This is a genomic window from Janthinobacterium violaceinigrum (assembly GCF_009208555.1).
Taxonomy (GTDB): Bacteria; Pseudomonadota; Gammaproteobacteria; order Burkholderiales; family Burkholderiaceae_D; genus Janthinobacterium; species Janthinobacterium violaceinigrum.
In genome coordinates this window covers 1-56,121 of the sequence record NZ_WFLI01000033.1, presented here as the reverse complement: position 1 = coordinate 56,121, position 56,121 = coordinate 1, and the positions used below count along the sequence as shown (strand labels likewise).

The following is a 56,121-nucleotide window of genomic DNA, read 5'->3' as shown; positions in this document are numbered from 1 at the left end:
TCGCTTACCTGTTCCTGTATCCGGGCCTGGGCAACTATGCCGGCAGCCTGGGCTGGAAATCGACGGGCCAGTACGAGGAAGAGCTGAAGAAGGCGGAAGCCGATTACGGTCCCCTGTTCAACAAGTACCTGAGCCAGGACTTGAAGACGGTGGCGGCCGACCCGCAGGCGCAAGCCATCGGCCAGCGCCTGTTCCTGACCTACTGCGCGCAATGCCACGGTTCGGATGCGCGCGGCAACAAGGGCTTCCCCAACCTGACGGACAAGGACTGGCTGTATGGCGGCGATCCCGACATCATCAAGACCACCATCATGCACGGCCGTAACGGCCAGATGCCGCCGATGGGCGCCGCCCTGGGCTCCGAAAAGGATGTCGAGAACGTGGCCCATTATGTGCTGAGCCTGTCCGGTTCCACGTCGGACCCCGTCAAGTCCGTGCTGGGCAAGGCCAAGTTCGGCGCCTGCATGGCCTGTCATGGCGCCGATGCGAAGGGTAACCAGATGCTGGGCGCGCCCAACCTGACGGACAAGATCTGGCTGTACGGCGGCAGCGCCGACACCATCATGGAAACCGTACGCAAGGGTCGCAACAACACCATGCCGGCCTTCAGCGATTTCCTCGGCGAGTCCAAGGTACACGTGCTGTCGGCGTATGTCTGGAGCCTGTCGAATCCCCAGACGCCCGTGAAATGATGTAATGGAACCTCAAGTCATCAAGATGTATGCGGCCCGCGAGCAAATCTACCCTCGCGAGGCCAAAGGACGCTACGCTACCTGGCGATGGGTATGCGTATGGCTTACCCAGCTTGCGTTCTACGGCTTGCCGTGGTTGACCTGGAATGGCAGGCAAGCCCTGCTGTTCGATTTGACCACGCGCAAGTTCTACATTTTCGGCGTCGTGCTGTGGCCCCAGGATTTCATCTACCTGGCGGCCCTGCTGATCATCTGTGCGTATTTGTTGTTCCTCGTCACGGCCATTGCCGGGCGGGTGTGGTGCGGGTTCTCTTGCCCGCAAACGGTATACACGGAAATCTTCCTGTGGGTCGAACGCAAGATCGAGGGCACGCGCAGCGCGCGCATGGCCCTCGACAAGCAGGGCCCGTCCGTGCGCAAGACGGCCAAGAAGACGGCCAAGCACCTGGTATGGGGCGCCATCGCCCTGTGGACGGGCTTTACCTTTGTCGGCTACTTCACGCCGATCAAGGAACTGGCGCAGGCGGTGACCACCCTGAACTTCGGTCCGTGGGAATGGTTCTGGGTCTTGTTCTACAGCCTGGCAACCTACGGCAACGCGGGCTGGCTGCGCGAGCAGGTGTGCAAATACATGTGCCCCTACGCGCGCTTCCAGAGCGCCATGTTCGACCAGGACACGCTGATCATCACCTACGATGCCAAGCGGGGCGAACCCCGTGGCGCCATGAGCAAGAAGGCCGGCAACAACGACAAGCTGGGCGACTGCATCGACTGCACCCTGTGCGTGCAGGTGTGTCCGACCGGCATCGATATCCGCAACGGCCTGCAGTATGAATGCATCGGCTGCGCTGCCTGCGTCGATGCCTGCAACAGCGTGATGGACAAGGTCGACCGGCCACGGGGACTGGTACGCTACAGTACCGACCATGCGATGGAAAACAACTTCAATTCGAAGCAGATACGCCAGCGCGCCATGCGCCCGCGCGTCCTGATCTACACTTCCATCCTGGCCCTGATCATCATCGCCGTATGTACCTCGCTGGCCCTGCGCACGCCCCTGAAAATGGACGTGATCCGCGACCGCGGTTCGATGGGACGCGAAGTGGAAGACGGCATGATCGAGAACGTCTACCGGCTGCAGATCATGAACACCTCGGAGCAAAGCCAGCATTTTAAAATCAGCGTATCCGGCTTGCCGGGCCTGACCTTGCTGACGCGCGATGAAGTGACCCTGCAGCCGACGGAAACCCTGGGCTGGCCCATCCGCCTGCGCGCGCCGCATGGCGTGGGCGAGAAGGGCTCGAACAAGATTGCGATCGAGCTGCAATCGCTGGACGACCCGTCGCTGCACGTGCGTGAAAGCGCGGTCTTCATCGTGCCGCGCTAATGCAGAAAGGCCAATCCCCGCATGGGGATTGGCCGCTTAAACAGGAGAAATATCATGTCCGACAGCCTCAAGCTGCAAGCCCCCGTGGCGCCGTGGTACAAGCATCGCTGGCCATGGCTGCTGATGATCGGCCCCGGCCTGTCCGTCGTCGTCGGCAGCACCATGGGCTACATCGCGTTTACGCAGCCCGACGCGCTGGTGGTGGGCGATTATTACAAGCAGGGCAAGGCGATCAATCAGGACTTGCGGCGCGATACGGTCGCCAGCGACCTGGCCATGTCAAGCAAGCTGTCATACGACGTGGCGGCAGCGCGCCTCAGCGGTTCCGTGCACAGCTTCGGCAAGGCGTATCGGGCGCCGCTGCAGCTGCACCTAGCGCATGCGACCCAGCCGGAAAAAGACATCAAGCTGCTGGTGCAGCCTGATGCGGCCGGCAACTTTTCGGTGGCGCTGCCCATGCTCGAGCGCAGCCGCTGGCAGGTGCTGGTGGAAAACGACAAACGCGAATGGCGCCTGTCCGGCATCTGGACCTGGCCCCTGCAGCGCAGCATCGCGCTGCATGCGGATGAAGAGCTGTAAATCTTACTTGCAGGTGTCCGTGCCGGCCGTAATGGCCTTCAGCTTGGCCGGCTGCAGGATCTCGATCTCGCGGTTCGAGACGCGCAGCCAGCCTTCCTTCTTGAACTTCGACAATAAGCGGCTGACGCTCTCGATGGTCAGGCCCAGGTAGTTGCCGATTTCCTCGCGCGACATGCGCAGCTGGAAATTGCTGCCCGAATAGCCGCGTGCCTCGTAGCGCGACGCCAGGTTGACGATGAAGGCGGCAAAGCGCTGGGTTGCCTGCATATTGCCCAGCAACAGCATGACACTTTGCTCGCGCGTGATTTCCTGGCTCATCATGCGGTGGAAATGGCGCAGCAGGGTCGGCATATTGCCCAGCAATTGTTCCAGGCTGGAAAACGGAATTTCACACACTTCGCTGTCTTCCAGCGCCACGGCATTACAGTGGTGGCGGTCGGCGCTGATGGCGTCCATGCCCAGCAGTTCGCCAGCCATCTGGAAACCCGTCACCTGCTCTTCGCCGCCCGGATTGATCTGGTAGGTCTTGAAGTGCCCCAGGCGGATCGCATACAGGTTCTGGAACGAGTCGCCGATGCGGAACAGCGAGGCGCCGCGCGCGATCTTGCGGCGGCGGCCGATGATCTGGTCGAGCCGGTCCATATCACCCACATCCAGGCCCATCGGCAGGCACAATTGATGCATGCTGCAGGTCGAGCATCGCGCACGCAACGCCTCCACGTTCACTGTGGGCAAGGTTGGAGTGAGTAACGCTTCAGTCATGTCGGTACCTTTTAGAAAATGCAACAACAAGTTTACTGCATACAGGGTTGCCGTGTGCCAATTTCACGGTAATTTCGGCGAATAAACGACGTCCAGCCTTTAATTATATGGCAACATCGTCAAAAGCCCGTATGGGGGTGGGCAATTTGCGCGGCGGCGCTTGCCAAGCTGGGGCATTGATAGGAAAATTCCTGACAGCATTATCTGCCGCTGTGCCGCCCGGTACTGAAAAGGAAATCATGAAGCCTCTCGGCATCAAAGCAAAAGTCGCGCTGGCCACCAGCCTGACCTCGATCGCCATGATCGCGCTCGTCACCATGATCCAGGTGCAGCACATGCGCGCCGACTTCACCAAAGTACTGCTGAGCCAGCAGTCTTCCCTGATCAGCCGCACCGCTGCCGAGCTCGACGACAAGCTGGCCATGCTGCTGCAGATCGTCACCCTGACGGCCCGGCAGCAGCCGCCGGAATTGATCGCCCAGCCCGCCAAGCTGCGCGAATACTATGCGCGCCGCTCGATGCTGGTGCTGTTCGACGACGTGCTGGTGCTCGACGCGCAAGGCGCCGTCGTGGCCGACATGCCGGAGGTAGCGGGACGCGCCGGCATCAACGTTGCGGAACGCGAATATTTCCAGACCGTCCTGCGCACGCGCCAGCCCATGATCACCGAACCGATGCTGGGCAAATCGAGCGGCATGCCCATCGTGCAGATGGTGGCGCCCGTGCTGGCTGCCGATGGCCAGGTAGCTGGCGTGGTGATCGGCGTGCTGCGCCTGTACAAGGACAACCTGCTGGGGCGCCTGCGCTCGGAAAAGATCGGCAAGAGCGGCTATTACTTCATCCTCACGCGCGGCGACGTGCCGCGCTACGTGCTGCACCCCGATACCAGCCGCTTGCTGCAGCCGCGCAAGCCGAATGCCAACCTGACGACCACGCAGCTGCTGAAGGAAGACGGCGAAGGCAGCATGGTCAGCACCAACAGCCGCGGCGTCACGGCCGTCAACAGTTTCAAGCGCCTGAAGTCCGTGAACTGGCTGCTGGCCGCCTCGCTGCCCGTCGAAGACGCCTTCGAACCATTCGATGGCGTGCTGTACCGGCTGGTGCTGTGGAGCATTCTCGCTTCGCTGCTGGCCGCTGCCGTTCTGGGCTGGGTGACCGTGCGCCTGCTGTCGCCGCTGGTGCGCCTGCGCGATACCCTGCTGGCCCTGCGTAGCAGCGGCAGCCGCTTCACGCCCGTGCCGGTGCAGCAGCGCGACGAGATCGGCGAACTGACGGAAGCGTTCAACGGCCTGATGAGCGAACGCGACCGCCTGCAGCAGGAACTCGAAGCGCGCGCGGCAGAGCTGGAACAGGAGCGCGACCGGGCCGAGGCGGCCAACCGCGCGAAAAGCGACTTCGTGGCCAACATGAGCCATGAAATCCGCACGCCCCTCAATGCCGTGCTGGGCATGGTGTATTTGCTGGGCAACACCAGGCTCGACACGGAACAGCGCAAATACCTGACCATGGTGCGCGTGGCGGGCCAGTCGCTGCTGGGCATCCTCAACGACGTGCTCGATTACTCGAAGATCGAGGCGCGCCGCATGGAATTGTCGCCCGTCGAATTCGACCTCGACGAAGTCATGAATACCCTGGCCACGACGATGACCATGAACGCGGGCGAGAAGGAGCTGGAACTGGCCATCGCCGTCGAACCCGACGTGCCGCGCCGCCTCGTGGGCGACGCCCAGCGCCTGCAGCAAATCCTCGTCAACCTGGCCGGCAATGCCATCAAGTTCACGGAGAGCGGCGAAGTGGTGGTGGCCGTCAGCCTGGCCGACAGCCAGCAAGGCAGCGCCTGGCTGCGCTTTGAGGTGCGCGACACGGGCATCGGCATGACGGAGCAGCAGCAACAGCAGCTGTTTGCCGCGTTTTCGCAGGGCGACCAGAGCATCACGCGGCGCTTCGGCGGCACGGGCCTGGGCCTGGCCATCAGCAAGCAGCTGATCCACATGATGGGCGGCGAAATCGCCGTCGCCAGCAGCGAAGGCAAGGGCAGCCGCTTCTGGTTCAGCGTGCCGTTCGAGATGCTGGCGCAGCCGGCCGAAACGCGGCGCACGCCGGCCCTGGGCCAGCTGCGCCTGCTGGTGGCCGACGATAACCGCACCACGCGCGAACTGATCGTCAAACTAATCGAGGCATGGGGCTGGCTGGCCGACGAAGTGGACTCCGGCTTTGCCGCCATCGAACTGTACCGCGAGCGCCTGGCGCAGCAGCAACCGTACGACGTGGTGCTGGCCGACTGGCACATGCCCGTGATGGACGGCCTGGCCACGGCCAAGGCCATCCGCCAGGCCGCCGCTGGCAAGCGCCAGCCCATCGTGGTGATGGTCAACGCGTTTGCCCGCAACCACCTGGAGGAAATCTCCAGCGCGGCCGAGGCCGACGTCGTGCTGATGAAGCCGATCACGGGCTCGAGCCTGTTCGATGCCCTGCACCAGGCGCTGATCGCCAAGGACGACGGCGGCGAGCAGCGCATCCTGCACCAGCCGCTGGGCACGGAACTGGCCGGCGTGCATTTCCTGCTGGTGGAAGACAACCACCTGAACCAGGCCGTGGCGCGCGGCATCCTCGAACACATGGGCGCCACCCTGGACGTGGTGGGCGACGGCTTGCAGGCCGTGGAACGGCTGCGCACGGAAGCGCTGCGCTACGACATCGTGCTGATGGACATGCAGATGCCCGTCATGGACGGTTTCAGCGCCACCCACATCATCCGCACGGAACTGCGCCTGAACCTGCCGGTGATCGCCATGACGGCCGGCGTGCTGGCGTCCGAACGCGAGCGCTGCATGACGGCCGGCATCAGCGATTTCATCGCCAAGCCCGTGGTGGTGGAAGAGATGATGGAAGTCATCCTGCGCCACCTGCCCAAGCGCCCGCAAGTACAGACGGCGGAGCCGGCGCCCGGCGCCGACGAGGAAGTATTTTCCATGGCGCCCCTGATGCGCGTGATGGGGCGCGATGCGAAGGGCCGCGGCGTGCTGCGGCGCATGGTGGAAGATGCGCTGAACAAGGGCATGACGCCCGTGCACGACGCCGAAACGGCATTGCAGGCGGGCCGCCACAGCGACGTGGCGCGCATCCTGCACGGCGTGCGCGGTTCCGTGGGCACGCTGGGCACCAAGCGCCTGATCCGCGCCGCGTTTGCCACCGAGGAAGCCATCGATGCGGGCCGCTTCGATGCCGTGCCGGCGCTGCTGGCGCACACGGCGCAGGAACTGGAACTGGCGCTGGCGGCGGCGGCCGATTGGTTGTCCAGGCTGAAGGATTAAGCTCGTTTGAACCCAAGAGATAAAGGCCGGGGTCGTACCCTCAGGGTACGACCCCAGTCCTTGCTTCGGGTTTAGGCGGGCACGCCCAGAATCACGCTGGACGCCTTGAAGATGGCCGTCACATTGCTGCCAAGCTCGATGGCCAGGTCGGTGCTGCTCTGGTTCGTGATGATGGCGGCTATCGTGCCGCCGCGGGGCAGGTCCAGCACCACTTCCGTGTTGACGGCGCCCGTCTGCACGCGCGTGACGGTGCCGGTTAGCTGGTTGCGGGCGGAAAAGCGCGCCCCTTCGCTATCGGCCACGAGGATGATGGACGACGCCTTGATCAGCGCGAACGCTTCCGCGCCCGGCACCAGGCCCAGGTTTTCGCTGCTGTCGCGCGTGACGATGGCGACGATGTGCTGGCCGCCTGGCAATTCCAGGGTCACTTCGTCGTTGACGGCGCCCTGTTTCAGTTCAGCAACTTTGCCCAGGAATTGATTGCGTGCCGTGGTTTTCATGGCCATTCTCCGTATGAGTAAAAGATCGTCGGCGATGCCTTCCGCCTGGCTGCCCAGCTGGCGCAGATAGCGGGCATGCTCACGCTCGATGATACGGAAATTGTCGACCAGCTGGCGCCCCCGTGGCGTCAGCCGTGTGCCGCCGCCGCCCTTGCCGCCCGTCAGGCGCTCGACCAGCGGCTCGCCGGCCAGGTTGTTCATGGCGTCGATGGCGTCCCAGGCCGCCTTGTAGCTCATCTTCACAAGTTTGGCCGCCTGCGTGATGGAGCCGCATTCGGCGATGGCGCCCAGCAATTCCACCCGGCCGACGCCACCCAGGTGCTCGCCACCCACCGTCATCCATACCGAGCCTTGCAGGCCGATTTCCGCTGCCGTTGATTTATCCAATGCGTTCACCCAATGCCCTATGTTCTTCCATGCTGTCAATTTGTCCGTCACGCAAGTAAAGCACATGTTCACCGAGGATGCGCGCATCTTCCGGATCATGGGTGATCAGGATCATGGGCACGTCCAGGCGCTGTTGCCACTGGCTCAGTTCCAAACGCATTTTGACACGCAGGGCCGGATCGAGGGCGGCAAACGGCTCGTCGAGCAGCAGCGCGCTGGGCTCGGCCACCAGTGCCCTCGCCAGCGCCACCCTTTGGCGCTGGCCACCGGACAACTCGTCGGGAAACTGGTGCGCCAGTTCCTGCAAGTGAAACGCATCGAGCCAATGGTCGACCTTGGCCAGCTTTTCCCGCGCGCGGGGATTGAACCAGCCGCGGCTCAGGCCAAAGCCCACGTTCTGGCGCACCGTCAGGTGCGGGAACAGCGCGTAATCCTGGAACAGATAGGCCACGTTGCGCTGCTGCGGCGGCAGGTTGATGCCGGCGGCGGAATCGAACAGGGTGCGGCCGTTCAGGCGGATATGGCCCGCATCCGGCGTGAAGAGTCCGGCAATGGCTTTCAGGGTCATGCTCTTGCCGGCGCCGGACGGGCCATACAGGGCGATGCGCTGGCTGCCGGACGTGCATTGCACCTGCATGTCGAAACGGCGTTTGCCGGAGCGCAACGTGGCGCGGAGGTCGAGGTCGAGTTGCATGGCGTTATTTGTGAGCGATGCGCCCGGGCGCCAGGCGGCCAGCCGACAGCAGCACCACGATACACACGGCGGAAGTAATCAGGACCAGCGTATTGGCCACGTCGTCCTGGCCCGCCTGCACGGCTTCATACACGGCGACGGACAGCGTCTGCGTCTTGCCGGGAATGCTGCCGGCCACCATCAGGGTGGCGCCAAACTCGCCCAGCGCGCGTACAAAGCCCAGCAGCACGCCGGCCAGGATGCCGCGCCAGGCCAGCGGCAAGGTCACGCGGAAAAAGATGGCCATTTCAGAAATGCCCAGCACGCGGGCCGCCTGCTCCAGCTGGCCGTCGACCGCCTCGAAGGCGGCGCGCGCGGGCTTGAAGACGAGGGGAAAGGCGACCACCGTGGAAGCGATCACGGCGCCCTGCCACGTAAAGATCAGGTTGATGCCGAAGTTGTCCTGCAGCCAGATGCCCATCGTGCCGCGCCGGCCCAGCAGCACCAGCAGGTAATAGCCGAGCACGGTGGGCGGCATCACCATCGGCAGGGTCAGGAGGGCGTCGAGCAGCTCGCGCCCGGGAAAACGCGTGCGCGCCAGCAGATAGCCCGTGCCGATGCCGAGCAACAAATTGAGCGCCGTGGCCCACGCCGCTACCTTGAGCGACAGGGCCAGCGCGGTCCAGGCGATATCCATGCGGGCGCGTACCTGAATTATGGCTTCTTGAAACCGTACTTGGCCAGAATCGCTTGCGCCGGCGCCGTCTGCAGGTAGCTGACGAAGCGCTTCGCTTCGGCCCCATTGCTGCTGCCCTTGATGGTGGCGATCGGGTACAGCACGGGCGCCTCGAGCGGCACGTCCAGCACCACGTTCACTTTATCCTTCATGATGGCCGCGTCGGTGGCGTAGACAAAGCCCGCATCGACTTCGCCGCGCGCCACGTAGTCGAGCGACTGGCGCACGTTCTGCGTGCCGATGGCCTTCGGTTGCACGGCATCCCACAAGTTCGCCTTTTTCAGCGCGCCTTCCGAATAGCGGCCGACGGGCACGCTGGCCGGATTGGCGATGGCCACGCGGGTCACGCCCTTGTGCGTGAGGTCGCTCAAGCTCTTGATGCCCAGCTTGCTATCGTGCGGCACGATCAGCACCAGGCTGTTGCTGACGAAATCCATGCGGTCGGCCGGCAGCACCAGGCCCTGCTTTTGCGCCGCATCCATGGTTTCCTGGTCGGCCGAGGCAAACACGTCCACGGGCGCGCCCTTGACGATCTGTTGCAGCAGCACGCCCGAGGCGGCGAAGTTCAAGGACACCTTGCTGCCCGGATACTGCGCCTCATAGCTTTGCGCCGCATCCTTGAACGCATTCGTCAGGCTGGCCGCGGCCGATACGACCACTTCGCCGGCAAGGGCGGACGAGGCGGCGGTAGCGAGCAGGGCGGTGCCGAGGAGCTTGGCGAGGGAGGTGAGGCGCATGATCGTATCCTTAATGAGAAGAGAACAAGGCCCGTAATATACACCGATATATAACGTTCTGCCATGCATCAGATCAAGGCTGCACAAGGCGGATTCCCTGATATACTGTATATAAACACAGTATATCGAGGCAAGCCATGGAATTAACGGACAAGCTGGAAATCCTGGCCGACGCGGCCAAGTACGACGCGTCCTGCGCCAGCAGCGGCGCGCCCAAACGCGACTCCATCGGCAAGGATGGCTTTGGCGCCACCTCGGGCATGGGCATTTGCCACAGCTATACGCCGGACGGGCGCTGCGTCTCGCTGCTCAAGATCTTGCTGACGAATTACTGCCTGTACGATTGCCAGTATTGCGTCAACCGCCGCACGTCGAACGTGCCGCGCGCGCGGTTTACGGTGGCCGAAGTGGTCAAGCTGACGGCCGATTTTTACCTGCGCAACTACATCGACGGCTTGTTTCTCAGTTCCGGCATCATCCAGTCGGCCGACTACACGATGGAGCAGCTGGTGCAGGTGGCGCGCGAGCTGCGCGAGGTGCACCAGTTCCGCGGCTACATCCACCTGAAAACCATCCCCGACGCCGATCCCGCCCTGGTCGCGCAGGCGGGCCGCTATGCCGACCGCCTCAGCGTCAACATCGAACTGCCGACGCAGGACAGCGTGCAAAAATTGGCGCCGGAAAAGAGCGTGCATACGATCAAACTGGCCATGGGTGCCATCCGCCGCAAGCTCGATGAGAAAGCGGAAGAACCGCGCTCGCCCCGTTTCGCGCCGGCCGGGCAAAGCACGCAGATGATAGTCGGCGCCGATGCCAGCGACGATCAGCAAATCCTCTCCACGGCCGAGACCTTGTATGGCAGCTATAAACTCAAGCGCGTGTACTATTCCGCCTTCAGCCCGATTCCCGACAGCCCGAAAAGCGTGCCGCTGGCGCCGCCGCCCATGCTGCGCGAACACCGGCTGTACCAGGCCGATTTTTTGCTGCGCAGCTACGGTTTCCAGGCCAGCGAACTGCTGCCCGCCACGGGCGGCAACCTGGCGCTCGACATCGATCCCAAGCTGGCCTGGGCGCTGGCGCACCGCGAACATTTTCCGCTGGACTTGAACCGCGCGGCGCAGCACATGATCGCGCGCGTGCCCGGCATTGGTTTGCGCAACGCGCAGCGCATCGTCGACCTGCGCCGCGTGCGGCAGGTGCGCTACGCCGACCTGTCGCGCCTGCGCTGCAGCATGAAAAAGATCGCCCCCTTCATCATCACGGCCGACTACTTTCCCGCGCGCGACACCACGGCATCGGAACACCTGCGCCGCGCCATGGCGGAGGCACCGCAGCAAATGCCTCTGTGGCCGGAGCTGCAGGCAGCATGAACGCCGTCGTCCGGCTGGCGCAATCGTTTGACGAGTGGCGCGCGGCCGCGCGCGAATTGATCGCCCGGCAAGTGCCGCCGGCATGCGTGCAATGGCAGTCCCGGCCCGGCGAGGGCGACCTGTTTTCCGCCACGCCGGACGCGGCCGGTACGGCTGCCCCCATGCTGCGCCTGCCCCGCCAGCTGGTGGAATTGCTGCAGGCCGCCGCCTGTTTCAATGTGCATGACCGCTGGGCCTTCTTGTATCAGGTGCTCTGGCGCTGGCAGCTGGGCCAGCACGACGTGCTGTCCCCGGCCGATGCGGACGGCGCGCGCCTGCATGCCATGGCCAAGGCCGTGCGGCGCGAAGAACACGACATGCATGCGTATGTGCGCTTCCGCGAGCGGATGGAAAGTGAGGGCGCACCCCGCTTCGTCGCCTGGTTCGAACCCACGCACGAGGTGCTGCCGCAAGTGGCGCGCCACTTTGCGCGCCGCATGGGAGCCATCAGCTGGATGATCGCCACGCCATCGGCCAGCATGCTGTGGGACGGCCAGACCCTGCACGCGGGACCGGCCCTGCTGCGTGGCGCGGCCGATATCGACGATGCGGGCGAAGCCCTGTGGCTGACCTACTACCGCAGCATCTTCAACCCGGCCCGCGTGAATGCGGATTTGTTGCACAGCCATATCCCCTCGCGCTTCTGGAAAAACCTGCCCGAAGGCGCCATCGTGCCCGCCATGCTCAGTGGCGCCGCGAACGGCGAACGCCGCACGGGCCAGACGGCCAGCGTGGGCCAGCGCGGCGGCGCCACGATGATCCCGATCTCGGCCGAGCGCGCCCAGCCCGCGCGCGCGGCATCCACCACCTTGGACCAGTGCCGCCGCTGCGCGCTATGGGAAAGCGCCACCCAGGCCGTGCCTAGCGCCGGCCCGCAGACCGCCCGCATTATGCTGGTGGGCGAACAGCCGGGCGACCAGGAAGACCTGGCGGGCTTGCCCTTCGTGGGCCCGGCCGGCGCAGTGCTCGACCAGGCCATGCAGGAAGCAGGCATGGCGCGCGACAGCCTCTATCTGACCAACGCCGTCAAGCATTTCAAGTGGGAAGCACGCGGCAAGCGCCGCCTGCACAAGACCCCGGCCCAGCGCGAAATCCTCGCCTGCCATGGCTGGCTGGAAGAAGAAATCCAGCGCGTAAAACCGCAGGTGATCGTGGCGCTGGGCAGCACGGCATTGAAATCGATATTGCAGGATGGCGCGGTGAGCATGGCGCCGCTGATCGGCACGCCGGTGCAGCATGAGGGGCGCTGGGTGGTAGCCGTGTATCACCCCTCGTACGTGCTGCGCGCACCCGATGCGGCAAGCCGGCGGCAGGCGTATCGGGTGATCGTCGAGGGGTTGCGGCAGGCGTTGACGCTATTGCAGGACTAGCACTATCGCGTGGTCACCAGCACTTCCTGCCCCTCATCCCTGCGCGCATAGCGCTGCGCGATCACGGCGCAGATCATCAATTGGATCTGGTGGAACAGCATCAGCGGCAAAATCACCATGCCCAGCGAGCGGGTGGAGAACAGCACCTTGGCCATGGGCACGCCGCTGGCCAGGCTTTTCTTCGAGCCGCAAAAGACGATGGCGATTTCGTCTTCCTTGTTGAAACCCAGGCGGCGGCTGACAAAGGTGGAAATGCCCAGCACCAGCGCCAGCAGCAAGAGGCTGATCAAGCCCAGGGCCACCAGGGTTTCCACCGAGATCGTGTGCCACAGGCCTTCGCTGACGGCTTCGCTGAAGGCCGTGTAGACCACCAGCAAGATGGAACCCTGGTCGACGAATTTCAGGGTGGCCTTGTGGCGGTCGACCCAGCGGCCGATCCAGCGGCGCAGGAATTGGCCGGCCAGGAACGGCAGCAGCAGCTGCATGACGATGGAGAGCACGGCGTCCACCGACGACTTGCTTTCCGCGCCCTTGGCCACCAGCAAGCCGACCAGGATGGGAGCGAGGAAAATGCCGATGAAATTCGAGGCCGAGGCGCTGCAGATGGCGGCCGGCACGTTGCCGCGCGCCATGGCCGTCATGGCGATCGACGATTGCACGGTGGACGGCAGCGCGCACAGGAACAAAATGCCCATGTACAGGTCGGGCGTGAGAAACGTCAGCGCCAGCGGACGCAGGGCCAGGCCCAGCAGCGGAAACAGGACAAAGGTGCTGGCCAGCACCAGCAAATGCAGGCGCCAGTGCATGGCGCCCGCCACCACGGCTTCGCGTGACAGCTTGGCGCCGTGCAGGAAGAACAAGGCGCCGATGGCAACGGTGGTGATGTTGCCGAAGACCACGGCCGTCGTGCCCGTGCAGGGCAAGAACGTGGCCAGTGCCACGGTGACGAGCAGGGCGATGGTGAAATTATCGGGTTTCAGATTGCGCAGCAGGGCGACGGGAGAAAAAGAAGACATGCGGTAGCCTGGTAACGGCGCAGCCTTGCAACAGCATGCTGTGCCGGAGATGACAAACAGCGCCGGGAGCGGCGCCAGTGCTGGCTATTCTACTTGTATTTCCCTCCTCCTTGCCTGGCGGCATCGGCATGGCTGGCCGGGTAAAACCGCGCGGACAAAAAAATGCCCTGTCCGCAGACAGGGCAACCCGGAGTAAAGTACAGCGCGAGGGGGATTAACCGGCGGCTTTGACTTTCAGCTCGTTCTTGATTTCTTTCACGCCGCTCACGGAAGCGACGATCTGCACGACGCGGTCACCCGCTTCGGCGCTCGGCACGTCGCCCGACAGGACGACCACACCTTGCTGGGTTGCTACCTTGACGGGCAGGGCAGCGGCTTGCGCATCGGCGCTCAGGGCGGCCTTGGCCGAGGAAGTGATGGTTTCATCAGGGACGGCTGCGGCAGCGTTGGCGGCCACGACGGTGTCAGCAGGAGCTTGTGCTTTTGGTGCGGAGTCAGCGGCATGCGAAGCGGTGATCGAGGCGCCCGACAGTACGATAGCGGCAACCAGGGTATTGAACAGTTTCGATGTTTGCATGGTAGTTCCTCTCAATGAAGTTAAAAGCTTCTTACTTGGATAAAGCAACACTTTGAAGCGTCACATCTACCCATACAGCAAGCGCCGTGCCAGCTTTTAAATTTCCATTGAAATCAACGACTTATATTCAAACCTGATTTTTCCGGCGCGTTTTCCGGCTATCTGCCCCGAAAAACTGCGCTTTTTGTCGCCTGACAGCGACAACTTGTGGCAAGACCATCAATGTTTTACGCTAAGTCGCTGATTTTCCACGCTTTATTTTTGTCGCTATTCAGCGACAGGGTCGCCGTCGGCCCGGAACAGGGCCGGCGTCAGCTCATATTTCTGCAATAAACGGTAGAACTCCGTGCGGTTGCGGTCGGCCAGGCGGGCCGCGTCGGCCACGTTGCCGTCCGTCAGGCGCAGCAGTTGGATCAGGTAGTCGCGCTCGAAGCGCTGCTTGGCTTCGTTGTAGCTGAGCGCTTCCAGCGATGGCACGCGCAGCGCGCGCTGCACCAGGCTCAAGGGCACCAGCGGCGCCGTGGCCAGCGCGCACACTTGCTCGACGACATTGACCAGCTGGCGCACATTGCCGGGCCATGGCGCAGCCACCAGGGCCGTCAGGGCGTCGGGCGCGAAGCCGTTCAGGGGTTTCTCGTACTTGGCCGCCAGTTTCTGCAGGAAATGGTTCGCCAGCAAGGCGATGTCTTCGCGGCGCTCGGCCAGCGGCGGCAGGGTCAAGGTCACGACATTGAGCCGGTAATACAGGTCTTCGCGGAATTGCCCTTCCGCCATGGCCACGTCCAGGTCGCGGTGCGTGGCGGACAACAGCCGCACGTCGACGGGACGCGTCTGGTCGGCGCCCACGGGGCGCACGGCCCGTTCCTGCAGCACGCGCAGCAGTTTCACCTGCAGCGGCAGCGGCATGTCGCCGATCTCATCCAGGAACAGGGTGCCGCCGTCGGCCGCCAGGAACAGGCCTTCGCGGTTGCCCACGGCACCCGTAAACGAGCCCTTCACGTGGCCGAACAGTTCCGATTCCAGCAACTGCTCGGGAATGGCGCCGCAGTTGACGGCGATGAACGGCGCCTTGGCGCGGCGGCTGGCGTTGTGCAGGGCCCGCGCCAGCAATTCCTTGCCCGTGCCGCTGGGGCCGCGGATCAGGATGCTGGCGTCGGACCCGGCCACCAGCTTGGCCTCAGCCAGCAGCTCGGCCATCTGCGCGCTACGGCTGATCAACTCGGCGCGCCAGCTCTCGTCGCCGGACGCGGGCGCCGGCATGACGGTGGACAGATTGATCGCATACGCCACCTTTTCCATCAGCAGCTTGCCGTCGAACGGTTTCGTCAGATAGGCAAACGCGCCGCGCGCCGTCGCCTCGACGGCATCGGGAATGGTGCCGTGGGCTGTCAGCAGGATGACGGGCAGGGCCGCATGCTGGCGGCGGATTTCGTCGAACAGGGCCAGACCGTCGCGGCCCGGCAATTGCACGTCGGTAATGACCAGCGATGGCAATTCCACGGCCAGGCGCGCCAGCGCCGCTTCCGCGCTGCCCACGGCCGTCACACGATAGTTGCCCGCCTTCAAGCGGATGGTCAGCAGGCGCAGCAGGTCGGGATCGTCGTCGACCAGGAGGATGTGGGCATGCTCGCTCATTTTGGCGCTCCCGCAGCGGGGCGCACGGACAGGCTGCGCTCGATGTTTTTCAGCGCTTCGAGTTTTTCATTGAGCTGGTCGATGCGGCGCTGGGCGTCGCGCAGCTGCGTGTTGAGCTTGTCGATGCTGTCTTCCTGGCGGCGCAGCTCCCCGTACTGGCTGCTGAGCAATTGCACCAGCGGCGCCAGCAGTTGCGCGTCCTTGCCCGTGGCCGTCAGCAGCGGCTCGAGCAGCGCCTGCGCGCGGGCCAGGTCGCCCGTGCCGCGCACGGTCGCTTGCAGCATGGCGCGGCGGATGGTGTTGGGCGGCGCGTGATCGGCCTTCGACAGGTCCAGCTGCGCTTTGACCAGTTCCGACGGCGTCATCAGGCGCAAGGCGCTTTGATACGCCAGCAGTTCCGTGAGCTGGGGATCGGCCACCACGACCACGCGCGGCGGCGTTTGCACCAGCACGGGCGTCTGGACAGGAGGCTTGGCGGCGCAGGCGCCCAGCAGCAGCGCGCAGGCGGCCATGCCGGCCAGGGGAATTCTCGTCATCATAAGGGCAGTTCTATCCGAAAATGCGCGCCGGCGGAGCGCGGTAAAAGAGTGACGCTGCCATCGTGGGCAGCGATATATTCGCGCACGATGGACAGGCCGATGCCATTGCCGTTGCGCGCGCCGGCCGCCTGGCGCACGCCCTGGTAAAACGGCTCGAAGATGCGCGCGGCATCCTCGGGCGCCACGCCAGCGCCTTCGTCGGTGCAATCGATGCGCACGCGGCCCCCTTCGCTGGACAGGGCAAAGCGCACGGTGCCGCCTTCCGGGCTGAAGCGCACGGCGTTCGACAGCAGGTTCGCCAGGGCCGTGGCCAGCTTGTCGCGGTCGGCCAGCACGGTCAGGGACGCGCCCTGCACCTCGACCGTCAAACGGCGCGCCAGCCATTGCAGGCGCTGCCCGGCCACCACATCTTGCAGCAGGACCAGCAAATCCACCTTGCTGTGCGCCAGATGCTGGGCGTCAAAAGCGGCAGTATTGTAGCGCAGCAAGTCTTCAATCTGGGTTTGCAGGGACGCCGTGTTTTGCTGCAGAATGCCGGCGATTTCGCGTTGGCCATCGCTGAGCTTGCCCGCCACCTCGTCTTCCAGCAAGGCCACGCCTTCGCGCAGGGCCGCCAGCGGGGTTTTCAGCTCATGCGAGATGTGGCGCAGGAAACGTTCCTTGTCGGCATCGAGGTCCGCCAGGCGCTGGCGCAGCCAGTCCAGCTGCTGGCCCAGGCGGCGCGTGTCGGCCGGGCCACCGACGACGATGGACTGGTCGTAGCGCTTGTCGCCCAGGCGCTCGATGGCCGTCTCGATGCGGCGCAGCGGGCGCGACAATAGAAAGCCGAAGCAGGTGGCCAGCACGGCCGCCAGCAGCACGGCGCCGCCCACCAGCATGCCCAGCACGCGGCGCTGGCGTTCCAGCTCGGCCAGCAGGGCATCGTTGCGGCTGCCGATTTCCGTCTTGCTTTCGCGCGCCAGGCTGTCGTTGATCTGCGTCATGCGGGCAAACGCGCGGTACACGACGGCATGGCCATCGCGCTTGCGGCGCTTACCTGCTTGCAAGACTTCCCAGGCCGCTTGCGCCTGCACCGTCCACTCGTCGGCCAGCTGGGACGCGAACTCGGGCGTGGCGCGGTTCAGCACTTGCAGCGCCGCCGTGGCTTCGGCGCGGGCCGCCGCGTAGCGCTCGCGGAACACGGGATCGTCGAGCACGAGGAACTGGCGCGCGCTGCGCTCCATGGCCAGGGTGCGCTCGGACAGGCGCTGCGACTGTTCCGTCAGGGTAATCGCCTGCGCCGCCGTCTCGCGCCCCAGCCGCGCCAGGTGCTCGAGGGTCAGCAAGGCTTGCACGGAGGTGGCCGTCAAAATGCCCGTCGTCAAGATGAAGGCGGCAAATAACAGTTGGCGAAAGGAAAGTCTGGACAAGGTAAGCGCCTTCGGCTCAGTCAGCAAGGGGAAAAGGCGCATGGTACGCTAAGCTTTCATCCGGGGGCGCCACCTGTAAGTGAGCTATCTGGCAACGTTGTTGCTTTTGCGTCCCGTAAGCAAGCCTCGGCGGCGGCGTGCAGATACTCCTAGTACAATAGGGAAAAGCTTCATACAGGCATCAAGCTGGCACCCGCCCTGGCGGGCCAGCTCTGGCATTGCGCCACTTTGGCCCCATATGCCATGTAGCCCTACCGACCATCCGTATCACCTACCGACGAGATCCCATACCGCATGAGCACATTTGAAAAAGTCAGCAGCAACTTCATTCCAGTCTTGCAGGCAACCATCGAGCAATATGTCGAGCCGGCAACGGGCATGCGTCATATCCATATGCATACCGAGCAGGCTGAGATGGTGTTCCTGGTGGCCTTTCCCACTGTGCCGGAAGTGAGCGACGGACGCGCCCACATCCTCGAACACCTGGCCTTGTGCGGCTCGGCCCGCTACCCGGTGCGCGATCCCTTCTTCTCGATGCTGCGCCGCTCGACGGCCACCTTCATGAATGCGATGACCTATCCGGACCGCACCGTGTACCCGTTCGCCAGCACGGACCGCAAGGATTTCTTCAACCTGCTCGACGTCTACCTCGATGCGGCCTTCTTCCCGAATCTCGATTACCTGAACTTCCGCCAGGAAGGCTGGCGCCATGCGTTCGAAGGCGACAAGCTGGTCTACCAAGGCATCGTCTTCAATGAAATGAAGGGCGCCTTCAACAGCCCCATGCGCGCGCTCGACAGCGGCATCGCCAGCGCCTTGCTCAAGGGCACGACGTACGAAGTGGAATCGGGCGGCGATCCGCTGGTGATCCCGGAACTCACGCATGAAATGCTGAAAGAATTCCACGCCAGCCACTACCATCCTTCGCAAGCCGTCATCATGACGTCCGGCAATATCGAAGCGTCGGCCGTGCAGCAGCAAGTCGCTGAACGCGTGCTGTCCAAGCTCAGCGGCTTTAGCCCGCGTCGCCTGCCGCAGCTGGCGCCCGCGTGGACGGCGCCGCAGGAAAACGTGGTGAAAATTCCGTCGCAGGAAGCGCGCGACGATGAATTCGGCCTGCAATTTGCCTGGCTGATGGGCGAGTCCAGCGACCCGATCGCCTACTACCACGCGCATCTGCTGTCGCACGGCTTGCTGGGCGAATCGTCGGCGCCCGTCATGCGCGCCATGGAATCGGCCGGCTATGGCCGCCCATCGGACATGAATGGCCGCGACGCGGGCATCCGCCAGATGGTATTCCACATCGGCATGGAAGGCTTGACGCAGGAACAGATCGCCGATGCGCACCAGCGCATCTGGACGGCGCTGGAAGAAACGGCGCAAGACGGTATTCCCGCCGCCGTGCTGCACGCCGCCTTGCGCGACATCAAATACAGCCAGCGCGAAATCAGCAGCGGCCGCATGCCTTACGGCCTGGGCCGTTTGCTGCACGCCTTGCCGCTGGCCATGTACGACGGCAACGTGATGGATGCGTTCGACAATGCTGCCATCCTGGAAACCCTGGAACAGCAGATCGAAGATCCGGAATTCTTCAAGCAACTGGTGCGCGAGCTGATCGCCAACCCGACCCGCTTGACCACCCACGTGGTGCCCGACAGCGCCTACTTCACGGACCGCGCCGCCCTGGAAGACGCCAGGCTGGCGGCCCTGCAGGCGAAGCTGACGGATGCCGAGCGCGAACACATCGTGGCCGAATCGGCCGCGCTGGAAGCACATCAGCAGCTGCCATCGAATTCGGAAGTCTTGCCCCGCATCCGCCCCGGCGACGTCAGCGCCTTGCCGCGCCCGGCACTGCCGATTCCCCCGGCCGTCGACGGCGCCGTGGCGTTCAGTATTGCCTCGAACGGCATCAGCTATGCCAACGTGCTGTATGACGTGTCGGGCTTGCCGGAAGCGTCGTGGCCATGGCTGCGCCTGTACACGGACCTGGCGCCGGAACTGGGCGTGGGCGACATGTCGTTCGACGACGCCAGCGCCTGGCGCCAGAGCATGGTGCCCTCGTTCCACATCGGCCTGGAAGCCATTCCCCGTCCGCAACAGGCAATGCGCGTGGAATTGTCGTTCTCGGCCAGCGGCTTGCGCGAAGAACACGCGGCCATTGCCGCCGTGCTGTCGGCCTGGATCGCCAAGCCCCGCTTCGATGAAGAAGAGCGTCTGGCTTTCCTGATCGAAAGCCTGGTGCAAGACAAATTGAGCAGCCTGGCCGAATCGGGCAACCGCTACGCCATGCTGGCCTCGGCCGCTCCCCTGTCGCCTACGCGCCGCTTCGACGACATCGTGGGCGGCCCGGCCGCGCTGCCGTTCTACCGCCGTTTGCAGCAACTGAGCAAGACGTCCGAAGGCTTGCAGGAAATCGCCCGCGAACTCGACACCTTGCACGCGCACATCATCGCCCAGCCGCCAACCGTACTGTGCGCGGGCCTGGAACAGGATGGCATCACCCTGGCCCGCTTGCTGGAATTGCCGGCAGCCAACACGGATGCCGCTGCAGCGACTGAAACGCCAGCGCCGGCAGCGTTACCGCTGGCCAATACGGCCCTGCATGCGACGAGCCAGATCAACCATTGCTTCGTATCCTGGGCCGTGCCGGGCGTACACAATCCGGACGCGTCCGCCCTGGCCGTGGCCGCCGAACTGATGACCAACCAGGTGCTGCATACGGCCCTGCGCGAAAAAGGTGGCGCATATGGCGGCAGCGCCAGCTATGCGGCCGGCGCCGGCACGTTTACGCTCAGTTCCTACCGCGATCCACGCCTGGCCGGCACCTTTGCCGACTTCGGCACGACCCTGGACCAGATCCTCGACGGTGATTTCTCGCAGGAACAAGTGGAAGAAGCCATCATCTGCGTCATCAAGGGTCTGGACAAGCCCCATTCGCCGTACGCGGAAGCGCTGACGGCGTGGAATATGCAGCAGCGTGGCACGACGGAAGCCGTGCGCCAGCAATTCCGCACGGGCGTATTGACTTGCACCCTGAGCCAGATCAAGGACGTCACGCGCACCTGGCTTAAAAACGGCCAGCCTAGCCGCGCCGCGTTCGCGGGCAACACGACGCAAGACCTGGCGGGCCTGGAAGTGGTCGATTTACTGTCGCTGGCCAGCTAAGCAGGCGGGCAGGGTGGATTGGCGTGACGTGCCGCACCTCGGCGGCCCCGCTGATCCCACCTGCGATGTTTATTGCGGTACCGAATTAGGTTCCATGTACATCAATTCCCATTGATGGCCATCGGGGTCCTGGAAACTGTGGCCATACATGAAGCCGTAATCGATCGGCTCCTTGTACAGGCTGCCGCCCGCCTGGACGGCCTTCGCCACCAGCGCATCGACTTCGCCCCGGCTCTCGGCCGACAGGCACACCAGTACTTCCGTCGCCACCTTGGTATCGCACAGCTGCTTGGGCGTGAATTGCTTGAATTTGTCATGCGTCAACAGCATCACAAAAATATCATCGGCAACGATCATGCACGTCGCCGTTTCATCCGTGAAATGGGCATTGAAGCTGAAACCCAGCGCCGTGAAAAACGCCACGGAGCGCTCGAGCGAATGGACGGGCAGATTGACAAAAATTTTACGGGCCATCATGTCTCCTTGTAGGTCGAATGAGTAGATCCTGCCCGCCGATTCTACACCGCCTGTTCAGCCCTTCGCGCGCGCCACGGTCTTGGGCGCATAGCCGAAATAGCGGCTGAACGCGGCGCTGAAATTGGCCGGGTGGCGATAGCCCGTTTGCCAGCCCGCCTGCGCCACCTGGCAACCATTTTCCAACAGCAACTTTGCCCGCTGCATGCGCAGCGCCAGCAGGGTGCGCTGGGGGCTGTCGTTGTAGCGGTAGCGCCATCCTTGCTTCAACTTGAACAGGCTCAACCCCACTTGCGCGCACAGGTAGTCGAGCGTGAGCTCCTGCGCCATCTGCTCCTGCATCAGCGCGTAGGCGCGCTCCAGTTTGGCGATGTCGGTATCGGACCAGCGCGGCACATGCGGCGATACGGGCCGCAATCCCCGCAACTGCTCCGCTAGCAGGCTGAGCACGCCGATATGCACGGCCAGCGGGTCCGTCGCGCGCAGCAGCGCCCGCGCGTGCAGGGCGCTGGCCGCCGTGGTGGCGGCATGCGCCAGCTGGCGCGCGCCGCCGTTGGGCAGCAGGGACGTCAAACCCTCGGGCCAGTAGCGCGCCAGCGCATCTTCATCGACCAGCACGCGCAATTGCGCCGCCCGCTGGCCCGCTTCGAAACGGCGCTCGCCGCTCGTGTGGCGAAACACCGTCATGGTCGTATGGCCACCCTGAAAACGCAATTGCTCGCCATCGCGCGTGGCGTAATGGGACGCGCCTTCCAGGCCGATGGTAATGACCAGGCCGCCCGCATCGTCATGCTTCGATTGCTCGGCGAGCGCAAGCCGCGGGCGGTAATCGGAATGCACGAGCAGCACGCCCTGGTCGACCTGGCGCTGGTCGGCGCGGCACTCGCCCATCTGCAGGTCCAGCTGGCGCCGCGTCCAGCCTGCCGCTTCCCTGTCCTGTTCCATCCTCGCTCCTCCCAGTCCCTGCGCAACGCTGCGCATACGAAATGCGCCGTGCCGCATACAAATGCAAATGATAATTATTCTCATTGTTACATAAAATAGCTTCCATGCCCACCTCGCCGAAAGGAAGATCATGCCGTTCACTTCGCAACATGCCTTGCAACCGTATTGGGACCTGGCCGTCGCGCCCGTCCAGGCGGACGGGCTGGCCGCCGCCCTGGAACTGGGCATTCTCGACGTGCTGGTCACGCCGCACACGCCCGCGCAACTGGCCGAGGCCCTGTCGCTGCACGTGCCGCACACGGCCCTGCTGCTGGAATTGCTGTGGAGCATGCAGGTGCTCGAGCGCGGCGTGGCCCCCAGCGCCGGCGACACGGCGGCCAGCTACCGCTGCACGGCCACCACCTTGCAGTATTTCTGCCGCAACGCTGCGTCCTTTTGTGGCGACGCCTGGCTGTACCGGCTGCATGCGCTGCGCCATTTCGCCACGCAACTGACGACCCTCGTGCGCGACGGCGGCAAGGTCAAGCCCTACAGCACGGCCAATGGCATCAACTGGGCCGCCGCCGCGCAGCAGCAAATCGGCCAGGAGCAACGCGCCGTCACCATGCGCGCAGCCCTGTCCGTGATGCAGCGCATCGCCCTGTTTACGGACGGCAGCACGCCGCTGCGCCTGCTCGACGTGGGCGGCGGTCCCGGCTGGGTTGCCATTGCGCTGGCACAAGCCCATACGGGCTTGCGCGGCTGCGTCTTCGACTGGCCGGAAACGGTGGCCGTGGCAGCTGCGAACATCGCCCATGCGCAACTATCGGACCGCCTCGATACCTTGGGCGGCGACCTGGACAGCGACGACATCGGCAGCGGTTATGACCTCATCTGGTGCTCGTCCGTGCTGCATTTCGTGCCCGACCTGGCCGGTGCCTTGCGCAAGATACATGCGGCCCTGAAACCCGGCGGCGTGTTCGTCTGCGTGCAGGCGGAAATCCCCCCCGCGCCCGGCGATGCGGCGCGCGTGCTGCCTTATTATTTGCCGATGCGCATGCTGGGCCGCACGGTGACGCGGCAGGGGGAATTGGCGCAGCTGCTGCGCGACACGGGCTGGCGGCAAGTGGAGCAGTACAGCGCTAGCGATTTCCCCATGGCGCCCGTGCAGGTGCTGATTGCACGCTCATAATAATTATCATTTTTATAGCAAATCAGGGAGCAAATGCGCTAAGCTGTGCCTGCAGCGCGGCCGCTTCCTGGCATGGCGCGCCAGCATTGATCGATGTCAACCGCAGCATTGTGCTGCCCCCACAGGGAATCCATCATGAATCAAGCAATTGCAGGGAAAGTCGTCGTCATCACCGGTGCCAGCAGCGGCTTGGGCGAAGCCACGGCGCGCCATCTGGCCGCGCTGGGCGCCTGCGTCGTGCTCGGTGCGCGGCGCATGGATTTGCTCAACACCATCGCCGAGGAAATCACGGCCGCCGGCGGCAAGGCGGCCATTGCCCGTACCGACGTGACCCAGGCGGGCGACCTGACGCGCCTGGTCGAAACGGCGCTGGCCGTGTTCGGCAAGGTCGACGTGCTGATCAACAATGCGGGGCTGATGGCCATCGCTCCCATCGACGCGCTGAAGGTCGAGGAATGGGAGCGCATGATCGATATCAACATCAAGGGCGTGCTGTACGGCATCGCGGCCGCCTTGCCGTATTTCCGCGCGCAAAACAGCGGCCACTTCATCAATATTTCATCGGTGGCGGGCGCGAAAGTGTTCAGCCCCGGTGGCACCGTCTACAGCGGCACCAAGTTTGCCGTGCGCGCCATCTCGGAAGGCTTGCGCCATGAGCTGGCCGCCAGCGGCGGCACCATCCGCACCACCACCATCCTGCCCGGCGCCGTCGATACGGAACTGGCCGGCGGCAGCAGCCACGCGGAAAGCGCGGCCGGACTGAAGGAGTTCTACAAGCAAGCCATTCCCGCCGATGCCGTGGCGCGCGCCGTGGCGTATGCGATCGAGCAGCCCGATGGCGTGGACATCAATGAAATCGTGCTGCGCCCCACGGTGCAGGAGTTTTAAGCTGCCCCTTGCTGCAGCGACTCGATGATCAGGCCGGCCAGCCGCTCGACGGGCGGCCGGGACACGCTGGAGGCGCGCAGCAATTCCAGCGATAGCGGGGGCAGGGCGGGCAAGCCCGCCGCCGCATGATCGAGCGCGCACACGGACGAAGGCAAGCCCAGGCTGGTGCGCACTGTCACGCCCAGCCCGGCAGCGGCCGCCGCCCACAGGCCGGCCAGGCTGGGACTGGTAAACGCCGTGCGCCAGGCAATGCCGGCCCCGTCCAGCGCCTGCGTGGCGCAGCGCTGGAACAGGCAGTCGCGGTCGAACGTGATCAGCGGCAGGGGCTCGCCCGACTCGGGGCGCCAGTCCAGGCTGGATGAAGCGATCCAGCGCATGGCCGGCTCGGCAATATGCTGGCGCTGCTGCAGCGGATACTCGGCCACGTCGGCGATGCAGGCGCCGCCCCACAGCAGGGCCAGGTCCAGCTGGCCCATGGCGAGCCGTTCCATCAATTCCGTGTTGCGCGCCACGTGCGCCTCGATGCGCACTTTCGGGTGCGCGCGGGCAAAGCGCCCCAGCACGTCGGGCAGCAAGGCTTCGCCAAAATCCTCCTGCAAGCCCAGCTTGATCCAGCCTTCCAGTTCCGCGCCGCGCAAGGCGACGGCCGCCTCGTCGTTCAGTTCCAGCAGGCGGCGCGCATAACCGAGCAGCACTTCGCCCGCCGGCGTCAGCGCCAGGCCCCGCCCATCCTTGCGAAACAGGGGCATGCCCGCCTGCTCCTCGAGTTTTTTCAGCTGCGCGCTGACGGCCGAGGTGGAGCGGCCCACCTTGTCGGCCGCGCGGGCAAAGCTGCCCAGCTCGATGCCAGCCACATAGCTGCGCAAAAAGGCGATGTCAAAATTCAGCAAGCTCATGGCGCAAAGGCAATCGTCCGGTTTTATGGGATGGTTAATCGTAAATTATCTGATATTCAGAATGATCGTAGCGCGCAACACTGTCAGGGTCAACCACTTTCTCCTCCCTGCCATGACCACCAGTTGCCCAGTCGTTCCCGTTCCCGTCGCCGTCCCCTCGCCCGCGCTGGGCGATGCCCACCGCTGGAAAGTGCTGGCCGTGGGCGTGGCCGCCAATGCCAGCTTTTCCGCCGCCGCCAACGGCATGCCCACGACGGCCATCTGGCTGCGCAGCGGCTATCACCTGAGCAATACGCAGCTGGGGGTGGCGCTGGGCGCCATGGGCCTGGGCGTGGCCCTGACCGAATTGCCGTGGGGCATGGCTACCGACCGCTGGGGCGACCGCCCCGTGCTGCTGGCGGGCTTGCTGGGCACCATGCTGGCCTTGCTGGCCCTGCTGCTGTGGATCACGCCCGCTGACGGCGCCGTGCCGCCCTTGTGGGCGCTGGCGGCGGGACTGGCGGCAGTCGGCGTGCTGGGCGGCAGCGTGAATGGTGCCAGCGGCCGCGCCGTGATGCGCTGGTTCGGCACGGGCGAACGGGGTTTTGCGATGAGCATCCGCCAGACGGCCGTGCCCCTCGGTGGCGGCCTCGGCGCCCTCGTCCTGCCCAGCCTGGCGTCACATTATGGCTTTGTGCCCGTGTTTGGCGCCCTGGCCTGCGTATGCGGCCTGTCGGCGTTTTTCACGTGGCGATGGATGCATGAGCCAGATTTCTCTGCCGAGGCCGCCACGGGCCCGCAAAACGCGTCCACGGGCCTGATTGCGGTCACGCCTGCGCCGCCCCTGCCGGGTCCACTCAAAAACCGCAAAGTCTGGCGCATGGTGGCGGCCATCGGCTTGCTGTGCGTGCCCCAGTTTGCCGTGCTCAGCTACGCCACCGTCTTCCTGCACGACCATGGCCACCTGGGCCTGGCTGCCATCACGGCCGTGATGGTGGCCCTGCAGGCGGGCGCCATGGTGATGCGCATCTGGAGCGGACGCCATACGGACCGCCACGCGAACCGGCCCGCCTATCTGCGCGGCTCGGCCCTGGTGGCCTTGGCGTCATTCATTGTGCTGGGATGCATCGCCTGGCTGGCGGCGCCGGGCTGGCTGTTGATGGCCGCGGTGGTGGCCGCCGGCATCGCCGTATCCGCCTGGCATGGCGTGGCCTACACGGAACTGGCCACGGAAGCGGGCGGCGCCAATGCGGGCACGGCCCTGGGTATGGCGAACACGGCCGTCTATGTGGGCCTGTTCCTCACGCCGATCGCCATCCCGCACCTGCGGGCGGCCAGCAACTGGCCCGTCGTGTGGTGGCTGGCGGGGCTGGTGGCGCTGGCCGCCCGGCCCCTGTTTCCGAAAGCCTAGGGCAAAGGAGAAATGCGGTAGATGCAGCGCATCGCGTTCGTGAGCAAATGCTGCTCGCGCACGATGGTCGCGCCCGGCCCCACCACTTCCTGGAACAGCTGCAGTTCGGAGCGGCAAAAGCCCTGGCAGGTGCGCGCGGCAGCGCAGATGGGGCAATGGTCTTCGATCAGCAGCCAGTCCTTGCCATCCGCTTCCACGCGGGCCATATAGCCCTCTTCATCGCGCACGGTGGCCAGCTGCTGCAGCCGCGTGGGCAAGTCCGGCGCCGAGCACGCCAGCGCATACGCGCTGCGGCTTTCCTCTTCGCGCTGCGTGATCAGTTTATCGAGCCCCGCTTCGCCGAACAGCTGGCGCACGGAACCGATCAGCTTGATCGTCAGCTGCGCATGCGTGTCGGGAAAGCGCGCATTGCCTGCTTCCGTCAAGACCCAGTTCTGGCGCGGCCGTCCCGCGCCCGCCTGCGCTTCCTGGCGCCCCTCGATGAGGCCTGCGGCTACCAGCTTCTGCACTTGCTGGCGCGCCGCCTCGCCCGTCATGTCCAGGGTCTTGGCCAGGGTGGCCGTGGAGACGGGTCCCTTGGTCTTGATGAAATACAGGATGCGCTCCGTCGTTTGCGGCGCATCCTGATTATCCAAACGTTTACTTGTGTAATTCATTTCACTCAACTATCATGGGGCCAGTTAACCAACTAATTGCTTGCATAATAGGCCGGTAGTTCCCCGCTGTCGAGGAGTTTCCACGTCCGTATGCCGGCAAGGTACTCTTTTGACAGGATTTTCCCATGCAACTGTCTGACTCGATCTGGCTGTTTCACGCCATCCTCGCCACCGGCCTGGCCATCTGGCTCAGCCTGGCCACCCTCAACAACCTGCACGCCTTCCACGGCTCCGTCTGGGCCATCGGCAACACCATGCGCATGGATCCGCTGCGCCAGGACCCGACCACCCAGACGCCGCTGCTGCGCCGCGCGCTCACCTCGCTGGCCGTGCACCGCATTGCGCTGGGCGTGGTGCTGGCCTTGCAACTGCTGGCCGCCATCGCCGCCTGGACGGGCGTGACCCTGTTCTTGGGCGCGTCGCTGATGGCTGCGCTGCCCTGGCTGAACCTGGCCTTGTGCGCCATGGCCGCCTTCCTGCTGCTGATGCACCTGGGCGGCCTGTGGTTCGGCTACTGGATCGCCCAGGAAGGCTTGCAGACGACGCACCTGGTGCTGCTGCTGTGGAGCATCGGCCTGTTTTTCCTCTTTAACGTTCACTTCTGACGCGCAGCGGACCTGACCAGCCTCCGCTGCGCCCCTTCCTCCCTTTGTCGTTATCCCTTTCTTGCAGTAAAGGACCTCATCATGAATACGAAAATTGTTGGCGCCTCCGCGCTGGCCATCGCCCTGGCCGTCGCGGGCGCCGCGCTCTACCCGCGCGCCGACTCCCATGCGGCCGGTGCCGCCTACCCCACCACCAAGGTGGCGCTGGTGCCCGTCGTGCTGGGCACGCAGGAGCGTTTCTTTGCCGGCGTGGGCGAGCTGGAAGCGGCGCGCCAGGTGCAGGTGGCGGCCGAAACGGGCGGACGCGTCACGCAGATCCGCTTTGAATCGGGGCAGAGCGTGGCGGCCGGCGCCGTCCTCGTGCAGCTCAATGACGCCCAGGAACAGGCGGCCCTGCTGCGCCAGCGCGCACAGCTGAAAAACGCGGAAAGCAGCCATGCCCGCGCGGCGCAGATGGTCAGGGAAAAAGCGGCCACGCAGGAGCAGCTCGATGCGGCGCTGGCCGCGCGCGATGCGGCCCTGGGCGACGTGCGCCAGACGGAAGCGCTGATCGCGCAAAAGACCATCCGCGCGCCGTTCGCGGGGCAGCTGGGCATCCGCAAGGTGCACGCGGGCCAGTACCTGAACGCGGCCGACACGGTGGCCAGCCTGATCGACACAAGGTCGCTGCTGGTGAACTTCGCCCTCGATGAACAGAGCAGCGCGGTACTGGCGCCGGGCCAGGCCGTGCAAGTGCTGGTGGACGCCTATCCGAATCAGGTCTTCACGGCGAAGATCAACGCCATCGACCCATTGATCGCCCGCTCGCGCATGGTGCAGGTGCAGGCGGCGCTGACCGATCCCCGTGGCGCGCTCAAGGCGGGCATGTATGCGAATGTGCGCGTGGCGCGCGAGGCTGGCCGGCAGCTGACGGTGCCGGAAACGGCGGTGACCTACAGCGCATATGGCGACACGGTGTTTGTGGCGCAGCAGGAAGGCAGGCAGCCGCTCACCGTCAAGCGCGTGGGCGTGAAACTGGGCGAGCGGGCAGGGGGCCGCGTGGCCATCCTGGACGGCTTGCGCGAGGGCCAGCGCGTGGTCGCCTCGGGCCAGCTGAAACTGGCCGACGGCATGGCCGTGCAGGCCGTGGCCAATACCCTCGATGAAGTCAAACGCGCCGCGCCCAAAGCCGGTTCTTAAGCGAAGGCCACTACCATGAAATTGACCGATTTATTCGTGCGCCGCCCCGTGCTGGCGCTGGTGATCAGCACCTTGATTCTGATGCTGGGCGTGATCGCCATCAAGCAGCTGCCGATCCGCCAATACCCGATGCTCGAATCGTCCACCATCACGGTGAAGACCACGTATCCGGGCGCCTCGGCGGAACTGATGCAGGGTTTTGTCACGCAGCCGATCGCGCAAGCCGTGTCGTCCGTGGAAGGCATCGATTACCTGACGTCGTCGTCCGTGCAGGGCAGCAGCACGGTCACCGTGCGCATGGAACTGAACCGCGATTCCACGCAGGCGCTGACGGAAGTCATGGCCAAGGTCAACCAGGTGCGCTACAAGCTGCCCGAAGGCGCTTTCGATCCCGTCATCGAGCGCGCGGCCGGCGATTCCTCGGCCGTCGCCTATGTGGGCTTTGCCAGCGAGAGCGTGTCCGCGCCCGCGCTGACGGATTACCTGGCGCGCGTGGTGCAGCCGATGTTCGCCACCATCGACGGCGTGGCCAAGGTCGACGTGTATGGCGGCCAGCAGCTGGCCATGCGTTTGTGGATCGACCCGGCAAAACTGGCCGCGCGGGGCTTGACGGCGGCCGACGTGGCCGATGCCGTGCGGCGCAATAACTACCAGACGGCGCCCGGCAAGGTGAAGGGACAGTTCGTCGTCGCTAACATCAGCGTCAACACGGACCTGACCAGCGTGGCGGAGTTCCGCGACATGGTCATCCGCAAGGGCGGCGATGAAAAGGATAGCGCCGCCCTCGTGCGTTTGAAGGACGTGGGCACGGTGGAACTGGGCGCTGCGGCGACGGAAACAAGCGGCATCATGGACGGCGTGCCGGCCGTGTATCTGGGCCTGTCGCCCACGCCCGGCGGCAACCCTCTGGTGATCGTCGACGGCATCAAGAAGCTGCTGCCCGAGATCCAGAAAACCCTGCCGCCAGGCGTGAAGGTCGAGCTGGCGTTCGAGACGGCGCGCTTCATCCAGTCCTCCATCGACGAAGTGGCGCACACCCTGCTTGAAGCGCTGCTCATCGTCGTCATCGTCATCTACCTGTGCATGGGTTCCCTGCGCTCCGTGCTCATTCCCGTCGTGACGATCCCCCTGTCGATGCTGGGCGCGGCGGCACTGATGCTGGCCTTCGGCTTCAGCATCAATTTGCTCACCCTGCTGGCGATGGTGCTGGCCGTGGGCCTGGTGGTCGATGACGCCATCGTCGTGGTGGAAAACGTGCACCGGCATATCGAGGAAGGCAAGACGCCCGTGGCGGCCGCCCTGGTGGGCGCGCGCGAAGTGGCCGGCCCCGTCGTCGCCATGACCATCACCCTGGCGGCCGTGTATGCGCCCATCGGCATGATGGGGGGGCTCACCGGCGCGCTGTTCAAGGAATTCGCGCTGACCCTGGCCGGCGCCGTGGTGGTGTCGGGCGTGGTGGCGCTGACCTTGTCTCCCGTGATGAGCTCCTTGCTGCTGCAGCCGAAACAATCGGAAGGGCGCATGGCGCGCGCCGCCGAGCGTTTCTTCGACGGCTTGACCACGCGCTACGCGCGCCTGCTAGACCGCTCGCTGCACCACCGCTGGCTCAGTGCCGGTTTCGCCGCGCTGGTGATGGTCAGCTTGCCGTTTCTGTACCTGCTGCCGCAGCGCGAGCTGGCGCCCGCGGAAGACCAGGCCAGCGTGCTGACGGCGATCAAGGCGCCGCAGCATGCCAACCTCGATTACGTGGAACGCTTCTCGTACAAGCTCGATGACATCTACAAGAATGTGCCGGAAACGGCGTCGCGCTGGATCATCAACGGCGGCGAAGGCCCGGCGTCGAGCATCGGCGGCATCAACCTGACGCCGTGGGCCGAACGTTCGCGCAATGCGGCCGTCATCCAGGCCGAATTGCAGCACGCCGTGGGCGACGTGGAAGGCACCAGCATCTTCGCTTTCCAGCTGGCGCCCTTGCCGGGATCGAGCGGCGGCTTGCCCGTGCAGATGGTGCTGCGCAGCGCGCAGGATTACGCCACCCTGTTCCGCACCATGGAAGACGTCAAGCAGCGCGCGCGCGACAGCGGCCTGTTTGCCGTCGTCGACAGCGACCTCGATTACAACAACCCTGTCGTCAAGGTGCGCGTGGACCGCTCGAAGGCGAACAGCCTGGGCATCCGCATGCAGGACATCGGTGTATCGCTGGCCGTGCTGGTGGGCGAGAATTATCTGAACCGCTTCGGCATGGATGGCCGCGCATACGACGTCATCGCGCAAAGCCCGCGCGAGCAGCGCTTGACGGCGCAAGCCCTGACGCAGCAGTACGTGCGCGCCGACGATGGCAGCCTGCTGCCCCTGTCCGCCGTCGTGTCGGTGACGGAACAGATCGAGCCGAACATGCTGACCCAGTTCAACCAGCAAAATGCGGCCACCTTCCAGGGCGTGCCGGCACCGGGCGTGACCCTGGGCGACGCCGTCGCCTTCCTCGATGGCGTGGCGAAAACCCTGCCGCCCGGCTTCAGCTACGACTGGCAATCGGATGCGCGCCAGTTCGCCACGGAAGGCAATGCCCTGCTGCTGGCCTTCCTCGCGGCCGTCGTCGTGATTTACCTCGTGCTGGCGGCGCAGTATGAAAGCCTGACGGACCCGCTGATCATCCTGATCACGGTACCGCTGTCGATCTGCGGCGCCCTGATCCCGCTGGCCCTCGGCTACGCCACCGTCAACATCTACACGCAGATCGGCCTCGTGACCCTGATCGGCTTGATCAGCAAGCACGGGATCCTGATGGTGGAATTTGCCAACGAATTGCAGGTGCATGAACGGCTGGACCGCCTCAGCGCCATCCGCAAGGCGGCGCAGATCCGCCTGCGCCCGATCCTGATGACGACGGCCGCCATGGTGGTGGGCCTGGTGCCGCTGCTGTTCGCGTCCGGCGCCGGCGCCAACAGCCGTTTCGGCCTGGGCGTGGTGATCGTGTCGGGCATGTTGATCGGCACCTTTTTTACCCTGTTCGTGCTGCCCACCGTGTACACCTTCCTGGCCCGCCGTCACGCGGCCGACGATGCCACGCCGCGCGCACGCGATCTGTCGCAGGCGCTGGCGCAAGACGCTGCGCCACACTAAGGAATCCACATGAAAAAACGACTGTTTCCCCTTGCTGTCATTGCTCTGCTGGCCGGCTGCGCCGTCAGCCCCGCCTACATCGCGCCGGGCACGCCCGACATCCATCTGGCCAGCCCGCAGCAAGCGCAGTTTGCGCCTGGCCAGGCCGCTGCCGGCGACACCGCCTGGTGGACGTTTTTCGACGATGCGCGCCTGTCGCAGCTGATCGCCAGCGCCTTGGCGCACAACCTCGATATCGCGCAGGCGCAGGCAAACCTGCTGGCCGCGCGTGCCGTCTTCGACGAGCGCCGCCTCGATGAACTGCCCACCGTCACGGGCCAGGCAGGATGGCGGCGCAGCGTGCAGCAGGATGCGCCAGACAGCCGCGCCGCCAGCGCCAGCACGCGCGCGGGTTTCGATGCGCAATGGGAGATCGACCTGTTCGGCCGCCTCGCGCACGTCACCCGCTCGGCACAGGCGCGCGCCGACGCGGCGCAGGCGGATTTGCGCCAGGTCCAGCTGACGATAGCCGCCGAGGTGGCACGCAATTACTACGAAGCGCTCGGTTACCAGCAAAACCTGGCGCTGACGCAGGCGCAGATACAAAGCTGGCGCGACACGGTGGCGTTGACCGACGCGCGCATCCGCGCCGGCAGCGGCTTGCCGGAAGAGCGCCACAACGCGCTGGCCAACCTGGCGCGCAGCGAGGCGGCCTTGCCGCCGTTGCAGGCGGGCTTGCGCCAGGCGCAGTACCGGCTCGATGTCCTGAGCGGTCAGGCACCGGGCGCCATCGCGCTGGCCACCATGCCGCGGCAACAGGCGCCGCTGGCGGGCCAGCTGCCGCTGGGCGACGTAAACGAGTTGATCAAGCACCGTCCCGACGTGGTGCGCGCCGAACGCCTGCTGGCCGCCTCCAGCGAAGACGTGGGGGCCGCCACGGCAGACCTGTATCCGCGCCTGAGCCTCGGTGGTTTTCTAGGCTTCTTTGCGCTGCGCGGCAGCAGCGTGTTCGACGGCGGCGCGCGCGCCTTCGAGGTGGCGCCCTCCGTCAGCTATCCGGCCTTCCGCCTGGGCAGCGTGAAGGCACGTTTGCGCGGCACGCAGGCCGAGGCGCAAGGCGCGCTGGCCCGCTATGCGCAGACGCTGCTGGTCGCGCAGGAAGACGTGGAAAACGCCGTCACGCAGCTGGCGGAAAACCAGGCGCGCTTGGCCTCCTTGCTGCAGTCGGCACGCCACGGCAATGCGGCGCTCGATATCGCCAGCACGCGCTATCGGGGCGGCGCCGGCAGCTACCAGGCCGTGCTGGAAAACCAGCGCGCCCTGTTCGATATCCGGCGCGAAGCGCTGCTGGCGGAAACGGCGTCCTACATCGACGCGATTGCCCTGTACAAGGCGCTGGGATGGGGGCAAACTATGTGATCTTTTTAGCCCGGAAAGGCACGCGATGTTCACGCAAGGCAGCTGGCTCAATCCACCGGAAAACTGGTCCGCCGACGATGCGCAGCTGCGCGTGACAACGGATGCGGGCACGGATTTCTGGCGCAAGACTCACTATGGCTTTATCCGCGACAGCGGCCACTTTTTCGGCACGGACGTCGACGGCGATTTTACGGCGCAGCTGCACGTGGCGGCGCAGTATGCCGCACTGTACGACCAGGCCGGCTTGATGGTGCGCATCGACGAGCAGAACTGGATCAAATGCGGCGTCGAATTTTCCGACGGCCAGCTGCTGCTCAGCACAGTGCTGACGGTGGAACACTCCGACTGGGCCGTCAGCCTGGCGCCCGCCATACCCGACGGTTTCTGGCTGCGCGTGACGGTGGCACAAGGCGCCATCCGCGTGCAGTATTCGACCGATGGCCAGCGCTGGCCGCTGCTGCGCCTGGCGCCGTTTCCCGCGGCATCGCGCTACCGCGTCGGGCCCATGTGCTGCACGCCGGAACGCGGTGGCCTGGAGGTGGAATTTTCCCGGTTTTCCATCGGCCCGGCGCAGCGCAAGGACTTGCACGACCTCACGTGAGTGCCCGCGTGTGCATGGCGCATCAGACGGCGGAATCGAGCCACTGACTGGCGATGCACCATTGCCGCACATCGGCGATCAGCTGCGCTGAAACGGGCTGGAGCCCCGGAAGTTTTTTCTCGTATTTCCGGATGCTGGCGGCAAAAAAAGTGAAGAAAGCGGTGCCGATCAATTTGCGTTGCCCAGGCGTGTCTTTTTTCACCGGCACGAAGTCTTCCTCTTCCATGGCGATATCGAGGCCGAACATCTTGTCGCTGGCGTAATAGCGGCAGAATGTTTTTCGCTGCAAGTCTTTTGGCACGCAGCGCAGGCAGACAAACAATTCCCAGTCGAGATCAGGATATTTTTCTTCCATCAAGGGACCAAGCTGCCGCAGTTCATGAGCAATGTCAAAGACCTTGGTCCAGCTTGGCGAGTCCGATGTCGTGTCTATGCGCATCTGTGTTTTCTCCGAGTGCAAGAAGCGCATGATACGCGCATCGTGCTTCAGGCAGCGCGCGTGCCACCACGTGGCAAGATCAATCCGCCCGCGCCACCCACGTTTCGTGCAGATGGCGCCACAGCAGGCTACCAGCCGGTGTTTTGTCATACACGACGGTCGACAGCCGCTCGGTGTTTTCTGCGCCGGGCAGCGACTGGAATTCGCGGTAAGACACGGTGGCGCCGGTGGCGCTGTCCTGTATCAATGTCAGGTCGGAAATACGCATGATGAGGCCCGGACGGCTGCCGCCGGCGCCCTGGAAAAACGCCGTCAAGCCAGCATGGTCGAGCGGCTTGCCGCCCGGCGCCACCATCGTGAACCCGGGTGAAAAACGCGCGAGCAAATTGGCGCAATGTTCGGGTGCCGTGGCTGCACCCGAAAGCCACTCGCGGATCAGCACATGCGTGGATAACACGTCGTCAAAACAGGGGTTCATTGTCTTCATTTTTTCGCTACTCCATGGTGATGTAAAAGGTCGAGAATGGCGCGGTTATCGATGCGCGCGCACAGCGCCAACGGCAGCACGCACGAGGCGGCGGCCAGCGCAAAACACCAGTGAAACACCTGCGCCGCGCGCGCATGCTGGGCGGGGTCGTCCAGCGAGCTAATGCCGTGCGCCGCCAGCAGGCTGTTGAGCAGCACGCTGAGCAGCGCCACGCCCAGGCAAAAGCCCAGCTGGCGGTTGATGTTCCACACGGCGCTGGCCTGGCTCAGCTGCCCGTCCGGCATGCGCAGGAACGCCGTGCTTTGCGCCGTGCTGCTGCACAAGCCGCCGCCAAAGCCCATCACGGCATACGCGCCGGCCAGCCAGAACAACTGGCCCGCCGAGTCCACCCGCAGCAGCAGCAGCATGCCCGCCGCCTGCAGCAGCGCACCAGCGATGAACAGCGGTTGCGGCCCCACGCGGCGGTAGCTTTTCCCCGTCAGCGAAATGGCCGCAAACGAGGCCAGCGCCCACGGCAGCATCAGCGCGCCCGCCGTGGACGCGGGCATGCCCAGCACGCCCTGCAGGTACAGCATGGCCAGCAGGCTCACGCCCATGAACACGCCCGGCACCAGCAGGTACATGAGCATGGACACGCGCAGCAGGGGTTCGGTAGCCAGGCGCAGGTTGAGCAGGGGCGTGGATTTGCGCAGCGCGCCGCGCACATAGCCCCACGCGCAGGCGGCGCCCAGCGCCAGCACGCCGGCGCCGGCCAGCCACGCGCCCGGCGTGCCCAGCATGGTCAGGCCCAGCAGCAGCAGCAAAATCGCCGTGCTGCCCGCCAGCAGGCCGCCCGTATCGAGACGGGGAACGGCAGCGCGCGGGGGATCGGGACGCAGCCAGCAGACGGCCAGCAGCAGCGTCAGCACGGCAAACGGCACGTTCAGGTAAAAGATCGCCCGCCACGACAGGCTGTCGACGATCGCACCGCCCAAGGCAGGCGACAGGGCGGGCGCCAGCAAGCCCACCAGCATGATGACGGAGGACAGGCCGGGCCGCTCGGCGGGCTGGTACAGCTGGTAGGTCATGCTTTGCCCCAGCGGGATCAGCAAGCCGCCGCCGAGCCCCTGCACGCAGCGCCAGGCGATCAGCGCCTCGATCGACTGCGCCAGGCCGGCGCCGATGCTGGCGCACAAAAAGATTAGCAAAGAAGACACAAACACCGTTTTGCTGCCATAATAGGCAGCCAGCCAGGCGCTGGCTGGGATGACGATGGTCAGGCCGAGAATGTAGGCGGTGCTGATCCAGGCCAGCTGCGCCACCGAGGCGTGCAAGGCATGGCCGATGTCGGGGTAGGCGACGCTGGTGATGAACATGTTGATCAGGTCGACGAAAAACCCCAGCAGATAGATGGCCGCGACTTTTTTGCGATAGTCCATGGTGCTCCGAATGGCAAACGGCCAGCTTAAGCGCCGCAGGCCATTTGCGTAACGGGCCAGCCCCGATTACACTGTCAAACAAATTTTGACAAACCTCGGAAACCCGCATGTTTACTCATTTTTATTTATGATCAGTCTTGACCGCCTGGGTATTTTCATCGCCATCGTCGACGCCGGTTCGCTGACGGCCGCCGCCGCCGTGCTGGGCCAGAGCAAGGCCGTCGTCAGTTTCAATTTGAAACAGCTGGAAGCGGAGCTGGGTGTGTCGCTGCTCACGCGCAGCACGCGCAGCCTGGCGCTGACGGACGTGGGGCGGCGCTTTTACGAGGATTGCCAGCGCGTGCTCAGCGAAGCGCACGGCGCCATCGAGACGGCGCGCCAGGGCCACCAGGGCTTGCGCGGCACCCTGCGCCTGACCACCACCGTGGAATACGGCAGCCGCACGGTGGTCCCCGCGCTGATCGCCTTTGCCGCCGCCCATCCGCAGCTGCAGATCCAGCATTCCTCGTCGTCCTCGCACGAAGACCTGATTTCGGGCGGCTATGACCTGGCCATCCGCATGGGGTCCCTCAACGATTCGAGCTACCGCGCCGCGCTGATCGAGCCGTACGCGATCTGGCCCGTCGCCTCGCCCGCCTACCTGGCCAGCCTGCCCGGCCGCGACATCGCCACCTTGCCCGACCTGCAGCGCGCGCGCTGGCTGGCGCACAGCCGCCTCGCGTCGCCCCTGCGCTGGGACGTGCAGACGCCGGACGGCCCCGCCGCCTTTGCCGCGCAGGACGATGCCGCCATCCATTCCGATTCCGCCTCGGCCCTGCTGGGCTTTGCCCTGGGTGGCTGCGGCGTGGCCCTGCTGCCCGAATGGCTGGTGGCCGCCGAGGTGCGCGCGGGACGCCTGCGCCGCCTGCTGCCCGACGTCGTCTTCCCGGAGCAGGGCGTGTATGCCGTGTACCCGAACACGCAGCATATTGCGGAAAAAGTGCGCGCCTTTATCGACTTTTTGCGCGCGTTCGTAGGCACGCCCGCCTGAGGTTTCACGTGGCGCCACGGCATCCATATCAGGTCGCCAACACTTGTTGAACACAACGATTTCCAAGGGGCAAACGAGCGCCCCTTTCGTTTTTCACGGCCTACACTGAAAGGACGTTGTTCACCGATTGGAGACCATCATGGCACATACATTGGCAGCAGTTTTCGTCCTGCGCGATATGGCCGAGCGCGCCCGGCACGACCTGATCACGGCGGGCTTTCCCAGCGCCAACATCCGCCTGCACGATGCGGGCGGTGACGATATTTCCGCAGCGGAAAACATCCGCCGCGACGACAGCGACAACCTGCTCGACAACATCAAGCATTTCTTTACGGACCTGTTCGGCAGCCACGCCGACCGCCACATCTATGCGGAAGCCGTGCGGCGCGGACATGTCGTGCTGACCTTGGAAGAGGCGAGCGACGCCGATATCCAGCGCGCCACGGACCTCGTCGAGCGCTACGCGCCGCTCGACATCGATGCGCACGCCGAGCACTGGCGCGCCGGCGGCTGGCAAGGCGCACCCACCAGCGACAGCGCGATGCGCCAGGGCGCCAGCATGCAGTCAGGCGCGCCATCGCAGCAGGGCACGCCGGCCGGCAACGTGAACGCGGCGACATCCACATCGCAGCAATTTGCGGGCGGCATGGCAGCGCCGCCGCCGTCCAGCGCAGGCGCCAACGTGCGCCGCTATCCCGGCGCCGACAACCTGCCCGGCACCAGCTACGACGACGAGCAGTACTACCGCAACCACTGGAGCAGCCAGTACGCGTCCAGCGGCGGGCGCTTCGACGACTACGATCCCGCCTACCGCTATGGCCATTCGATGGCGGGCAGCGACAGCTACCGGGGACAAGGCTGGGAGCAGGTCGAGCCCGAGCTGCGCAGCAACTGGGAACACACGTATCCCCAGTCCGCGTGGGACGACTTCAAGGCGGCCGTCAGGCATGGCTGGGAACGCGTGACGTCCTGACGGGCGGCGAGGGGGAAAGCGCCCTGCGGCGCCCCCTCAGCGCCCCTCGTGCGTGAGCTTGAGGAAGTGGTTCAGGATATGGAAGTGGTCTTCGAAGAACTGCTCTTCCATGGCCGGCAGGGCGCTCACCGGCACCCACTGCGCCAGCGCCGCATCGTCGGCCGCCGTCACGGCAGGCAGCTGGCGCGTCTTCAAGTCAAAATAGTGCGCATGCGTGATGGTGCGCCCCCGCTGGCTGCGGTCCGGGTGGTCGAACACGGCCACGCCGACCAGCGCCTCGACGAGGGTAGGCGCCAGCACGCCCAGCTGGGTTTCTTCCGCCAGCTCGCGCAGGGCGCCCTGCAGCAGCCGTTCGCGCGGTTCCAGGAAGCCGCCGGGCAAGGCCCACAAGTCCTTGCCCGGATAGCCGCCGCGGCGCACGAGCAGCACGTGGCCGCCCGTCTGCACCAGCGCATCCACGGTGCAAAAGATGGGCGCATACGGCGCCGTGCGCCAGCGCGCCTTGTACGCTTCGATGGCGCGGTATTCCTGCACCAGCGGCGCGTACCACGGCAGCAAGGTCCACGCTTTCAGATACTGGCCGATGGCCGCCGGCAGCAGCTGCGCCACGGCGCTCAGCGACACGTCCACGTCCTCGGCTTCGAACAGCACGTTGCGGATGGCCGTCGCGCCGATGGGCGCGCCCGCGTCGATTTCCAGATTCAGCAGCTGCCAGTGGGGGAAGTGGTGCAGATAATAGCTGGTGGCGTCCTTGAAGCAGGCCACCAGGGTCACGCGCTGCGCCGCGGGCAGGGCGCCCGCCACGGCGTGCCGCACGGCGTCGGCCCACAAGCCATCGTCGTAGTAATCGCGCACGGCCACGTAATGCACGCGCGCGCGCTGCGCCTCGGGCAGGGTGGCGGCGATCATGGCGGCCCGTTCCTGCCACGTAAACGGGTTCTTCGGACTGCGCGCATGGAAGGCGGAACCGAGTACCACCACCACGCTGGACGCGGTGGCCAGCGCCTTCTGCAGCAGGCCGGCATGGCCATTGTGAAAAGGCTGGAAGCGGCCGATCAGGATGGCCGCGTCGGCGGGATAGGCGAGGGTCATGCGTCGTCTCCGGTGGGGTAGTAGGCGGCAATCGGCAATTGGCGCCCGCTGCCAAAGGCGCGCGAACGCACGCGGATGATGGGCGCCGCCTGGCGCCGCTTGTATTCGTTGCGGGCGACCATGCCGAGGATGCGCGTCACCAGTGCGCGCCCGTCGTCCGTCTGGCGCAGCTGGCCGACAAAGGCCGACGCTTGCGCGCTTTCGGCCGCCGGCAGGCGCTTGCCCTCGATATGCCACTTCAAAATTTCATCGAGCACGGGATACGGCGGCAAACTGTCCGTGTCGCGCTGGCCCGGCGCCAGTTCCGCCGACGGGGGTTTGTCGAGCACGGCGACGGGAATCAGCTCGCGCCCCGCGCTGGCGTTGACGTGGCGCGACAGGGCGAAGACCTCCGTTTTATACAGGTCGCCGATCAGCCCCAGTCCCCCGTTCGTGTCGCCATACAGGGTGCAGTAGCCCACCGAGATTTCGCTCTTGTTGCCGGTGGTGAGCAGCAGGGCGCCGAACGCGTTCGAGTATTCCATCAGGATCGTGCCGCGCACGCGCGCCTGCAGGTTTTCCAGCGGCAGCCCCTGCAGCTTGCCGTCAAAGGCCCCCGCGTATCCGGCTTCGTACTGCGCCACGATGTCGCGGATCGGATGCGTGTACAGCGCGATGCCCAGGTTGGCGCACAGGGCCACGGAATCGGTGACGGAACCGGCGCTGGAAAACACGGACGGCATGGTGATGGCCACCACGTTGTCCGCGCCCAGCGCCTCGACGGCCAGGGCCAGCGTCAGCGCCGAATCGATGCCGCCCGAGCAGCCGACCACCACTTTCGTGAAGCGGCAGCGGCGCGCGTAATCGCGTAAACCAAGCACGATCTGGCGCCGCGCAAATTCGACGGCGGGAATGCCGTCCGGGTCCGGCACGGGAAAGGGCAGGCCATCGGTGCGCGTAAAACGGCCGCCGGCAAAGCGCAGCAATTGAAAATCCTCGACGAAGCGGGCCGCCTCGAATTGCACGCCGTCGCGCGGGGAGACGGCAAACGAGGCGCCGTCGAACACGAGCTGATCCTGGCCGCCCACCTGGTTGACGAACAGCAAGGGCAAGTTCACGCGCGCGCAGGCGGCGCCAAACACGGCGTGGCGCTGCGCGCGCTTGCCGATATCGGACGGGCTGGCGTTGATGCTGACGATCAGGTCGGGCTCCGCCGCATGCAGGGCGTCGAAGGGGTTGACGGCGTAGGCACGGCCATCGTCGTTCCAGCCATCCTCGCAAATCATGAAACCGACCTTGCAGCCGGCAATCGTCAGGGTGCAGGCGCCGGGCGGGCCCGGTTCGAAATGCCGGCCCTCGTCGAAGATGCCGTAGGTCGGCAGCAGCTGCTTGTAGTATTCGGCCACGATGCGCCCGTCGCGCATCGCCAGCAAGGCGTTATACAGGGGCTTGCCGATGCCGGGATTGGGCCGCGCCGCGCCGATGACGGTGACCAGCGCCGGCCAGCGCGTGGACGCCTGCAGCAAGGTGTCGAGCGCCTGCCGCATGCCGCGCAGGAAGGCGGCATCCTCGAACAGGTCGCCCGGGTAGTACGCGCACAGCGACAGTTCGGGGCACACCAGCAGGTCCGCACCGTCGCTGCTCGCGCGGTCCATGCGCGCGATGAGGGCGGCGACATTGGCGTCGAAATCGCCCACGGTGGGATTCATCTGGGCGAGGGCGATGGTCAGCATGGTGATCCTTCAGAGGGTTGCGCTTGAAACCACTATCCTGCCTGAAAAATTTTCTCAGTGTACTGATGCAATCGTGCAAGCCTGCCGCTCTGGCCCCTATAAGGTCTTGAGCCAGGCCCGCAAACGCGTGCGCGCATTTGCATACGGCGACGCCGTATTGAACTGGATCATGCGTCCCATCGTGTAATGCGTGTACCAGGGCTGGCCATACAGTTGCGCATCGTCATGGCTGTCGATCAGCGCCAGCAGCTGGTTTTTGGCCTGTTCCAGGCGCTGCAGCAAGTCGTCCATACCCAATTCAGCATAGTCCGCATAGAAGCGCTGCGCCAGTTTTCCCAGAGCGTTCCACGTGAAACCTTCGGCGGGAAAGGCGATGTCCTCGATGCGTTGACCATCGCGCAGCTGCGCGTGCCAGTGCAAGACCAGCTCGTTCCAGCCCACCAGGTAGGCGAGCAAGTCGCACACGCTCATGCGCGTGCCCGCCACCTGCCCTTCCAGCACGGGATCGCGCGCCAATGTGGGCGGCACGCGCGCGAGTTCCTGCATCAACTTCGCATACGTGCCGTTGATGGCGTCGACCAGTTCCTGCTTGCTGTTGGGGATAGCCATCACGCCGCCTTGACGACAGGCAAGCCGGCCGCCTGCCAATCGTCGTAGCCGCTGCCGAGACGGCGCGCATGCAAGCCATGCTGGCGCAGCGCCGCCACTGCCTGCACGGACAGCACGCAATACGGGCCGCGGCAGTAGGCGGCAATTTCTGCGTTCGCCGGCAATTCGCCCAGGCGGCGCTGCAAGTCATCAAAAGGGATATTGATCGCGCCGGGCAAGTGGCCGGCCGCAAATTCCTGTGCGGGCCGCACGTCGAGCACGGTGATACTGGCTTCCTGCATGCGCGCCAGCAACTCGTCGCCCGTGATGGCTTCCACGTGGTCACCCCGGCTCAGCGCCTGCAACTCGCTGCGCTGATGCTGCGCATACAGTTCCAATGCGGCCAGCAATTGCACGATGGGTCCGCTGCCCAGCCGGTACAGCACGCGCTTGCCGTCGCGCCGCGCCTGCACGAATCCGGCACGCCGCAACTGCTGCAAATGCTGCGACGTATTGGCCACGGACAGGCCCGTCAACTCCACCAGTTGCTCCACCGCAAACTCGCCCTGCGCGACCTGCTCGAGCAGGCGCAGGCGCGGCGCGCTGCCTAAAATATGGGCAAAGCCGGCGGAACCGGTCAGAAATTCGATATCGGCATTTTTCATTGACACGATGCTAGCACCCTTATAACATTCAAGCAATAAATTGAATGTTAGGGGCAACAATGCACATACTCTGGCTCGATGCGCTGGCGATCGGCGTGGGCGCGACGGCGATAATGGATGTGTGGGCGGTGGCGTTAAAGCGCTTCTGGTGCCTGCCCTCGCTGAACTTTGCGATGGTGGGACGCTGGCTCGGTCATTTGCCGCGCGGCACCTTCAGCCACGCCAACATCGCCCAGGCGGCGCCCGTGCGCGATGAAGCGATCGTGGGCTGGACGTTTCACTATGCGGTCGGCGTGCTGTTTGCGGCCGTGCTGCTGGCGCTGGCGGGGCAGGAATGGGCGCAGCAGCCGACCCTGGTACCGGCCCTGCTGGCGGGCGTGCTGAGCGTGGCCGCGCCGTTTTGCATCTTGCAGCCGGGCATGGGTGCCGGCCTGGCCGCCAGCAAGACGCCCCATCCGAACGCCGCCCGCCTGCGCAGCCTGATGGCCCACACGGCGTTCGGCATCGGCCTGTACCTGGCGGCGCTGCTGTGGTCGACGGTCCGCTGATTAGCTCGTCAGCGGCGGCACGGGCGCGGGTGACGCTGCGGGTGCCGGCGCCACGGCCGACATCACCGGCGTCTCCGGCTGGGCCGGCACCGTGCTCAGCACCATCGTGCTGGGCTTGGCGATGGCGATATGCGCCGCGTCCAGGCGCTTGAGCAGCTCGAACAGCAGGGCGCTGCGAATGCCCGAGCTCAGGCGCGGCGACGCGGCAAAGCCCGTGGCGTTGAACAGCAGATAGCCATTGTCGATGCCATCGAGCTGCACGCTGGGCGCCGGCGTATCGAGCACGTCGGGATTGTCGACAAAGGCGGACAGAATCAGCGCGCGCGCCGCCTGCGCATCCGTGCCCAGCGGCAACGGCAGCTTGACTTGCACCAGGCCCAGCGGATTGGCCAGCGTAACGTTGCGCACCGTTTTCGTGATGAATTCCGAGTTCGGCACGATCACCGTGGAACGGTCGCCCAGCTGAATTTCGGTGGCGCGCACATTGATGCGGCGAATGTCGCCTTCCACGCCGCCCAGGGACACCCAGTCGCCCACCTTGACGGGACGCTCGGCCAATAGAATCAGGCCGGACACGAAGTTCTGCACCACCGCCTGCAAGCCAAAACCGATCCCCACCGACAAGGCCGACGCCACCCACGCGATGCGTTCCAGGCCGATGCCGGCCGCCGACAGGGCCAGCGCCACGGCCAGTACCCCGCCGATATAGCCGAACAGGGTGATGAACGACACTTGCATGCCCGTGTCGAGATTGGTGGTCGGCAAATAACTGTTTTGCAGCCAGCGCTTAAACAGGCCCAGCGCAACAAAGCCCACGACCAGCACCAGCAGGGCCTGGATCAGCGCGGCAGGGCGGATCGCCACTTCGCCGATGGCCAGGCCATCCTGCAGCTTGCCCACCCGCTGGAACAGTTCGCCCGGACCTTCGCCGAACGGCGCCAGCAGCAGCATCAGGGCCAGCAGCACGACGATGGCGCGGCCGATGCCCGACAGCAGCACGGCCGCCTGGTCGCGCGCCTTGGGCGTGGCCAGCACGGGGTGGGCCGCGTCCGGCGGCGGCGGCGCGGAGGCCAGCAGCATGCAGATGTCATCGACCAGCACCGTCAGCAGATAAGTGCTGCCCACCACCACGATGACCCAGGCGATTTGCTTGGCGATAAAACTGCCGAACGCCACATAGCCGACCAGCAAGCTGATGACGCTGGACGCCAGCGCCAGCCACAGCAGCACCGTGACACAGCGCAGCCACAACGGCGTGACCAGGGTGGCGGGATCGGCCTCGCGCAACTGGCGCCAGCAGCGCTCGGCGCGCATCAGGCCGTAGGCGATGGTCGTGCTCATCACCAGGGCGACGATGCAATTGACGGCCACGGCCGTCGACAAGCCCGCATTGATGACGATGGTGACGCGCTCCGTGGCCCACACGAGCACGACGATGAAGGAAAACATCGAGGGAAAATGGCGCAAGCGGTGCGCCAGCGCATCGGGCAGGGGCAGCAGACGCCACGACACGCGCCAGGGCGACAGCAGCGCATGGCCCAGGCCCGCCGTAAAACCGGCAAAACAGATGATGCCGATCAAGCTGCTGAGGAAAGTCGAGGTTTTGTCGGACAGGCCGCCATCCCAGCGCAAGCCCATGGCCAGCAATTCCGCCACCAGCCCCGGCGTGGCAAGCGCCAGCACCAGCACGGCCAGCGCATGCAGCGAACGGCGCAAGCGGCCATGCGGCACGCGCGTGGCCGTGATCACCAGCAGATAGCGCGACGCCCAGACGCTGGCGCCGATCACCAGCACGATACCGGCCAGCAAGCCGCCCCAGGCCGACCATGGCGTGGCGCTTGCCGCGTTGGCCAGCTCCTGCTCCAGCGCCCGCAGGCGCTGCAGATTCTGCGGCAATTCGGCATGCAGCTGTTTCCAGAAAGAACCGGCCAAAATCGAGGCCGTGCGCTCGCCCAGGCGCGCCTGCAGCTGTGCGCGGCGCGCCGTTGACACCTGTTCCGACGCCTGCGTCGCTTCCACGGCCAGCAGGCGCGCCAGCTTCACCTGCGCATCGAGGGCGCTGCTGGTACGGTCCAGCTGGTTGCGCTGCGCCGCCACGTCCGGCGCATCCTTGACGCCCGCTGCCGGCTTGCCCAGCTCGGCCAGCCGCGCCTGCACGCTGGCCAGGGTGGGCGCGAGCGACTCGGCCACCTTGTCCGCCTCGGCGCTGGCGGCCAGCGCATCGGCGCGCATCTGCGACAAAGTTGCGTCATCGAGATCGGCCTCGCCATCGAGCGCCTTCTGAATGGTCGTGATCTGCTTGCGCAAGCCATCGAGGCGCTGGTCGGCCGTGGCCGCGTCATCGACGGGCTGGGACCAGGCCGGCGGCGCCGATAGCGAGCACGCCAGCAGCAGGGTCAAGAGCAGCGGCAGCAGGAAGGGGGGAAGGCGAAGGCGGAAAGAAGTCATGCGGACCTATGGCTGGAAAAATGAGTGCTGTCTGAAAACAAGGTGGTGTCGTAAGCGGCCGCATCCGGCGCAACGGCGACGGTGGCGGCACCACGCGGATGGCGCCGTCCCGGCATATGGCCAGTCAATATAGCTGAAAACGGCGCCAGCCCGCCAGATGGGCGGATCTAAGGTGCGCGCCGAGGGCATCTAGGCATATTGCCCTATGGAAATGTCACATGAAAAGGTCTAGGATCGTCCTCCGCTTGGCGGCGCGGCACCCATCTGCACGCCGCCGACCTTTTCACCATTCCCTCCGTATTGAGACCGCCATGAAGTTTTTATCCCACCTGACCATCGGCACGCGCCTCGCCACAGGCTTTGGCGCCATCGGCGCCATGCTGATCCTCATTTCCTGCCTGGGCATCGCCATGCTGGGCAAGATCAACCAGGGCACCGGCCATATCGTGCATGACAGCATGCCCAAGATCGCACTCGCCAACAGCGTGTCGGCCAACATCAACGACATCGCCATTGCCCTGCGCAACATGATGCTCAGCGCCGATCCCGCCGACCAGCGCAAGCAAACGGACGCCATCCTGGCCGCGCGCCAGGCGGCGGCCAGCAATCTCGGCAAGCTCGCCCCCATGCTCGATTCCGACCGCGAACGCGCGTTGCTGGCCAAGATGAACGACGCCAACACGCGCTACGCGCAGGGGCAGGAAGTGCTGCTGGAACTGATCAGGAGCGGTACGCCGGACGATAGCAGCGCCTACCTGTACGGCCAGCTGCGCCCCGTATTGCTCGTCTACAAGCAATTGATCGCTGAACAGATCAGCTTGCAAAACACCCTGGCCAACGCGGCGGGCGACAACGCCAATGCCACCTATGCCAATACGCGCACCTTGCTGATCGGCATGTCGCTGGCCGCGCTGGCCATCGCGGCGGCCCTGGCATATGGCATCACGCGCTCCATCACCGGTCCCGTCGCCACGGCGCTGCAGCTGGCCAACACGGTGGCCGCAGGCGATTTGCGCAGCCAGATCACCGTGCAGGCGCGCGATGAAATGGGACAGCTGTTGCAGGCACTCAAGCGCATGAACGACAACCTGGCGCAAACGGTGGGCACCGTGCGCGCCGGCACGGAAACGATCGCCTCGGCGTCGTCCGAAGTGGCGGCAGGCAGCCTGGACCTGTCTGCGCGCACGGAGCAGCAAGCCAGCTCGCTGGAAGAGACGGCGTCCTCGATGGAAGAGCTGACGTCGACCGTCAGGCAAAATGCCGACAATGCGCGCCAGGCGCACGTGCTGGCCGACACGGCCTCGGGCGTGGCGCAGCGCGGCGGCGCCGTCATCGCGCAAGTGGTGGCGACCATGCGGCAGATCGACGCCTCGTCGAATAAAATTGCCGACATCATCGGCGTCATCGACGGCATCGCCTTCCAGACCAACATCCTGGCCTTGAACGCGGCCGTGGAAGCGGCGCGCGCGGGAGAACAGGGCCGCGGCTTTGCCGTGGTGGCCACGGAAGTGCGCAGCCTGGCGCACCGTTCGGCGGCGGCGGCAAAGGAAATCAAGACACTGATCGACGACTCGACCCGGAGCGTGGCGGCCGGCAGCGAGCTCGTGCATCAAGCGGGCAGCACCATGAGCGACCTGGTCGACAGCGTGCGCCGCGTCACCGATATCATGGAGGAGATCACCTCGGCCAGCTCGGAACAGACGGCGGGCATCGAGCAAATCAACCAGGCCATCAGCGAGATGGACAACGTCACCCAGCAAAACGCGGCCCTGGTGGAAGAGTCTGCCGCGGCGGCCGCTGCCATGCAGGAGCAGGCGGCTACCCTGGCGCAGGTGGTGAGCGCGTTCAAGCTCGATGCCGGCGCACCGGCAAACAAGCCGCCAGTCGCCGCGACCCCAGCACCGCGCCAGCACGCCATCGCCCTGCGCGTGCCGGCGGCCAGAAAAGCCGCGCCCGCAGCAACGGCTTCTGCCGACTGGGAAGAGTTCTAAGGCCGCATTAAAAACGCCACAGACACCTGCCGGTGTCTGTGGCGTCATGCAGCATAGGCTGCATCCTGTTACGAGATTTCTCTGCGGATGATTTCTGCGCCGGCACTGAGCGCATGCAGTTTGCCTCTGGCGACCCGGCGCGCCAGCGGTGCCATGCCGCAGTTGGTGCTTGGATAAAGCTTGTCGGCATCGACAAACTGCAGCGCTTTGCGCAGGGTGCTGGCCACTTCCTCCGGCGTTTCAATGGTGTTGGAGGCCACGTCGATGGCGCCGACCATCACTTTTTTGCCGCGGATGAGTTCAATCAGGTCCATGGGAACACGCGAGTTCTGGCATTCCAGCGAGATGATGTCGATACTCGATTGCTGCAGCTTGGGGAACGACTCTTCATACTGACGCCACTCGGACCCCAGCGTATTTTTCCAGTCCGTATTGGCCTTGATGCCGTAGCCATAGCAAATATGGACGGCCGTTTCGCACTTGAGGCCTTCGATCGCCCGCTCCAGGGTGGCAATGCCCCAGTCATTCACCTCATCAAAGAAAACATTGAATGCGGGTTCGTCAAACTGGATGATGTCGACGCCGGCAGCCTCCAATTCCCGGGCTTCCTGATTGAGGATCTTGGCGAATTCCCAGGCCAGTTTTTCGCGGCTCTTGTAATGGCTGTCATACAGCGTATCGATCATCGTCATCGGACCTGGCAGCGCCCATTTGATGGGCTGCGTGGTTTGCTGGCGTAAAAACCGGGCGTCTTCGACAAACACGGGCTTGGGGCGACTCACGGCGCCGACGACGGTCGGCACGCTCGCATCGTAGCGGTCGCGGATTCTGACGGTCTCGCGTTTTTCAAAATCCACGCCGCTCAGATGCTCGATAAACGTGGTGACAAAATGCTGACGGGTTTGTTCGCCGTCGCTGACGATATCGATGCCTGCGTGCTGCTGTTCCTGCAGCGACAGACGCAACGCATCCTGTTTTCCCTCAACCAGTTCCTCGTCTTGTAATTTCCAAGGGGACCACAGCTTTTCAGGCTGTGCCAGCCAGGAAGGTTTGGGCAGGCTGCCGGCAGTCGAAGTAGGCAATAATTTTTTCATGATCAGTAATTTCGTGTATGTGGGTTAATGAGAGAGCGTGGTCGCAGCCCATTGTTCAAGAATATTTTTGTATGGCTTGATGAAATGCTCTTCTGTATATTTTCCCTGCTTGACAGCCAGCTGGCTGCGCTCTTCCCGGTCATACACAATTTGCGTCAGCGAGTAATCCTGGTTCTTCAGGCTAGGCTGATACAACTTCCCCGCCGCTGAATTGGCATTGTAAATTTCGGGCCGGTAAATCTTCTGGAATGTCTCCATCGTGCTGATGGTGCCGATCAGCTCCAGATTCGTGTAGTCGCCAAGCAGGTCGCCGACAAAATAAAAGGCCAACGGTGCCAAGCTGTTTGGCGGCATGAAATAGCGCACCTGCAAGCCCATTTTTTCGAAATATTGATCGGTCGAGGACAATTCGTTCTGCTGATACTCCACGCCCAATATCGGGTGATGATTTTCCGTGCGCTGATAGGTCTTGCTGCTCGAGGCGCTGATGCAGATGACGGGCGGCTTGCTGAAGCGCTCCTTGTAAGCATTGGATTGGACAAAGTGTTTGAACAGCTTGCCATGAAAGTCGCCGAAATTCTCCGGAACGCCGAAGGTGGATTTATCATTGTTGTGCTCTGGCAGCACGACGCTGAAGTCGTAATCGCGCACGTAGGAGGAGAAATTATTCCCCGCGATGCCATCGATGCGTTCTCCGGTTTTTTTGTCGATAACGGTCGGTTTCAATATCTCGATCAATGGGATATTGCCGCCTTGGACATCGATATTCAACTCGACGGAAATGATTTCGAGTTCGACAGAGTAGCGGTCCGCCTTCGGGTTGTCCCAATGCGCCAGACTGTTGAAGCGGCTGTCGATCATTTTCAGGGTGTTGCGCAAGTTTTCCTGACGGCTCTTTCCCCTGGCCAGATTGGCAAAGTTGGTCGTCAGGCGCGTATTGTCTGCTGGATGATAATTTTCATCGAAAACAATGCTCTTGATGCTAAATGTAAAGTCTTTGCTCATGGTGATCTGGTGTCCCGATGTCTGCGAAAAAATCTGAATCTGGCGATGGCCGATTCAGTGTTTTAAAATGTTCTGGTCTGCGTATCAGGCCGCGACCGCTTCGTTGGCGGCGGCTGGCCGCGCATGGCGCGTCAATTCGAGCAACGGCAATGCCCGCTGGACCGCCAGTGCGGCCCGCTGGATCAGGGCCTCGTTCTGCAGGCGGTAGTCGGCGAAATCCTTGTCGGTCGCGTACACGCCCAGCGGCAGGGTGCGTGCCTGGAAAAAGCTGAACAGCGGCCGTAACTGGTGGTCGATCATCAGCGCATGGCGCTCGCTGCCGCCGGTGGCCGCCAACAGGACGGGCTTGTCGATCAGGGCATCCTGGTCAATAAAATCGAAGAAGTGCTTGAACAGCCCCGTGTAGGAGCCGCGGAAGACCGGGGTTGCCACCACCAGGATGTCCGCCTGCTCGACCGCCGCAAGTTCCCGCTCCACCGTATGGGGCAGTTGCGATCGCCAGCTCGCGCCGGCCAACTGCGGTGCGAGCTGGCCCAGTTCGACCAGGCGCCGCTCGCACGGGACGGCCTCGGCGATCAGGTCCAGCAGGTGCCCCGCCAGGGCCGCAGCCTTGGACGGGCGTTGCAGCCCGCCGGAAACCGCTACTAAACGCAGTGGACGTGTCATGTTTGCTTTCATATGGATGGATGCGCGAGGGCCGACAACTGCCGGCAGCAAGGGGATCGATGATAGCGGCGGGGATCGATGAAGTATAATGGTCTTATTTCATACATCCATGAACATGGCTCATCTCAATGCTTGAACGCATCCACCTCAGCATCGTCCAGCAGGTCGAAAAACAGGGGTCATTGACGGCCGCCGCGGGCGTGCTGCACCTGACCCAGTCGGCCCTGAGCCACAGCATGAAAAAGCTGGAGCAGCAACTGGGCACCGACGTGTGGCTGCGCGAAGGGCGCAACCTGCGCCTGACGCAGGCCGGCCAGTATCTGCTGGCGGTGGCGAACCGGGTGCTGCCGCAACTGGACCTGGCCGAAGAGCGCCTGGGCCAGTTCGCGCAGGGCGAGCGCGGTGCGCTGCGCATCGGCATGGAATGCCACCCGTGCTATCAGTGGCTGCTGAAGGTGGTGTCGCCCTATCTGACCGCATGGCCCGACGTGGATGTGGACGTCAAGCAGAAGTTCCAGTTCGGCGGGATCGGCGCGCTCTTCGGCTACGAGATCGACCTGCTGGTCACGCCCGACCCGCTGTACAAGCCGGGGCTGACATTTGAACCCGTGTTCGACTACGAGCAGGTGCTCGTCGTGGCCAAGGGCCATGCCCTGGCGTCGGCCGCCTATGTGAAGCCCCAGCAACTGACCCAGGAAGTGCTGATCAGCTACCCCGTGGACATCGAGCGCCTGGACATCTATAACCAGTTCCTGTTGCCGGCCGGTGTCACGCCCAAGCGCCACAAAGCCATCGAAACCACCGACATCATGCTGCAGATGGTGGCCAGCGGCCGCGGCGTAGCCGCCCTGCCGCGCTGGCTGGTCGAGGAATATGCGCTCAAGATGGACGTGGTGCCCGTGCGGCTGGGCGTGCATGGCGTGGCCAAGCAGATCTTCCTGGGGGCGCGCGAAACGGACACCGCCATCGACTACGTGCGGGCCTTCATCGCACTGGCCCGCCAGCCGGCCATCGCCGTCGCGCAAGAAAACGAATAAGGTCAAACCGTTGATGCATCCCGCTCAGTCCAGGCCCTCTGGCAACATCACGCACGCCTATTCCCTGGAAGTCAGTGCGAAGGACATGCCCGCGTTGAGCGCAGCGACGCCCCGCATCGTGCCCGCGTCCACGATTGCCATTCCCTACCTGCCGCGCGAAGACGACGACGCGCGGCTGGCCGCCGTGCGGACCGTGCGCGGGCTGGGCTTCGAGCCCATGCCGCACTTGTCTGCGCGCCGCATCGCCTCGCTCGCCGGGTTTGAGTCGTTCGTCCAGCGTGCCGTCGCGGAAGCGGGCGTCGAGCGCTGCTTTGTGATCGCCGGCGATCCATCCACCCCGCTGGGGCCGTTTACCGACAGTGCCGCGCTGATCGACACAGGCGTGTTCGAGCGCGCGGGCATCAAGGTGATCGGCGTGGGAGGTCACCCGGAAGGCCATCCGGTCATGAGTACGGCCGATCAGTGGAATGTGCTTGAACGCAAGTGCCGCAGCATCGTGCAGCGCGGCATGACGCCCTTGATCGTCACGCAGTTTGCGTTTGATGCCGACGTTGTATTGACGTGGCTCAAAGCGCTGCGCGCGCGCGGCATTGAACACCCGGTGCGCGTGGGCGTGCCGGGCCCCGCGAGCATCGCGGTGCTGGCCCGCTATGCGGCCTTGTGCGGCGTGAGCGCCTGCGCCTCGATGTGGTCCAAGTACGGCGTGTCCATCGGCAAGCTGTTCGGCACGGCGGGGCCGGACCTGTTTGTCGAGCGCCTGGCCGCCGGGCTGACCGAAGCACATGGCAAGGTCAGCCTGCATTTCTTTCCCTTTGGCGGCATCGCCCAGTCCGTGAAGTGGATAGAACAGTACCGTTCCCGCCCCCACCCGGCTTCTGGCTGACGAGCGCCTCGCCGGCGGCAGCGCGCCGCCGGCGACAGGCAACATCCAGCCTGCTTACTCCACCGTCACCGACTTGGCCAGATTGCGTGGCTTGTCCACATCCGTGCCGCGTGCCAGTGCCGTGTGATAGGCCAGCAATTGCAGCGCGACCACGTGCAGGATCGGCGACAGGTCGCCGTAGTGCTCGGGCAGGCGGATCACGTGCAGGCCTTCGCCGGAGCTGATGCGCGAATCGACGTCGGCGAAGACGTACAGCTGGCCGCCGCGGGCACGCACTTCCTGCATGTTCGATTTCAGCTTTTCGATCAGCGCGTCGTTTGGCGCGATGGTGACGACGGGCATTTCATTCGTCACCAGGGCCAGCGGGCCATGCTTCAGTTCGCCGGCCGGATACGCTTCGGCGTGGATGTACGAGATTTCCTTCAGTTTCAAGGCGCCTTCCAGGGCGATCGGGTAGTGCATACCGCGGCCCAGGAAGAGGGCGTTTTCCTTGCGCGCGAATTCCTCGGACCAGGCGATGATCTGCGGCTCCAGCGCCAGCACGGAAGCGATGGCGACGGGCAGGTGGCGCATGGCTTTCAGGTGCGCCGCTTCCTGTGCTTCGTCCAGGCGGCCGTTGACTTGCGCCAGGCACAGGGTCAGCAGGAACAGGCCCGCCAGCTGCGTCGTAAACGCCTTGGTCGAAGCCACGCCCACTTCCACGCCGGCGCGCGTGATGTAGGCCAGCGCGCATTCGCGCACCATGGCGCTGGTGGCCACGTTGCAGATGGTCAAGGTGTGCTGCATGCCCAGGCTGCGCGCATGTTTCAGGGCGGCCAGGGTGTCGGCCGTTTCGCCGCTTTGCGAAATGGTGACGACCAGGGTGTTCGGGTGCGGCACACTGTCGCGGTAGCGGTATTCGCTGGCCACTTCCACGCTGACGGGCACCTTGGCGATCGCTTCGATCCAGTACTTGGCCGTCATGCCCGCATACGAGCTGGTGCCGCAGGCAAGGATCAGCACGCGGTCGATCTGCTTGAAGATGGCATAGGCATTGTCGCCGAACAGTTCCGGCATGATGCCCGTCACGCCTTCGAGCGTGTCGCCAATGGCGCGCGGCTGCTCAAAAATTTCCTTCTGCATGTAGTGGCGGTACGGGCCCAGCTCGGCCGCGCCCGTGTGCGCATGCACGGTTTTCACTTCGCGCTCGACGGGCTTGCCATCGACGTCAACGATCCAGCAGCGCGACAGTTGCAGGTCGACCACGTCGCCTTCTTCCAGGTAGATGATCTGGTCCGTCGTGCCGGCCAAGGCCATGGCGTCGGACGCGACGAAGTTTTCACCGTTGCCCAGGCCGACGATCAGGGGCGAGCCCTGGCGCGCGGCCACCACGCGGTGCGGCTCGTCGCGGCAGAAGACGGCAATCGCATACGCGCCGTCCAGGCGTTTGACGGCCTGCTGCACGGTTTCAAACAGGTCGCCGTTGTACATGTGCTCGACCAGGTGGGCGATCACTTCCGTGTCCGTCTGGCTCTGGAAGACGTAGCCGAGGGCCGTCAGTTCGGCGCGCAGCTCGTCGTGGTTTTCGATGATGCCGTTATGCACCAGCGCCACGCGGGGGCTCTCTTCCGTTGGGGAAAAGTGCGGGTGGGCATTGAACGAGACCGGGGCGCCATGTGTGGCCCAGCGCGTGTGGGCGATGCCCGTAAAGCCGCTCAAGCCTTCTTCGGCGATCTGCTTTTCCAGCTCGGCCACGCGCGCGGTGGAGCGCGAACGCTGCAAACGGCCATCGGCATGCAGGGCGATGCCGCAGGAATCGTAGCCGCGGTATTCCAGGCGCTTCAAGCCTTCGAGCAGGATGGGAGTGATATTACGTTGCGCTACCGCGCCGACGATGCCGCACATGGAAACCTCTGTCTAAAATTTAATCAATGCCAGCATGCTAATGCAGAGTGAATGAAATAAGCTTTCTAAATCATGGTATTTTTGACTGAATATTTCATCATCATTTTACGGTGAAATATTATTTCATTTAGAATCTTTTTATTTTCCAATTCATTATAATCATGAGCGATAGCAACATTACCCTGGACGAGATCGATCGTCGCATCCTGAATGCCTTGCAAGTTGATGCATCGCAAACCAACAGTGAGCTGGCGCGATCCGTGCACGTTTCGGCGCCCACCTGCTTGCGGCGCGTCAAGCATTTGACCGAGAGCGGCGTCATCGAACGGCAGGTGGCCATCGTCGCGCCGCAACTGGTGGGCGCGCGCCTGACGGCCATCGTGGAAATCACGCTCGATGTGCAGGCGGCGGAACGCATGGCGGAATTCGAGCAGCTCGTAGCGGACGAGCCCGCCGTGCTGCAATGCTACCGCGTCTCGCCCGGGCCCGATTTCGTGCTGATGGTGCAGGTGGCCGACATGCCCGCCTACCACGCGCTGGCGCACCGCCTGTTTGCCGCGCACGCGAATGTGCGCAACGTGAAAAGCTATTTCTCCACGTTCCGCAGCAAATTCGAGACGCGCATCGCTGTGTGATTTCCTTGATTTAACTTACCCACCGCTTGCCCACAGATTTATACCGTGCTTTTCCACCGCTTATGCGACGCTTATGCACAAACTTATACACAAGCGCCTGCACAGGCATCACGGATACAGGCAAGGGCAGTACGCCAAGAGATGGCAGGAAACACGCTAGGAACGGCCATCGGCGGCCAGGGCAGGCGCTGCGCCGTCCATGAAGAGCGACAGACAGGCAAGACAAAGTATCCACAGCGAAACTTGTGCACCGCTTGTACACCGCTTGCGCACAGCTTGCCAACAAGTTGCCAACCCACTTATCGACAAGCTTATCCACAGCTGCTCAGCAGCGGCAGACGGGCCGTTCAGGGGCGCACTTCGGCGTCGGCAAAGAAGCGATAGCCGGCATTGCGGGCGGTATTGATGGGCAGGGCCAGGCCCGCCGCCTGTTCGGCCTTGCGGCGCAAGCGGCTGATCTGGGTGTCCAGGCGGCGCTGGTCGTAGGTGAGAAAATCCTCGCCCAGCGATTGCACGATCTGCTGGCGGCTGACGATGCGTTCCGGCTCGGCCATCAGCGCGTGCAGCACGGTGACGTCCTGTTGCGACAGCGCAATGGCGCCGCAGCCGGGCGGCAAGAGGCGGCGCGGTCCCAGTTCCAGCACCCAGGCCGTGGAGGGCGGCGCGGCGGCAGGCGGCGCACCGAGACGGCGCGCCAGCGCGCCCAGGGTGGCGGCCAGCTCGTCGAGGTCGGCGCTCTTGGGCAGGTAGTAGTCGGCACCACCGCCCAGTCCGTTGACCTTGTCCTGCGTGGCCCCGCGCGCCGTAAACACGACGATGCCGACGGGCTGCCCCTGCGCGCGCAAGGCGCGCACCAGCACCATGCCTTCGCCATCGGGCAAGCCCAGGTCGATGATGGCAATGCGGTGCACGGCAGGCGCGTAGCAGGCGTGGAAGGCGGCCAGGTCGGCCACGGCGCTGACGCGGTAGCCGCAATCGCCGAGAAACTCGGTCAACTCGTGGCGCAGCACGGCTTCGTCTTCAAGCAGGATGAGGTTCAACATGGCGCAAGGATAACCGATCGCCGTGGGGCCGGGAAGTTGTCTTTCTGACTGCCCCGCTGACCGTGGTAAGCTGCCTCGCCATGAAAATCCTGCTCGCCATTTGCCTGTTGTTTACCGCCCTGTTTCCCCAGACTGCACTTGCCGCGCCGGCGCCCCTGGTGCTGCCGGCCAGCGGGAAGCCCGTGTCCGCCAGCGGCCACCTGCAGATGCTGCGCGACACGACAGGCCGGCTGGGCCCCGATGCGGCGCTGGCGGCGCCCGGCTGGCGCG

General features: G+C 64.6%; 50 protein-coding genes (1 of these 50 only partly in view). 23 read left to right on the top strand and 27 right to left on the bottom strand.

All coding sequences use genetic code 11. The features are described from left to right. The 3 genes in view from ccoP to GCN75_RS22570 are tightly spaced (at most 54 nt apart) and all read left to right on the top strand, a layout consistent with a single transcriptional unit that may run on beyond the window. Positions 1-692 carry the 3' portion of a cytochrome-c oxidase, cbb3-type subunit III gene (gene ccoP / locus GCN75_RS22580; protein WP_152284391.1) on the top strand. The gene continues 229 nt to the left of window position 1, outside the view, so 692 of the gene's 921 nt are visible here — the last part of the coding sequence; the start codon falls outside the window, past its left edge; the stop codon is at positions 690-692. A gap of 4 nt (positions 693-696) precedes the next feature. Next, entirely contained in the window at positions 697-2,079 is a 1,383-nt protein-coding gene (ccoG, locus tag GCN75_RS22575; protein WP_152284390.1) for a cytochrome c oxidase accessory protein CcoG, read from the top strand. 54 nt (positions 2,080-2,133) lie between these two features. Continuing rightward, positions 2,134-2,658, top strand: coding sequence for a FixH family protein (locus tag GCN75_RS22570; RefSeq protein WP_152284389.1), 525 nt, complete (start codon positions 2,134-2,136; stop codon positions 2,656-2,658). A gap of 3 nt (positions 2,659-2,661) precedes the next feature. Here the strand turns inward: GCN75_RS22570 and fnr are convergent, their stop codons facing one another. Beyond that, positions 2,662-3,420: a fumarate/nitrate reduction transcriptional regulator Fnr gene (fnr, locus tag GCN75_RS22565; RefSeq protein WP_152284388.1), complete on the bottom strand. Its 759-nt coding sequence runs from the start codon at positions 3,418-3,420 to the stop codon at positions 2,662-2,664. 239 nt (positions 3,421-3,659) lie between these two features. Here fnr and GCN75_RS22560 point away from each other — a divergent pair, with 239 nt between their 5' ends. Then, complete coding sequence (locus tag GCN75_RS22560) at positions 3,660-6,734, top strand: response regulator (RefSeq protein WP_152284387.1); 3,075 nt, start codon at positions 3,660-3,662, stop codon at positions 6,732-6,734. Positions 6,735-6,805: 71 nt separating this feature from the next. On the opposite strand, the gene GCN75_RS22555 is transcribed toward GCN75_RS22560, so the two are convergent. The 4 genes from GCN75_RS22555 to modA are packed head-to-tail and all read right to left on the bottom strand — an operon-like array spanning position 6,806 to position 9,767. Then, the gene (locus GCN75_RS22555; protein ID WP_152284403.1) at positions 6,806-7,573 is read right to left on the bottom strand and encodes a TOBE domain-containing protein; all 768 of its coding nucleotides are present in this window, start codon (positions 7,571-7,573) and stop codon (positions 6,806-6,808) included. 40 nt (positions 7,574-7,613) lie between these two features. Next, a complete protein-coding gene (locus GCN75_RS22550) occupies positions 7,614-8,315 on the bottom strand; it encodes a sulfate/molybdate ABC transporter ATP-binding protein (RefSeq protein ID WP_152284386.1) in 702 nt (233 codons plus the stop codon). Positions 8,316-8,319: 4 nt separating this feature from the next. After that, positions 8,320-8,991, bottom strand: a complete 672-nt coding sequence (gene modB / locus GCN75_RS22545; RefSeq protein ID WP_152258284.1) for a molybdate ABC transporter permease subunit — start codon at positions 8,989-8,991, stop codon at positions 8,320-8,322. A gap of 17 nt (positions 8,992-9,008) precedes the next feature. Next, complete coding sequence (modA, locus tag GCN75_RS22540) at positions 9,009-9,767, bottom strand: molybdate ABC transporter substrate-binding protein (RefSeq protein WP_152284385.1); 759 nt, start codon at positions 9,765-9,767, stop codon at positions 9,009-9,011. A 137-nt stretch (positions 9,768-9,904) separates the two neighbouring features. On the opposite strand from modA, the gene GCN75_RS22535 reads away from it, so the two are divergent. Together GCN75_RS22535 and GCN75_RS22530 are read left to right on the top strand one after the other, a co-directional pair. Further along, positions 9,905-11,137 (top strand): putative DNA modification/repair radical SAM protein, encoded by a 1,233-nt coding sequence (locus GCN75_RS22535; protein WP_152284384.1) that lies wholly within the window; start codon positions 9,905-9,907, stop codon positions 11,135-11,137. Further along, a complete protein-coding gene (locus GCN75_RS22530; RefSeq protein ID WP_152284383.1) occupies positions 11,134-12,546 on the top strand; it encodes a UdgX family uracil-DNA binding protein in 1,413 nt (470 codons plus the stop codon). The genes GCN75_RS22535 and GCN75_RS22530 overlap by 4 nt, the downstream gene beginning before the upstream one ends. A gap of 2 nt (positions 12,547-12,548) precedes the next feature. On the opposite strand, the gene GCN75_RS22525 is transcribed toward GCN75_RS22530, so the two are convergent. From GCN75_RS22525 to GCN75_RS22505, 5 genes are all read right to left on the bottom strand, one after another. Next, positions 12,549-13,562: a bile acid:sodium symporter family protein gene (locus GCN75_RS22525; RefSeq protein ID WP_152284382.1), complete on the bottom strand. Its 1,014-nt coding sequence runs from the start codon at positions 13,560-13,562 to the stop codon at positions 12,549-12,551. 214 nt (positions 13,563-13,776) lie between these two features. Continuing rightward, positions 13,777-14,139 carry a BON domain-containing protein gene (locus GCN75_RS22520; protein WP_034752546.1) on the bottom strand — a complete coding sequence of 121 codons (363 nt, stop codon included), beginning with the start codon at positions 14,137-14,139 and terminating at the stop codon, positions 13,777-13,779. Positions 14,140-14,406: 267 nt separating this feature from the next. Further along, positions 14,407-15,774: a sigma 54-interacting transcriptional regulator gene (locus GCN75_RS22515; RefSeq protein ID WP_152284381.1), complete on the bottom strand. Its 1,368-nt coding sequence runs from the start codon at positions 15,772-15,774 to the stop codon at positions 14,407-14,409. Continuing rightward, entirely contained in the window at positions 15,771-16,313 is a 543-nt protein-coding gene (locus GCN75_RS22510; protein ID WP_226941520.1) for a SlyX family protein, read from the bottom strand. The genes GCN75_RS22515 and GCN75_RS22510 overlap by 4 nt, the downstream gene beginning before the upstream one ends. After that, positions 16,310-17,722, bottom strand: coding sequence for a HAMP domain-containing sensor histidine kinase (locus GCN75_RS22505; RefSeq protein WP_152284380.1), 1,413 nt, complete (start codon positions 17,720-17,722; stop codon positions 16,310-16,312). The genes GCN75_RS22510 and GCN75_RS22505 overlap by 4 nt, the downstream gene beginning before the upstream one ends. Before the next feature lie 294 nt (positions 17,723-18,016). Between GCN75_RS22505 and GCN75_RS22500 the strand changes: the two genes are divergently transcribed. Then, a complete protein-coding gene (locus tag GCN75_RS22500; protein WP_152284379.1) occupies positions 18,017-20,887 on the top strand; it encodes an insulinase family protein in 2,871 nt (956 codons plus the stop codon). Positions 20,888-20,956: 69 nt separating this feature from the next. Here GCN75_RS22500 and GCN75_RS22495 read toward each other — a convergent pair whose 3' ends face one another. Next, positions 20,957-21,361 (bottom strand): VOC family protein, encoded by a 405-nt coding sequence (locus GCN75_RS22495; protein WP_152284378.1) that lies wholly within the window; start codon positions 21,359-21,361, stop codon positions 20,957-20,959. Positions 21,362-21,418: 57 nt separating this feature from the next. Further along, complete coding sequence (locus tag GCN75_RS22490; protein ID WP_152284377.1) at positions 21,419-22,306, bottom strand: helix-turn-helix transcriptional regulator; 888 nt, start codon at positions 22,304-22,306, stop codon at positions 21,419-21,421. 130 nt (positions 22,307-22,436) lie between these two features. Between GCN75_RS22490 and GCN75_RS22485 the strand changes: the two genes are divergently transcribed. Both GCN75_RS22485 and GCN75_RS22480 read left to right on the top strand, forming a co-directional pair. After that, positions 22,437-23,477 (top strand): methyltransferase domain-containing protein, encoded by a 1,041-nt coding sequence (locus tag GCN75_RS22485; protein ID WP_152284376.1) that lies wholly within the window; start codon positions 22,437-22,439, stop codon positions 23,475-23,477. A gap of 135 nt (positions 23,478-23,612) precedes the next feature. After that, the gene (locus GCN75_RS22480) at positions 23,613-24,365 is read left to right on the top strand and encodes an SDR family oxidoreductase (RefSeq protein ID WP_152284375.1); all 753 of its coding nucleotides are present in this window, start codon (positions 23,613-23,615) and stop codon (positions 24,363-24,365) included. Here GCN75_RS22480 and GCN75_RS22475 read toward each other — a convergent pair. Continuing rightward, positions 24,362-25,261: a LysR substrate-binding domain-containing protein gene (locus GCN75_RS22475; protein ID WP_152284374.1), complete on the bottom strand. Its 900-nt coding sequence runs from the start codon at positions 25,259-25,261 to the stop codon at positions 24,362-24,364. The two genes, GCN75_RS22480 and GCN75_RS22475, sit on opposite strands and share 4 nt — an antisense overlap. Positions 25,262-25,373: 112 nt before the next feature. Between GCN75_RS22475 and GCN75_RS22470 the strand changes: the two genes are divergently transcribed. Further along, positions 25,374-26,651 (top strand): MFS transporter, encoded by a 1,278-nt coding sequence (locus GCN75_RS22470; RefSeq protein ID WP_152284373.1) that lies wholly within the window; start codon positions 25,374-25,376, stop codon positions 26,649-26,651. Here the strand turns inward: GCN75_RS22470 and GCN75_RS22465 are convergent. Continuing rightward, positions 26,648-27,307, bottom strand: a complete 660-nt coding sequence (locus GCN75_RS22465) for a helix-turn-helix transcriptional regulator (RefSeq protein ID WP_152284372.1) — start codon at positions 27,305-27,307, stop codon at positions 26,648-26,650. The two genes, GCN75_RS22470 and GCN75_RS22465, sit on opposite strands and share 4 nt — an antisense overlap. Positions 27,308-27,432: 125 nt before the next feature. Between GCN75_RS22465 and GCN75_RS22460 the strand changes: the two genes are divergently transcribed. The 5 genes from GCN75_RS22460 (at position 27,433) to GCN75_RS22440 (ending at position 34,213) form a co-directional block, all read left to right on the top strand. Next, positions 27,433-27,912, top strand: a complete 480-nt coding sequence (locus tag GCN75_RS22460; RefSeq protein ID WP_152284371.1) for a DUF2165 family protein — start codon at positions 27,433-27,435, stop codon at positions 27,910-27,912. 81 nt (positions 27,913-27,993) lie between these two features. Then, positions 27,994-29,091 (top strand): efflux RND transporter periplasmic adaptor subunit, encoded by a 1,098-nt coding sequence (locus GCN75_RS22455; protein WP_152284370.1) that lies wholly within the window; start codon positions 27,994-27,996, stop codon positions 29,089-29,091. Positions 29,092-29,106: 15 nt separating this feature from the next. Then, positions 29,107-32,214 (top strand): MexW/MexI family multidrug efflux RND transporter permease subunit, encoded by a 3,108-nt coding sequence (locus tag GCN75_RS22450; RefSeq protein ID WP_152284369.1) that lies wholly within the window; start codon positions 29,107-29,109, stop codon positions 32,212-32,214. A 9-nt stretch (positions 32,215-32,223) separates the two neighbouring features. Further along, complete coding sequence (locus GCN75_RS22445) at positions 32,224-33,612, top strand: efflux transporter outer membrane subunit (protein ID WP_193317607.1); 1,389 nt, start codon at positions 32,224-32,226, stop codon at positions 33,610-33,612. Between the two features lie 25 nt (positions 33,613-33,637). After that, complete coding sequence (locus GCN75_RS22440) at positions 33,638-34,213, top strand: DUF1349 domain-containing protein (RefSeq protein WP_152284367.1); 576 nt, start codon at positions 33,638-33,640, stop codon at positions 34,211-34,213. A 22-nt stretch (positions 34,214-34,235) separates the two neighbouring features. Here GCN75_RS22440 and GCN75_RS22435 read toward each other — a convergent pair whose 3' ends face one another. The 3 genes from GCN75_RS22435 to GCN75_RS22425 all read right to left on the bottom strand — a co-directional run bounded on the left by GCN75_RS22435 (position 34,236) and on the right by GCN75_RS22425 (position 36,557). Continuing rightward, positions 34,236-34,652 carry a hypothetical protein gene (locus GCN75_RS22435; RefSeq protein ID WP_152284366.1) on the bottom strand — a complete coding sequence of 139 codons (417 nt, stop codon included), beginning with the start codon at positions 34,650-34,652 and terminating at the stop codon, positions 34,236-34,238. 79 nt (positions 34,653-34,731) lie between these two features. Beyond that, entirely contained in the window at positions 34,732-35,139 is a 408-nt protein-coding gene (locus GCN75_RS22430; protein WP_226941519.1) for a DUF4440 domain-containing protein, read from the bottom strand. Next, a complete protein-coding gene (locus GCN75_RS22425; protein WP_152284365.1) occupies positions 35,136-36,557 on the bottom strand; it encodes an MFS transporter in 1,422 nt (473 codons plus the stop codon). The genes GCN75_RS22430 and GCN75_RS22425 overlap by 4 nt, the downstream gene beginning before the upstream one ends. A 127-nt stretch (positions 36,558-36,684) precedes the next feature. Here GCN75_RS22425 and GCN75_RS22420 point away from each other — a divergent pair, with 127 nt between their 5' ends. Next, entirely contained in the window at positions 36,685-37,587 is a 903-nt protein-coding gene (locus GCN75_RS22420; protein ID WP_152284364.1) for a LysR family transcriptional regulator, read from the top strand. Positions 37,588-37,726: 139 nt separating this feature from the next. Then, positions 37,727-38,560 (top strand): hypothetical protein, encoded by an 834-nt coding sequence (locus GCN75_RS22415; RefSeq protein WP_152284363.1) that lies wholly within the window; start codon positions 37,727-37,729, stop codon positions 38,558-38,560. 36 nt (positions 38,561-38,596) lie between these two features. On the opposite strand, the gene GCN75_RS22410 is transcribed toward GCN75_RS22415, so the two are convergent. From GCN75_RS22410 to GCN75_RS22395, 4 genes are all read right to left on the bottom strand, one after another. After that, the gene (locus GCN75_RS22410) at positions 38,597-39,652 is read right to left on the bottom strand and encodes a bifunctional nicotinamide-nucleotide adenylyltransferase/Nudix hydroxylase (RefSeq protein ID WP_152284362.1); all 1,056 of its coding nucleotides are present in this window, start codon (positions 39,650-39,652) and stop codon (positions 38,597-38,599) included. Next, positions 39,649-41,364 carry an NAD+ synthase gene (locus tag GCN75_RS22405; protein ID WP_152284361.1) on the bottom strand — a complete coding sequence of 572 codons (1,716 nt, stop codon included), beginning with the start codon at positions 41,362-41,364 and terminating at the stop codon, positions 39,649-39,651. Before GCN75_RS22405 ends, GCN75_RS22410 begins: the two co-directional genes overlap by 4 nt. A gap of 96 nt (positions 41,365-41,460) precedes the next feature. Then, positions 41,461-41,973, bottom strand: coding sequence for a ClbS/DfsB family four-helix bundle protein (locus GCN75_RS22400; protein ID WP_152284360.1), 513 nt, complete (start codon positions 41,971-41,973; stop codon positions 41,461-41,463). Then, entirely contained in the window at positions 41,973-42,617 is a 645-nt protein-coding gene (locus GCN75_RS22395) for an ArsR/SmtB family transcription factor (protein ID WP_152284359.1), read from the bottom strand. Before GCN75_RS22395 ends, GCN75_RS22400 begins: the two co-directional genes overlap by 1 nt. Positions 42,618-42,676: 59 nt before the next feature. Here GCN75_RS22395 and GCN75_RS22390 point away from each other — a divergent pair, with 59 nt between their 5' ends. Next, positions 42,677-43,165: a DUF2938 domain-containing protein gene (locus tag GCN75_RS22390; protein WP_152284358.1), complete on the top strand. Its 489-nt coding sequence runs from the start codon at positions 42,677-42,679 to the stop codon at positions 43,163-43,165. Here GCN75_RS22390 and GCN75_RS22385 read toward each other — a convergent pair whose 3' ends face one another. Then, the gene (locus GCN75_RS22385) at positions 43,166-45,613 is read right to left on the bottom strand and encodes a DUF3772 domain-containing protein (protein ID WP_152284357.1); all 2,448 of its coding nucleotides are present in this window, start codon (positions 45,611-45,613) and stop codon (positions 43,166-43,168) included. 311 nt (positions 45,614-45,924) lie between these two features. Between GCN75_RS22385 and GCN75_RS29640 the strand changes: the two genes are divergently transcribed. Next, on the top strand, positions 45,925-47,604 hold the full coding sequence (locus tag GCN75_RS29640) for a methyl-accepting chemotaxis protein (RefSeq protein WP_152284356.1): 1,680 nt from the start codon (positions 45,925-45,927) through the stop codon (positions 47,602-47,604). Positions 47,605-47,672: 68 nt separating this feature from the next. Here GCN75_RS29640 and GCN75_RS22375 read toward each other — a convergent pair whose 3' ends face one another. The 3 genes from GCN75_RS22375 to msuE all read right to left on the bottom strand — a co-directional run bounded on the left by GCN75_RS22375 (position 47,673) and on the right by msuE (position 50,369). After that, on the bottom strand, positions 47,673-48,698 hold the full coding sequence (locus tag GCN75_RS22375; protein WP_152284355.1) for a methionine synthase: 1,026 nt from the start codon (positions 48,696-48,698) through the stop codon (positions 47,673-47,675). Between the two features lie 24 nt (positions 48,699-48,722). Then, on the bottom strand, positions 48,723-49,703 hold the full coding sequence (locus GCN75_RS22370; protein ID WP_152284354.1) for a DUF1852 domain-containing protein: 981 nt from the start codon (positions 49,701-49,703) through the stop codon (positions 48,723-48,725). A gap of 84 nt (positions 49,704-49,787) precedes the next feature. After that, positions 49,788-50,369, bottom strand: coding sequence for an FMN reductase (gene msuE, locus GCN75_RS22365; protein WP_152284353.1), 582 nt, complete (start codon positions 50,367-50,369; stop codon positions 49,788-49,790). Between the two features lie 128 nt (positions 50,370-50,497). Between msuE and GCN75_RS22360 the strand changes: the two genes are divergently transcribed. Together GCN75_RS22360 and GCN75_RS22355 are read left to right on the top strand one after the other, a co-directional pair. Further along, a complete protein-coding gene (locus GCN75_RS22360) occupies positions 50,498-51,406 on the top strand; it encodes a LysR family transcriptional regulator (RefSeq protein ID WP_152284352.1) in 909 nt (302 codons plus the stop codon). Positions 51,407-51,491: 85 nt separating this feature from the next. After that, positions 51,492-52,289, top strand: a complete 798-nt coding sequence (locus GCN75_RS22355) for a methylenetetrahydrofolate reductase (RefSeq protein ID WP_226941518.1) — start codon at positions 51,492-51,494, stop codon at positions 52,287-52,289. 54 nt (positions 52,290-52,343) lie between these two features. Here the strand turns inward: GCN75_RS22355 and glmS are convergent, their stop codons facing one another. Further along, positions 52,344-54,173, bottom strand: a complete 1,830-nt coding sequence (glmS, locus tag GCN75_RS22350; RefSeq protein ID WP_152284350.1) for a glutamine--fructose-6-phosphate transaminase (isomerizing) — start codon at positions 54,171-54,173, stop codon at positions 52,344-52,346. A 161-nt stretch (positions 54,174-54,334) separates the two neighbouring features. Between glmS and GCN75_RS22345 the strand changes: the two genes are divergently transcribed. Continuing rightward, positions 54,335-54,808 carry an Lrp/AsnC family transcriptional regulator gene (locus tag GCN75_RS22345; protein ID WP_152284349.1) on the top strand — a complete coding sequence of 158 codons (474 nt, stop codon included), beginning with the start codon at positions 54,335-54,337 and terminating at the stop codon, positions 54,806-54,808. A gap of 347 nt (positions 54,809-55,155) precedes the next feature. Here GCN75_RS22345 and GCN75_RS22340 read toward each other — a convergent pair whose 3' ends face one another. After that, on the bottom strand, positions 55,156-55,851 hold the full coding sequence (locus tag GCN75_RS22340) for a response regulator transcription factor (RefSeq protein WP_152284348.1): 696 nt from the start codon (positions 55,849-55,851) through the stop codon (positions 55,156-55,158). 80 nt (positions 55,852-55,931) lie between these two features. On the opposite strand from GCN75_RS22340, the gene GCN75_RS22335 reads away from it, so the two are divergent. Next, a partial coding sequence (locus tag GCN75_RS22335) for a hypothetical protein (protein WP_152284347.1) occupies positions 55,932-56,121 on the top strand: 190 nt, incomplete at its 3' end.

Bases quoted from the DNA above. Each gene is read 5' to 3' on its own strand.
- ccoG (WP_152284390.1), top strand. From the start codon at position 697: ATGGAACCTCAAGTCATCAAGATGTATGCGGCCCGCGAGCAAATCTAC.
- GCN75_RS22570 (WP_152284389.1), top strand. From the start codon at position 2,134: ATGTCCGACAGCCTCAAGCTGCAAGCCCCCGTGGCGCCGTGGTACAAG.
- fnr (WP_152284388.1), bottom strand. From the start codon at position 3,420: ATGACTGAAGCGTTACTCACTCCAACCTTGCCCACAGTGAACGTGGAG.
- GCN75_RS22560 (WP_152284387.1), top strand. From the start codon at position 3,660: ATGAAGCCTCTCGGCATCAAAGCAAAAGTCGCGCTGGCCACCAGCCTG.
- GCN75_RS22555 (WP_152284403.1), bottom strand. From the start codon at position 7,573: ATGACGGTGGGTGGCGAGCACCTGGGTGGCGTCGGCCGGGTGGAATTG.
- GCN75_RS22550 (WP_152284386.1), bottom strand. From the start codon at position 8,315: ATGCAACTCGACCTCGACCTCCGCGCCACGTTGCGCTCCGGCAAACGC.
- modB (WP_152258284.1), bottom strand. From the start codon at position 8,991: ATGGATATCGCCTGGACCGCGCTGGCCCTGTCGCTCAAGGTAGCGGCG.
- modA (WP_152284385.1), bottom strand. From the start codon at position 9,767: ATGCGCCTCACCTCCCTCGCCAAGCTCCTCGGCACCGCCCTGCTCGCT.
- GCN75_RS22535 (WP_152284384.1), top strand. From the start codon at position 9,905: ATGGAATTAACGGACAAGCTGGAAATCCTGGCCGACGCGGCCAAGTAC.
- GCN75_RS22530 (WP_152284383.1), top strand. From the start codon at position 11,134: ATGAACGCCGTCGTCCGGCTGGCGCAATCGTTTGACGAGTGGCGCGCG.
- GCN75_RS22525 (WP_152284382.1), bottom strand. From the start codon at position 13,562: ATGTCTTCTTTTTCTCCCGTCGCCCTGCTGCGCAATCTGAAACCCGAT.
- GCN75_RS22520 (WP_034752546.1), bottom strand. From the start codon at position 14,139: ATGCAAACATCGAAACTGTTCAATACCCTGGTTGCCGCTATCGTACTG.
- GCN75_RS22515 (WP_152284381.1), bottom strand. From the start codon at position 15,774: ATGAGCGAGCATGCCCACATCCTCCTGGTCGACGACGATCCCGACCTG.
- GCN75_RS22510 (WP_226941520.1), bottom strand. From the start codon at position 16,313: ATGATGACGAGAATTCCCCTGGCCGGCATGGCCGCCTGCGCGCTGCTG.
- GCN75_RS22500 (WP_152284379.1), top strand. From the start codon at position 18,017: ATGAGCACATTTGAAAAAGTCAGCAGCAACTTCATTCCAGTCTTGCAG.
- GCN75_RS22495 (WP_152284378.1), bottom strand. From the start codon at position 21,361: ATGGCCCGTAAAATTTTTGTCAATCTGCCCGTCCATTCGCTCGAGCGC.
- GCN75_RS22490 (WP_152284377.1), bottom strand. From the start codon at position 22,306: ATGGAACAGGACAGGGAAGCGGCAGGCTGGACGCGGCGCCAGCTGGAC.
- GCN75_RS22485 (WP_152284376.1), top strand. From the start codon at position 22,437: ATGCCGTTCACTTCGCAACATGCCTTGCAACCGTATTGGGACCTGGCC.
- GCN75_RS22480 (WP_152284375.1), top strand. From the start codon at position 23,613: ATGAATCAAGCAATTGCAGGGAAAGTCGTCGTCATCACCGGTGCCAGC.
- GCN75_RS22475 (WP_152284374.1), bottom strand. From the start codon at position 25,261: ATGAGCTTGCTGAATTTTGACATCGCCTTTTTGCGCAGCTATGTGGCT.
- GCN75_RS22470 (WP_152284373.1), top strand. From the start codon at position 25,374: ATGACCACCAGTTGCCCAGTCGTTCCCGTTCCCGTCGCCGTCCCCTCG.
- GCN75_RS22465 (WP_152284372.1), bottom strand. From the start codon at position 27,307: ATGAATTACACAAGTAAACGTTTGGATAATCAGGATGCGCCGCAAACG.
- GCN75_RS22460 (WP_152284371.1), top strand. From the start codon at position 27,433: ATGCAACTGTCTGACTCGATCTGGCTGTTTCACGCCATCCTCGCCACC.
- GCN75_RS22455 (WP_152284370.1), top strand. From the start codon at position 27,994: ATGAATACGAAAATTGTTGGCGCCTCCGCGCTGGCCATCGCCCTGGCC.
- GCN75_RS22450 (WP_152284369.1), top strand. From the start codon at position 29,107: ATGAAATTGACCGATTTATTCGTGCGCCGCCCCGTGCTGGCGCTGGTG.
- GCN75_RS22445 (WP_193317607.1), top strand. From the start codon at position 32,224: ATGAAAAAACGACTGTTTCCCCTTGCTGTCATTGCTCTGCTGGCCGGC.
- GCN75_RS22440 (WP_152284367.1), top strand. From the start codon at position 33,638: ATGTTCACGCAAGGCAGCTGGCTCAATCCACCGGAAAACTGGTCCGCC.
- GCN75_RS22435 (WP_152284366.1), bottom strand. From the start codon at position 34,652: ATGCGCATAGACACGACATCGGACTCGCCAAGCTGGACCAAGGTCTTT.
- GCN75_RS22430 (WP_226941519.1), bottom strand. From the start codon at position 35,139: ATGAAGACAATGAACCCCTGTTTTGACGACGTGTTATCCACGCATGTG.
- GCN75_RS22425 (WP_152284365.1), bottom strand. From the start codon at position 36,557: ATGGACTATCGCAAAAAAGTCGCGGCCATCTATCTGCTGGGGTTTTTC.
- GCN75_RS22420 (WP_152284364.1), top strand. From the start codon at position 36,685: ATGATCAGTCTTGACCGCCTGGGTATTTTCATCGCCATCGTCGACGCC.
- GCN75_RS22415 (WP_152284363.1), top strand. From the start codon at position 37,727: ATGGCACATACATTGGCAGCAGTTTTCGTCCTGCGCGATATGGCCGAG.
- GCN75_RS22410 (WP_152284362.1), bottom strand. From the start codon at position 39,652: ATGACCCTCGCCTATCCCGCCGACGCGGCCATCCTGATCGGCCGCTTC.
- GCN75_RS22405 (WP_152284361.1), bottom strand. From the start codon at position 41,364: ATGCTGACCATCGCCCTCGCCCAGATGAATCCCACCGTGGGCGATTTC.
- GCN75_RS22400 (WP_152284360.1), bottom strand. From the start codon at position 41,973: ATGGCTATCCCCAACAGCAAGCAGGAACTGGTCGACGCCATCAACGGC.
- GCN75_RS22395 (WP_152284359.1), bottom strand. From the start codon at position 42,617: ATGAAAAATGCCGATATCGAATTTCTGACCGGTTCCGCCGGCTTTGCC.
- GCN75_RS22390 (WP_152284358.1), top strand. From the start codon at position 42,677: ATGCACATACTCTGGCTCGATGCGCTGGCGATCGGCGTGGGCGCGACG.
- GCN75_RS22385 (WP_152284357.1), bottom strand. From the start codon at position 45,613: ATGACTTCTTTCCGCCTTCGCCTTCCCCCCTTCCTGCTGCCGCTGCTC.
- GCN75_RS29640 (WP_152284356.1), top strand. From the start codon at position 45,925: ATGAAGTTTTTATCCCACCTGACCATCGGCACGCGCCTCGCCACAGGC.
- GCN75_RS22375 (WP_152284355.1), bottom strand. From the start codon at position 48,698: ATGAAAAAATTATTGCCTACTTCGACTGCCGGCAGCCTGCCCAAACCT.
- GCN75_RS22370 (WP_152284354.1), bottom strand. From the start codon at position 49,703: ATGAGCAAAGACTTTACATTTAGCATCAAGAGCATTGTTTTCGATGAA.
- msuE (WP_152284353.1), bottom strand. From the start codon at position 50,369: ATGACACGTCCACTGCGTTTAGTAGCGGTTTCCGGCGGGCTGCAACGC.
- GCN75_RS22360 (WP_152284352.1), top strand. From the start codon at position 50,498: ATGCTTGAACGCATCCACCTCAGCATCGTCCAGCAGGTCGAAAAACAG.
- GCN75_RS22355 (WP_226941518.1), top strand. From the start codon at position 51,492: ATGCCCGCGTTGAGCGCAGCGACGCCCCGCATCGTGCCCGCGTCCACG.
- glmS (WP_152284350.1), bottom strand. From the start codon at position 54,173: ATGTGCGGCATCGTCGGCGCGGTAGCGCAACGTAATATCACTCCCATC.
- GCN75_RS22345 (WP_152284349.1), top strand. From the start codon at position 54,335: ATGAGCGATAGCAACATTACCCTGGACGAGATCGATCGTCGCATCCTG.
- GCN75_RS22340 (WP_152284348.1), bottom strand. From the start codon at position 55,851: ATGTTGAACCTCATCCTGCTTGAAGACGAAGCCGTGCTGCGCCACGAG.